The organism is Methylobacterium sp., assembly GCF_019745455.1.
GTDB lineage: Bacteria > Pseudomonadota > Alphaproteobacteria > Rhizobiales > Beijerinckiaceae > Methylobacterium.
The window spans coordinates 1-40,590 of sequence record NZ_JAIETD010000007.1 but is presented as its reverse complement, the minus strand read 5'-3'; the positions used below and the strand labels follow the sequence as shown (position 1 = coordinate 40,590).

General features: G+C 63.8%; 32 protein-coding genes and 1 pseudogene. 19 read left to right on the top strand and 14 right to left on the bottom strand.

Translation table 11 applies throughout. The features are described from left to right. Positions 1-1,166: 1,166 nt before the first annotated feature. The 4 genes from K2Y56_RS01295 (at position 1,167) to K2Y56_RS01280 (ending at position 6,300) form a co-directional block, all read left to right on the top strand. Complete coding sequence (locus K2Y56_RS01295) at positions 1,167-2,747, top strand: HlyD family efflux transporter periplasmic adaptor subunit (protein ID WP_292504040.1); 1,581 nt, start codon at positions 1,167-1,169, stop codon at positions 2,745-2,747. Further along, complete coding sequence (locus K2Y56_RS01290) at positions 2,744-4,000, top strand: hypothetical protein (protein WP_292504038.1); 1,257 nt, start codon at positions 2,744-2,746, stop codon at positions 3,998-4,000. Before K2Y56_RS01295 ends, K2Y56_RS01290 begins: the two co-directional genes overlap by 4 nt. An 8-nt stretch (positions 4,001-4,008) precedes the next feature. Then, positions 4,009-5,982 carry a cellulose synthase catalytic subunit gene (locus K2Y56_RS01285; RefSeq protein ID WP_292504035.1) on the top strand — a complete coding sequence of 658 codons (1,974 nt, stop codon included), beginning with the start codon at positions 4,009-4,011 and terminating at the stop codon, positions 5,980-5,982. A gap of 135 nt (positions 5,983-6,117) precedes the next feature. Continuing rightward, the gene (locus K2Y56_RS01280) at positions 6,118-6,300 is read left to right on the top strand and encodes a hypothetical protein (protein WP_292504032.1); all 183 of its coding nucleotides are present in this window, start codon (positions 6,118-6,120) and stop codon (positions 6,298-6,300) included. A gap of 442 nt (positions 6,301-6,742) precedes the next feature. Here the strand turns inward: K2Y56_RS01280 and K2Y56_RS01275 are convergent, their stop codons facing one another. The 6 genes and pseudogenes from K2Y56_RS01275 to K2Y56_RS01250 all read right to left on the bottom strand — a co-directional run bounded on the left by K2Y56_RS01275 (position 6,743) and on the right by K2Y56_RS01250 (position 9,491). Beyond that, a complete protein-coding gene (locus K2Y56_RS01275) occupies positions 6,743-6,928 on the bottom strand; it encodes a ribbon-helix-helix domain-containing protein (RefSeq protein WP_292504029.1) in 186 nt (61 codons plus the stop codon). Between the two features lie 136 nt (positions 6,929-7,064). Further along, positions 7,065-7,721: a ParA family partition ATPase gene (gene parA / locus K2Y56_RS01270; RefSeq protein WP_292504028.1), complete on the bottom strand. Its 657-nt coding sequence runs from the start codon at positions 7,719-7,721 to the stop codon at positions 7,065-7,067. Positions 7,722-8,023: 302 nt separating this feature from the next. Continuing rightward, complete coding sequence (locus tag K2Y56_RS01265) at positions 8,024-8,209, bottom strand: hypothetical protein (protein WP_292504025.1); 186 nt, start codon at positions 8,207-8,209, stop codon at positions 8,024-8,026. A gap of 55 nt (positions 8,210-8,264) precedes the next feature. Continuing rightward, positions 8,265-8,621, bottom strand: a pseudogene (rsgA, locus tag K2Y56_RS01260) (GTPase RsgA); the annotation flags it as partial. A 307-nt stretch (positions 8,622-8,928) separates the two neighbouring features. Next, the gene (locus K2Y56_RS01255) at positions 8,929-9,207 is read right to left on the bottom strand and encodes an adenylosuccinate synthase (protein ID WP_292504023.1); all 279 of its coding nucleotides are present in this window, start codon (positions 9,205-9,207) and stop codon (positions 8,929-8,931) included. Between the two features lie 29 nt (positions 9,208-9,236). Further along, a complete protein-coding gene (locus K2Y56_RS01250) occupies positions 9,237-9,491 on the bottom strand; it encodes a hypothetical protein (RefSeq protein WP_292504020.1) in 255 nt (84 codons plus the stop codon). A gap of 121 nt (positions 9,492-9,612) precedes the next feature. Between K2Y56_RS01250 and K2Y56_RS01245 the strand changes: the two genes are divergently transcribed. From K2Y56_RS01245 to K2Y56_RS01235, 3 genes are all read left to right on the top strand, one after another. Beyond that, on the top strand, positions 9,613-10,065 hold the full coding sequence (locus K2Y56_RS01245; protein WP_292504019.1) for a S24 family peptidase: 453 nt from the start codon (positions 9,613-9,615) through the stop codon (positions 10,063-10,065). Further along, positions 10,062-11,351 carry a Y-family DNA polymerase gene (locus K2Y56_RS01240; protein ID WP_292504018.1) on the top strand — a complete coding sequence of 430 codons (1,290 nt, stop codon included), beginning with the start codon at positions 10,062-10,064 and terminating at the stop codon, positions 11,349-11,351. The genes K2Y56_RS01245 and K2Y56_RS01240 overlap by 4 nt, the downstream gene beginning before the upstream one ends. 162 nt (positions 11,352-11,513) lie before the next feature. Then, positions 11,514-12,728 carry a matrixin family metalloprotease gene (locus K2Y56_RS01235; RefSeq protein ID WP_292504015.1) on the top strand — a complete coding sequence of 405 codons (1,215 nt, stop codon included), beginning with the start codon at positions 11,514-11,516 and terminating at the stop codon, positions 12,726-12,728. Between the two features lie 310 nt (positions 12,729-13,038). Here the strand turns inward: K2Y56_RS01235 and K2Y56_RS01230 are convergent, their stop codons facing one another. The 3 genes from K2Y56_RS01230 to K2Y56_RS01220 all read right to left on the bottom strand — a co-directional run bounded on the left by K2Y56_RS01230 (position 13,039) and on the right by K2Y56_RS01220 (position 15,326). Further along, positions 13,039-14,247, bottom strand: a complete 1,209-nt coding sequence (locus K2Y56_RS01230; RefSeq protein ID WP_292504013.1) for an AI-2E family transporter — start codon at positions 14,245-14,247, stop codon at positions 13,039-13,041. A gap of 438 nt (positions 14,248-14,685) precedes the next feature. Beyond that, positions 14,686-15,180: an HD domain-containing protein gene (locus K2Y56_RS01225; RefSeq protein WP_292504011.1), complete on the bottom strand. Its 495-nt coding sequence runs from the start codon at positions 15,178-15,180 to the stop codon at positions 14,686-14,688. Then, a complete protein-coding gene (locus K2Y56_RS01220) occupies positions 15,177-15,326 on the bottom strand; it encodes a hypothetical protein (RefSeq protein WP_292504008.1) in 150 nt (49 codons plus the stop codon). The genes K2Y56_RS01225 and K2Y56_RS01220 overlap by 4 nt, the downstream gene beginning before the upstream one ends. 409 nt (positions 15,327-15,735) lie before the next feature. On the opposite strand from K2Y56_RS01220, the gene K2Y56_RS01215 reads away from it, so the two are divergent. The 10 genes from K2Y56_RS01215 (at position 15,736) to K2Y56_RS01170 (ending at position 26,195) form a co-directional block, all read left to right on the top strand. Continuing rightward, on the top strand, positions 15,736-16,029 hold the full coding sequence (locus K2Y56_RS01215) for a hypothetical protein (protein ID WP_292504006.1): 294 nt from the start codon (positions 15,736-15,738) through the stop codon (positions 16,027-16,029). A gap of 593 nt (positions 16,030-16,622) precedes the next feature. Then, positions 16,623-17,822, top strand: coding sequence for a site-specific integrase (locus tag K2Y56_RS01210; RefSeq protein WP_292504004.1), 1,200 nt, complete (start codon positions 16,623-16,625; stop codon positions 17,820-17,822). Then, positions 17,815-18,735, top strand: a complete 921-nt coding sequence (locus tag K2Y56_RS01205; RefSeq protein ID WP_292504001.1) for a hypothetical protein — start codon at positions 17,815-17,817, stop codon at positions 18,733-18,735. Before K2Y56_RS01210 ends, K2Y56_RS01205 begins: the two co-directional genes overlap by 8 nt. A 76-nt stretch (positions 18,736-18,811) precedes the next feature. After that, positions 18,812-19,018, top strand: a complete 207-nt coding sequence (locus K2Y56_RS01200) for an AlpA family phage regulatory protein (protein WP_366848040.1) — start codon at positions 18,812-18,814, stop codon at positions 19,016-19,018. A 629-nt stretch (positions 19,019-19,647) separates the two neighbouring features. Then, positions 19,648-20,019 (top strand): hypothetical protein, encoded by a 372-nt coding sequence (locus K2Y56_RS01195; RefSeq protein ID WP_292503995.1) that lies wholly within the window; start codon positions 19,648-19,650, stop codon positions 20,017-20,019. After that, positions 20,016-20,942, top strand: coding sequence for a hypothetical protein (locus tag K2Y56_RS01190; RefSeq protein ID WP_292503993.1), 927 nt, complete (start codon positions 20,016-20,018; stop codon positions 20,940-20,942). Before K2Y56_RS01195 ends, K2Y56_RS01190 begins: the two co-directional genes overlap by 4 nt. After that, positions 20,939-22,417 (top strand): hypothetical protein, encoded by a 1,479-nt coding sequence (locus K2Y56_RS01185; RefSeq protein WP_292503991.1) that lies wholly within the window; start codon positions 20,939-20,941, stop codon positions 22,415-22,417. Before K2Y56_RS01190 ends, K2Y56_RS01185 begins: the two co-directional genes overlap by 4 nt. Positions 22,418-22,590: 173 nt before the next feature. Further along, the gene (locus K2Y56_RS01180; RefSeq protein WP_292503989.1) at positions 22,591-23,313 is read left to right on the top strand and encodes a DUF3102 domain-containing protein; all 723 of its coding nucleotides are present in this window, start codon (positions 22,591-22,593) and stop codon (positions 23,311-23,313) included. 931 nt (positions 23,314-24,244) lie between these two features. Continuing rightward, positions 24,245-25,057: a hypothetical protein gene (locus K2Y56_RS01175; RefSeq protein ID WP_292503986.1), complete on the top strand. Its 813-nt coding sequence runs from the start codon at positions 24,245-24,247 to the stop codon at positions 25,055-25,057. Between the two features lie 61 nt (positions 25,058-25,118). Next, complete coding sequence (locus K2Y56_RS01170; protein WP_292503983.1) at positions 25,119-26,195, top strand: hypothetical protein; 1,077 nt, start codon at positions 25,119-25,121, stop codon at positions 26,193-26,195. A gap of 27 nt (positions 26,196-26,222) precedes the next feature. On the opposite strand, the gene K2Y56_RS01165 is transcribed toward K2Y56_RS01170, so the two are convergent. The 3 genes from K2Y56_RS01165 to K2Y56_RS01155 all read right to left on the bottom strand — a co-directional run bounded on the left by K2Y56_RS01165 (position 26,223) and on the right by K2Y56_RS01155 (position 27,757). After that, positions 26,223-26,885 (bottom strand): hypothetical protein, encoded by a 663-nt coding sequence (locus tag K2Y56_RS01165; protein WP_292503980.1) that lies wholly within the window; start codon positions 26,883-26,885, stop codon positions 26,223-26,225. Next, complete coding sequence (locus K2Y56_RS01160; RefSeq protein WP_292503978.1) at positions 26,882-27,400, bottom strand: zincin-like metallopeptidase domain-containing protein; 519 nt, start codon at positions 27,398-27,400, stop codon at positions 26,882-26,884. Before K2Y56_RS01160 ends, K2Y56_RS01165 begins: the two co-directional genes overlap by 4 nt. Before the next feature lie 81 nt (positions 27,401-27,481). Then, entirely contained in the window at positions 27,482-27,757 is a 276-nt protein-coding gene (locus K2Y56_RS01155) for an ArdC family protein (RefSeq protein ID WP_292503976.1), read from the bottom strand. Positions 27,758-28,081: 324 nt separating this feature from the next. On the opposite strand from K2Y56_RS01155, the gene K2Y56_RS01150 reads away from it, so the two are divergent. Together K2Y56_RS01150 and K2Y56_RS01145 are read left to right on the top strand one after the other, a co-directional pair. Then, the gene (locus tag K2Y56_RS01150; protein ID WP_292503974.1) at positions 28,082-31,198 is read left to right on the top strand and encodes a helicase-related protein; all 3,117 of its coding nucleotides are present in this window, start codon (positions 28,082-28,084) and stop codon (positions 31,196-31,198) included. A 4-nt stretch (positions 31,199-31,202) separates the two neighbouring features. Next, positions 31,203-34,784 carry a type ISP restriction/modification enzyme gene (locus K2Y56_RS01145; RefSeq protein ID WP_292503972.1) on the top strand — a complete coding sequence of 1,194 codons (3,582 nt, stop codon included), beginning with the start codon at positions 31,203-31,205 and terminating at the stop codon, positions 34,782-34,784. A 25-nt stretch (positions 34,785-34,809) separates the two neighbouring features. Here the strand turns inward: K2Y56_RS01145 and K2Y56_RS01140 are convergent, their stop codons facing one another. Together K2Y56_RS01140 and K2Y56_RS01135 are read right to left on the bottom strand one after the other, a co-directional pair. After that, on the bottom strand, positions 34,810-38,469 hold the full coding sequence (locus K2Y56_RS01140) for an AAA family ATPase (protein ID WP_292503970.1): 3,660 nt from the start codon (positions 38,467-38,469) through the stop codon (positions 34,810-34,812). A 590-nt stretch (positions 38,470-39,059) separates the two neighbouring features. Further along, positions 39,060-40,049, bottom strand: a complete 990-nt coding sequence (locus K2Y56_RS01135; protein WP_292503967.1) for an ADP-ribosylglycohydrolase family protein — start codon at positions 40,047-40,049, stop codon at positions 39,060-39,062. Positions 40,050-40,590 lie beyond the last annotated feature (541 nt).

The window sequence follows — 40,590 nt, the reverse complement described above, 5'->3', positions numbered from 1 at the left end:
CGGCGGCTCCTCGGCCAGCACGGACGCGTAGAAGTCTCGCATCTCCGCGCCCAGGTGCTCGCGGACCGTCGGTGGCAACTCGGCCTCGGCAGGTAGTGCTTCGAGGGAGGCGAGGATCTCAGCCGGAAGTGGTGTTGTCGCAGAGCAGTTGTCGTCGGTTTCCATGCGTCTCTCCTGCCACCTCCCGCGTCAGCCACCTCCAGGGGGATTCGGCAACCCGCAGGGGACGTTTTGGCAGATGTGTGATGAACGCCAGCTAACGAATGCTTTCACGGCTCTCTGAAACACTCCGATCAGCACAGGAAGTGGGACTCGAAAGTGCGTACTAAGGATTGAGCAGGACGCCCAACGAAAACGTCTCGGGAATTCACAACAGGACCTTAAGGCTCGTGCATCTTCCCACCTCATCGCGCGCAAAACCATTAATCTGGATGCGTCGGCGACGATATTATCGGGTCGTCGATGATCGATGCATCATGCGCTTGAGGCGATCCCTTCAGATAATCTCGCGGCAAGTCTCCGGAACGAGGCCGAAACAGATTGGCGGTACTCTCGTCCACTTCCAACCACTGACGTTCAGGAGGCCGCACGTCAGGTCAGCTTCTCCGTGATGTCGAACTCGATCTCCGTGCCCTGAGCCATGAGGCGCCACTATACAGTGAATTCATATTAGACGATACCTGTATGGCGATCAAGGGCCGTTTGATCGGTTGGCCATGACAAGCACGCGAGGGTGCCGACTGCTGACGAGCGCATGGCGTGACGATGGGTTCACGCGCTCATCACCGCTCCATCGTGAAGCCTTTTCGATATCCGATCTGACCCGATCATGGCGAAGCCCAGGCCAAGCGACGGATCTTTTTTGGAACCGATTTTATTGCAGTGCCGTTGAGGCAGCTTCGTTAAACAGCCGACGTCCGAGCGTAAGCCAGACAGCGATAGAACCATGATAAATCTATGCAACACGTGCGTTGTAAGCGTATTAAGATAGCATTGCCATATATTTTTATTTGCAAATATTATCTATTTATGTATTTTTCATATCTCTAATGGCTAAATATAAATATGTAGAAGCCAATATAAATAGATCAATTTACTAAAATCAAATACATACTATACCATAGCGACACGAGTACGCTCCGTCCTATCTGCCAGGAATAAGCCATATGCTCTCTAATCAGCCTCCTCACGCCGGTCTTACCGCAGCGCAGCACGGACAGAAGGCATATCATACGCGGATCATCCGCCTGTCGGCTTATTCCGTCGCGACGGTTCTCGCGCTCCTGATGACGACGGCCACATTGCCCCCTCTGCTGGCGGACCAATCCGACCGGGCGGTGATTAATGCGCCCATCAACCTGCTGACTGCTCCGATATCCGGAGAAGTGAGGGAGATCTCCTCCGCGATCGGCGATCGCCTGCAGCCGGGCGAGGCCGTGGCGGAGATCCATAATGGCCGTGTCGACCGGACGACCCTGATTGCCCTCGACAGCAAGGCTCAGGAGCTACGCGGTGCGCTGGCGGCCACTCGGCAGAAGAAGGATTCTGACAACGCCTATGTGGCGGCTCTCGATACGGAAATTCGCAGGCAGGCGGAACAGACGGTCGCAAAGCTTGAGGGGGAAGTCTCAGAGGCCCGCGCGCGAGTCGCGTCAGCCGATGCCGAAGGCCGTTCGACCAGAGCGGTGGTCGAACGGCAACAGGCCATGGTCAATCGCAACACCGCCAGCGTCGATCTGCTGCGCCCGACCCAGCACAAGTTGGAAGCGGCCGGTTTCGACAAGGATGCGGAGACGGCAAAGCTCAACCAGAAGCTCGCCGAACTCGGCGCGGTGAAGAAGGGGATCTTCGTCGGCAACCAATCCAACAGTCTCGCCGTGCTCACCCAGAAACGCCGCGACATCGCTTTCGACGCTCAGCGTCTGGCCATCGAGGAGGAGCAACTCTCCTCGAGCTTGAAAACCCAGGAATCGTTGTTTCTCGCCGAGAAGAAGCGGCTCGATAGCCTGACCGACGCGAGAATGCGTGCCATGAACGGCGGCGTCGTTTTGAGTCTTGGCGTGGCGCAAGGTCGTCACGTCAGCGCCGGCGATTCGGTCGCGACGCTGGTCGATTGCGACCAGGCTTTTGCGGTGGGAATCTTCTCGTATCGCCAGGCTCAGGACCTGGCGGTCGGCACACCCGTGACGATCTCGATGGGCGGGAACGAAGCGCCGCAACAAGGCCGAGTCAGCGAAATTCTCCCGAAGACCAGCGAAAAGACTGATCAGCAATACGCCGTGCCCTTCCCGCAGACCGAGCGGCGAGAGATGTATGTCCTCGTTAGCTTGGAGGCACGCGAAGCGCCCGCACTTCAGGATCGGTTTAAGGCAGCGAGCCGCACGAGCCCATGTTCCGTGGGTCAATGGGTGACGATCACCCGCGAGAACGGCTGGATTCCCTCGGCATCCGTAGCCTGGAAGGCGATTGCGTCGGGCTTCACCGGTCCGGAGGCGAAGGAAGGCTGGACCCGGGTCGCGACCGGAACTCGCGATGCCGTTCGGTCGGTCTCGGACGCGCTGGTGCGGGGGGCGAGTTCGCAGGAGGCCAGGCAAGTCTGGCGCTCGTTGTCGAACGGCGCCTCCCAGGCAGCCGATACCCTCTCGAACGGTCTCAAAGCCCTTGTGTCCAAGGCAGCCCCCGATCGTGAGGATCAGGCGGCTCGAGCAGCCTATCCCAGGGAACGCCGTGCGGAGAACACCCATTGAGGAGCGTCAGGCTCGCACTGGCGGCGGTCATGGGGGCCATTCTGTCGCCCGCGCAGGCGGCAGAGCGCCATGCCCTGGCAGGCCCCCTCTGCTCGGCCCTCGCCGAAACAGTCGAGGCCAGCGCCGCGGGGAGGGGAGGCGGCCGCAGCGGGCCGCTCTTCGTCGCGAGCTATCGGCCCGGTCCGAGCGAGACCGAATTGCCGCCGCCTTTGCGCCAATCAGCCTTCACCTACGACAATGCTCTCGCTGCCATCGCCTTGATCGCCTGTGGCGACCTCCATCGTGCGCGGCGGATCGGCGACGCTCTTGTGGCGGCGCTCGAACGCGACCGCACGTTCCACGATGGGCGGGTGCGCAACGCCTACCGTGCCGGTCCGGTCGAGGAGGGCGCCCTCGCTCTGCCAGGCTGGTGGGATGCCGAGAAGAAGATCTGGGCTGAGGATCCCTATCAGGACGGGACCGCGACCGGCAACGTCGCCTGGGCGGCGCTGGCGCTGCTCAACCTCGATGGCGCAATCCCAGAGGCGGGATATCGCATCGGCGCGCGCCGGATGCTCGCGTGGATCACCGCGAACGCGACCGATCGGCGCGACCCCGCCGGATTCTCCGGAGGGGTCGATGGCTTCGATCCGTCACAGACGGCTCTTCGCTGGAAATCCACCGAGCACAATCTCGATGTCCATGCGGTCGCTGCCTGGCTCCACCGCCTGGAAGGCAAGCCGGAGAACGCCAGAACCGCGGCGCTCGCGGCGGACTTTCTCAGAGCCGTCTTCGACGCCGACCGCGGCATGTTTCGTCTCGGCACCACACCCGAGGGTGCATTCCAGGGGACGGAGCACGTGGCCCTCGATACCCAGCTCTGGCCCCTCCTGGGAGTTGCCGGAGCTCCCGCCGCCTGGACGCGGGCGCTCGACTTTGCCGAGCGCAGGCTCGGCGTGCCCGGCGGGTTCGACTTCAACGAGGATCGCGACGGTCTTTGGATCGAAGGCACGGCGCAGGCGGCCCTCACCCTCCGGGCGAGTGGCCAGCAGGACGATGCGAAACGGCTGCTCGATGGGCTCATGGGCCAGATCTCGCCCTCCGGCTTCCTGTTTGCGTCGAGCGTCGAGCGGCTGACCACGGGCATCGCCATCGGCCCTGCGAGCGTCGGCGCGGACTTCTTCTACTTCCGGCGGCCGCATCTCGGGGCTACGGCCTGGGGTGTTCTGGCGGCCACGGGCCGGAATCCATTCACCGGGAAAGTCGTGGAGTAGCCGACGCGATGTTCGAAGCGCCACAGGACGTCTTTTCCGTTCTCACGACTGATCTCGGCATCTTCATCGGCCTCCTCGTGATGGCGGGGCTGCTCGATCGTGCCAGCGCGGCCGCGCGCCTCCTGTTCGGCGCGACGACGGCGGTGTTCATCCTCTGCTACGCCGCTTGGCGTTGGCACGACACCCTGCCGCGCCTGGAACCCGAACTCGGCAAGCTCTGGCCCTATCTGTTCTTCGCCTTCGAAATGATCGCGATCGTCTACACACTGATGTCGATCGTGATCCTGATCCGGTTCAAGGATCGCTCGGCGGAGGCCGACCGCGAAGAGGCCAAGCTGACGGCGAGCGGCGACTGGCCCGCGGTCGACATCTTCATCTGCACCTACAACGAGCCCCTGGACGTGGTCGAGAAGTCGATCATTCCTGCCCTTGCGGTGGATTATCCCAACGCCACCGTGTGGGTCTGCGACGATACAAGGCGCGGCTGGCTCAAGGATTTCTGCAACGAGGTCGGCGCCCGCTATGTGACGCGGCCGGATAACAAGGGAGCAAAGGCGGGCAACCTCAACAATGCCCTGACCCAGACGGCGGGATTTACCAACGCACCGATCATCCTGGTCCTCGACGCCGATTTTGCGATCGCCCCGAACATCCTGCGACGCGCCGTCGGCCTGTTCCACGACGAACGCGCCGCCGTAGTCCAGACGCCGCAATTCTTCTTCAACGCCGACCCCATCCAGCACAACCTCATGGCCTCCGAGGCTTGGGTCGACGACCAACGCATCTTCTTCGATGTGTTCCAGCCGGCGAAGGACGCCTGGGGCTGCGCCTTCTGCGTCGGAACATCTTTCCTCGTCCGCCGCGACCGTGTGACCGCAATGGGCGGTTTTCCCGACGATGCGATCTGCGAAGACATCAACCTGTCCTATTCGCTGATGCGCCACGGATATAAAACGCATTGGCTCAACGAGCGCCTCAGCGCCGGCCTCTCTGCCGAAGGTCTGCCGGAATACATCACGCAGCGGACGCGCTGGTGCCTCGGCACCATGCAGGTGGCACTCCTCAAGGGAGGTCCGTTCCGAGGTCGTGGTTATACGATGATCGAGCGGCTGCATTACCTGCACGGCGTGCTGAACTGGCTGTGCAAGCCTTTCATCGTCCTGATGCTGGTTGCGCCATCGATCTATTGGTTTCTCGACATGCCGGCCTTCTATGCCGACTATCTGTCGTTCCTGCGCTACGGCCTGCCTGCGCTTCTCGCCCTATGGACCTATAGCGGCTGGGTTTCGGGCAAACGCACGCTTCCACTGTTCATGGAAGTGACCCACATCATGACGGCCCTGCCGATCACCGTCACCCTCATCTCGGCGGCGATGAGACCGTTCGGCAGACCGTTCAAGGTGACCGACAAGGGCGGAGACCGCTCTGTTTCCCAGGTCCGCTGGCAGATGGCGGCCGGGTTCGGCGGAATCGCACTGCTTTCCGGCGCCTCGATCCTGTGGTCGTTCGTGTCGCCATACGTAGCGAATGAGATTTCGCCGCTCGACTACTTCAATCTTGTCTGGGCGGGCGTCGCCATGCTGTTCACCTTCGTCGCCTTTCTCGTCTGTTTTGAGCGCCCGCGGACGGCAGAAGAGTTTGTCGCGGAGGAGTCGGTTCGCGTGCGTTCGGGCGGCATCTGCTATGACGCCGTCCTGACGAGCCTCGGCATGGAGACAGCCCGGCTTCGTCTAGATGCTCCGCCCCACACCTTTGCTGCCGGAGACGCGCTGCAAATACAGATCGAGCCGGCCGGCTGGATCACCGCACGCCTCGCCGTCATGATGAATGGAACACAGACCCTGCGCCTGGAACCCAATCGAATTCAGCGGCATAGCCTGATTCTTCGGCTGTTCACGACAGCTAGCGACTCTATTGCCCGGACGGGGAATCTACGAGTTGCAATACAAGGGCTGATCCACCGCTGCTTTCGCGCGCACTAACGGCACGACGTCACGGAAACCGCGTCGCACTCTCATCTGAGATGCAGCCAGCGCTCCTGGATCAGGCGCAAGCCATCCGGACACTGGCGAACAATCATCCAGATGGACCGTTTCATGGCAACAGGAGGTGCACCCATGACCGTGGTCGTTTCAAACAAGATCTGGCTGGAAGGAAGTGCCGCCAGAGAGGACGGGCAACCCGTTTCCGCCAACCCCTATCCGGCAGGATCGCAGGAGAGCGCCGACTGGCTGGAGGGCTACACGACCCTCGAGGCCGAGCAGTTGGTAGCAAGTTCCGATCCGGGCGAGCACATGTAGGCAGCATCAAGCTTCAGCCCGGTTCTCGAGGTTCAGTCCCAATCAGCGGCTGACCGCTCGATCTACCGAGTGATCATTCAGCGCCCAGCCCAACGCTCACCTGGCGTCCGGCATCGGCACTACTTGAACCTGGGTCTTAGCGCTGCTTACGCTCGAATTCTTCGGCATTGCGAGCGCTGTCATCATCCGATCCGAAGGCTCACCGTAGATCGGCTGAAAGGCCTGCCTCAAGGCCTGCCCGACGCCGCACATGAGGTAGTCCCAACGGCGGCAACCGCGACTTGGCGCCCATACGAGGCGAGGTGTTGGCGCTTGCCGAACGGCAGAGGACATCTGAGTGTCCGGGATAAAGCAACGGAAAGCTACCTTTGCCCAACTTCCGCCGGCACGCTTCTTAAGAAGCCGGACCCATGCCGCGTCTGAAAGCCTTCGCTGCTGATCCCTACGCGATCCTGGACAACCCGCGTCTTTCGAACACGGCATTGATGCCCTCGATGAGCAAATCCTGCTGCTGCAGGTCCTCGTCGGCCGCGATGCGCTTGAGCTGTCGAAACGCTTCGGGCGAGACGTAGGCGGTCACCACGCGCTTGCCCTCTCGGGTGCTGGCCTTGGGATACTTGCCCGTCATGGCTTCTCGGATCCCAGGAGCCGTCGAAGCCACGGACATCGCCGTCATGGCTGCCCGCGCCTCATCGGATTGGCTTGGCACGTCAGCCGGGGAAGCCGCCGGCTTGCTGCTGAACAGGCTCGGGCGCTTCGTCATCTCAAACCTTTGCTTTCCTGCGGGACTTCCCGCCTGTGGGCAGGCCCACCTGTTGGCTTGCCCATCTAAACAGGGCCGCGACTTCCTCCGCGGCCTTTCCCTCCGGTTCGTATTCGGAGGCGGACCGTCCATCGATGACGGCATAGGAGTAGGCCACACGCTGATGGATCGTCTGGGGCGCCACCTGGGCGCCACTCGCCTCGAGCCCACGCCTGGCCTCTTCCACAATGGCGCTTCGGACCGGGGCCGATGAGAGCACAACCCAAGCCGGCTTTTTGGCAATGACCGCCAGATCGCGCGTTGCCTCGATGGCCTCGAGGTCGAAAGCCGCCGGTCGGCAGGGGATGAGGATGAGGTCGGCCGCCCTTGCGGCGGTCAATGACGCGCGGTCTGCGTTCGGCGCCGTGTCAATGACGAGAAGGTCTGCGCCGTTGGACCGGGCTGCGTCGACGAGCTGAGGCAGGCGCTCGGCATGGTCGCCCACGACTTCCGGCCCGTCAGCCTGGCGCTTGTCGCCCCATTTCCTTGCCGTAGCCTGTGGATCGAGATCGACGATCGCGCAGCGGTGCCCGCCGAGATGCGCCGCAACCGCGAGGTGTACGGCGAGGGTGGATTTCCCAGCCCCGCCTTTCTGACTGATGACCGCAATCGTCCGCACGTCAGCTTTCCCGCATGATGGCTAGCCCGCCTGCCCACAGGTTGGCATCCCTAAGCCCAAGGTGTCCATTCCGCAATCCCGGCCTCATGCAAACCGCTTGTCATTCGGCGGGTCGCGATGGTGTGGAGGGAGACGCCCGCTATCGATGAATTACTGGATCTCGGAAGGCAAGCAGACAGGCCCACGAGAGGGGACGCAGGCTTGACTGCTTGTGGGCATGCTTCAGGAAGGATCGAGATCGGAGGGAGGGGAGGCGGCAAGCGTAACGCCATCGCTGAAGGCGGCGATGGCGGAGTTATGAGTCAGGTCCTCCGACTGTGGTAGCGCATGGCCCGGTACATCGCCGCATCTGTGACGCTGACCATGATGATCCAGGGAGTAAAGCGGCCGCAGACCGAGGCGCGACCGACGATCGGCTCGGCGAGATGGGGCGTCGTCAGGAGCAGGAAAGCGAGAAGGGCAGGGAGCGCATGTGGCGGCTCTACCATGATGACAGCCGGAGCGGGTTTGCCGGTGGTCAGTCTCGTCGGATCGCCGGGTCGGTCATCGTTTCTTGCCATTGCGTGGCCCGCTGACGACCGGAGTGTTGTCGCGGTTCTCTTTGAGGAGTTTGCGCCAGCGTGTCAGGCGCTCAGGGTCCAGCGATCCTTCGGCGACGGCGGCCTGCACCGCGCAGCCGGGCTCGTGGGCGTGCGTGCAGTCGCGAAACCGGCACGAGGGCGCAAGCTCGGTGACCTCAGCGAACAAGGTCTCGATCCCCTCCGCGGCGTCGCTCACGTGCAGCGTGCGCATCCCCGGCGTGTCGATGACCCAGCCGCCGCCGGCAATGGCGTGCAGGGACCGCGATGTCGTGGTGTGGCGTCCTTTGGCGTCGTGCTCGCGAATGCCGCCGGTCTCCTGGAGCCGCTCCTGACCCGGACCGGCGGTGCAGGGTTTGAGTTTCCGGATCGACGAGCACCCGATCGCCTACTTCGAACTCGCCGAGTTTGGGTTGAACCGGGAGCAGCAGCGTGACGAGCCCGGTAGGAGCCAAGGCTGTCAGGCGAGAACGGTGAACCCGTGGCGATCCGGCTAGCCTCGCGTGCAGCCTCGTTGGGCTCACGATGGTCTTCGAAGAAATCGCACCATCCCAGGCTGCCAAGCGACAGGGAATTCGAGCGAGCGGCTTGATCTCTCAGGAACTCGATGTGGATGTCCTCGACGCACGCTACTCGTCCGCCGCGATCTCAAATTCCATCCCCCGGCCCGGTCCCTGGTCGGCATAGTCGACGAGGACGTAACCGCGCGTCGCCAAGGCAGCGTCGAGGCTGTCACGGTGTTTTCGGAACGTCTGGCCGATCGCGAGCGGCGTCAGGCGCGGATTGCTCTGCCGGAGCTGGTCGACGCCGACGTGAAGCGGCGCGCCCTCCCGGTCGGCGATCCGGATGAGTGCGGAGGCCAAATCCATGGCCTTCGTCTCTGAAGCTGATTTTGTCTTGAATGCCATGCCGGTTTCCTGGTGTGCGAATGTGCTGCTCAGCTACCCTGCAAGCTTTCGGCAAAATCCTCCGGCACTTCGCCGAACTGGCCGAGGATAATGACACCTTCGAGTTCGCCGGTCTCGTCGTCTGCCATCACCCGCAGCGCTGCGGTGCCGGGCACGCGGCCGGCCATGGCCTCGGCCTTCTTGAGCGCGCCACTCTCAGTCGGCGAGACCTCGCGGTCTCCCGGCACCAGGCGCTTGCGCTGGACCGTGAAGGTCTGGACGAGGAACGTCGTCTTGATCGTCATGGCCGCTCTCTCGTTCGAGACAGCCCAGCGCTGTCCCCGCTATCCACAAGCCCGACGGCACGCTTGACCGGAACCGACACGCCTGCTTGTTCTTGGTCCGTTCTAGCATGGATCGGAGCGCATGGCGGGCCTTTATCGGATCGAGGACCTGAGGTCCGATGACCTGATCTCCATCCCGATCATGGGCCCGGCGCTGTGCGCAGGCTTCCCGTCTCCGGCCGACGACTTCCTCGAAGGCGCGCTGGAGCTGCCGCGCTGGCTGGCGCCGAACCCGCCCGCCACCTTCGCCTGGAACATCGCAGGTGACTCGATGCGCGGGGCCGGCATCTTCGATCGCGATCTTGCCGTGACCGACCGCAGCCTGACCCCCATCCATCGCAGCGTCGTCGTGGCGATCGTCGATGGCACGATGAGCCTCAAGCGCCTGGTGTTCGAGGACGGGCGGCCGCGTCTCACCTTCGACAACTCGGACATGCCTGCCTTTGCCGTCGAGGAGATGGTCGAGGGCGAGATCTGGGGCGTGGTGCGCTTCTCGATCCGCTGGCACATCGCCAGGGCCGGGCTGGTGCGATGAGCCGCGCGATCGCGCTCATCGACGGAAACAGCTTCTACTGCTCCTGTGAGCGGGTGTTCGACCCGAAGCTTGCGCGCGTGCCCGTGATCGTCCTGTCCAACAACGATGGCTGCGCCATCGCCCGCACCAGCGAGGCCAAGGCGCTCGGCATCCGCATGGGCGAGCCCTGGTTCAAGATCCGGGACCTGTGCAAGCAGCAAGGCGTGCGGGTGTTCTCCTCGAACTACACCCTCTACGGCGACATGAGCGCTCGCACGAACGCGGTCTATCGCGACTTTGCACCCAGGGTGGAGATCTACTCCATCGACGAGAGCTTCCTCGACCTCTCGGACGTCCAACCGGCTCGGCGTCTCGAACTCGCCCGCGATCTACGTGCGACGGTGCGAGCCTGGACGGGTATCCCGACCTGCATTGGCATCGGCCCGACGAAGACGCTGGCCAAGCTCGCCAACCACATCGCCAAGAAGGTGCCGGACCTCGACGGCGTCTGCGACCTGACCGATCCGGTGGCCTACGATCATTGGCTATGCCGCATCTCGGTCGAAGAAGTCTGGGGCATCGGCAGGGCCTCCCTGGGCAAGCTCGAAGCCATGGGCGTCGACACGGTGGCGGACCTGCGCGACCTCGACCCCCGCCCGGTGCGCAAGGCCATGACAGTGGTGGGCGAGCGCATCATCCACGAGTTGCGCGGGCTGTCATGCCTGCCGCTCGAGCTGATGCCGGCACAGCGCAAGGGCTGTGCGGTCACGCGCTCGTTCTCTGCCCGCGTCACAGAGCGCGAGGTCCTGGAGCAGGCGGTGGCCACGCACGCCACCCGGCTCGGCGAGAAGCTGCGGCGCGGCGGCCTCTGCACGACCCATGTCTCCGTCTTCTACCACACCAGCACCCACGACCACGGTGCGCCGATGCGCTCTGTCTCTACCACTGTGACGCTGCCGGAAGCGACCAACGACACGCTGGCCCTTATCGCTGCGGCCCGGCACGGCATCGCCAGGACCTGGCGCGACCAGGGCGAGCGGCCGTGGCGCTACTCGAAGGCGGGAGTCATCACCACCGATCTGAAGCTACTCGACGACAGTCCGCGGGCGCTGATCGGTCAGCTCGACCGCGAGCGCAGTGGACCGTTGATGGCCGCGATGGATGCCTGCAACGCTCGCTTCGGCCGCGGCAGCGTGGTGCCGGCGCGGGCCGGGCTGCAGGCGAAGCGGACATGGTCGACGAAGTTCGAGATGCGCTCCCCGCGCTACACGACGCAAATCAGGGAGCTGCCGACAGCCGTCGCCTAATCCAAACCCAGCAATTTTGGTTCCCTCAAGAACGACAGGTATCTTGGATGCGCCAAATCTATTGATAACCTCAATCAGTAAGCGTGATCTGGCTTTAAGAACTCATTAGCAGATTCGCCCCGGAGATGACGTTTATCAAACCAAGCGTCAGCGGTCGGGAACATGCCTGCTTACACCCTTTTCGGACAGCGCTGGGATTATGGCGATGCCATCGCCAACGTAACCTGGGCGGTCGACTCGACCATACCAAGCTTCTTCACGTCCGACATCGCGAACGCCTTCTTGAGTTGGTCCACCTACGCCAACATCAGCTTCCAGCGGGTCGCTCCGGGCGCGGGTGCGGAGATCACTTTCAGCAACGCCTCGATTGATGGCGCCTCAAACGTGCTCGCCTGGGCGAGCACGTCCTACACCCTTGGCCGCGACCCCGAATACGTGCGGGGCTCCGTGCGGTTCGATGCCGACGAGGGCTGGCGCGTCAGCGGCAATGATGTCCAATCCGCCCGCGGCGTGGACTTCTACCTCGTCGCCCTGCACGAGATCGGCCACGCGATCGGTATCGATCATTCGACGGCCGCCAAGATGGTCATGAACCCGACGATCAACACCAACCTCTATGGCTTGACGCAACATGATATCCAGGCGGCACAAGCCGTCTACGGTTCTCGGATGGGCGCCCCGGCCTTCGATGCCGCAACCGGGTTTAGCGCGAGCCCCACACCAGCGGCGATCCCGATCTCGCCACCGACGGGCGCCTCCATACCGAGCACGCCCGTCGTTCCGACCGCCGTAAGCCCACCTCTGGAGGACCTGACTGATCCGGTCTTCCGCTTCTACGACACAAACACGCAAGACCATTTTTACACGGCGAGTGCTGTCGAGCGCGACCAGATCATGCGAACGATCCCCCATTACGCCTACGAGGGTGTCGCCTTCGAAGTTCCGGACGACGGGGCCGGTACGATCGACGTCTTCCGGTTCTACAATACCGCGACGCAGGCCCACTTTTTCACGTCGAGCGAGGCTGAGCGCGACCAGGTAATCCGCACGCTGCCGACCTACCAGTACGAAGGGGTGGCTTTCCAAGCTTTCGCATCGGCGGCTGGAACCCCGGACGCGCTGGTACTCGATCGGTTCTTCAATACGCAATCCAAAATGCACCACTACTCGAACGGCAGCGAATCCATTGGCATCCTGGCGGGTAAAGCCGGCCCTGGATGGGTGTTGGAAGGCCCGAGCTTCATCGTGGCCCAGATCGGCAGCGATGGTCGCCCGGCGGAGGCTGTGCACGAGGACGGCGTATACGAGGCCGGCCCACCTGCCAGTCTCAATCCGTTCGATCACCACGACACCTACGAGGGCGTCCTGCTTATCTGAGTAGCGGCACCACCTGCGTATCGTTGCAAGCGCGAAGCAACGATACGCCGGCTCACGTCGGTTTGCCTGGCCAGCAGGATCGCCGACCGAAGCGCCGAGCGCTTCGAATGCGGGTTCACCATCATGCCGAAAGCGAACGGGCTGTCGGACGCAGCGGCGCGGAGATCGGTCGCGTAGCCCTCGCCCGTACGGAAAGTCGTCGGCGTCGAGTCCGCCATGACGGTGCCCAGCGCAGCCGCGATACCGTGCCCGGGGATGAGCTCATGAGAAGGATGCCCAAACGAAAACGAGCGCCGCCGGCACCAGCATCTCAGGTCTTCACGTCCTCGTGCAGTGTCTCCTCGATGTAGAGCTGATCGAGGAGCACCTTGATGACCGCGATCAGGGGCAGGGCAAGAGCGACACCCCAGAGCCCGAACAGGACGCCAAGGAGCAGCTGGCCCGCAAAGATCGTCGCCTCCGGGATGTCGAGCGCCCGCTTCTGGATGAAGGGTGTCAGCCCATAGGTCTCCAGCGTCTGCACCGCCACGTAGACGCCGATCGCACCCAGCGCGGCGCTCGTGCCCGAGGCAAGGCTTGCCAGAACGATCACGACGCCGGCGACGAGCGGGCCGATCGTCGGGATGAAGGCCAGCAGCCCGGCTTGAAGGCCGAGAATCAGCGCTCCTCCAATTCCGAGCACCGCGAGGCCAGCCCAGGTGCATAGGAAGATGGCCACCATCGTGATGAGCTGGCCGAACAGCCAACGGCGCAGGGTCTCGCCCATGCCATCGAGCACCATGGTGCCGCGCGGGCGATGCTGGGGCGGTATGAACCGCAACAAGCCGTCGCGATAGGTGCCGGGATCGGCAGCGCAGGCGATGCCCAGGAAGACGATGACGAGGACGTTGCCGAGGGCATTGAACAAGGCAAGGATCACGTTCGATGCCGGCCCGAGGATGCTGCTTGCACTTGGGATCGATGCGCCCGCCGCTGTCTCACTCTGCGGCTTGCGATCGCCTGAGGGCTTGCCTTCGTTTGAGGCAGGGCCTTCGGCCGCCGGCGCGTTCTGCGATGTCGCATCCTCGTCGGCTTGCGGTTTGGGCGGCTCCTTGGGAGTGGTGTCGGGCTTCTGGGTCCCGAGCCCCTCCAAGGCCGGCGAGTCGATGCCGTAGCTCTTGAGCCAGTCACGCACTGTGCCGGACTGCTCCTGGACCGTTTGCCCCAGATCACGGGTCTGCTGCACCACCATGGCGCCGCCATAGCCTACGAGGCCTACACAAAGCCCACCAAGACCCAGGGTGACGACGCCGAGCCGCAGGCCCCGACGAAGCGCGAGCACCGACCCGAGGATGCGGGTCAGACCGTCGAGGAACACCGCAAGCAGGATGCCGGCGAAGATCAGGAAGAGGGTCGAGGCCGATAGCCAGGCCAGGGCCAGGAGCGCGACGAAGCATACGATGGCAATACCTGAGACCGCCAGCGACCATCTTCCGGGCTGTGGCCCGATGGCCTCTCGCGTCGTGTGGGCGTCCTGCATCGATCAAGCTTCCTACCGTTCCCTCGGGTTCTGCCGAGCGATTCATGGCAGGGAAGGCACTGAGGCCTGAGATCGGATGAGTCCAGCTTCGGCTGACAAACTTCGCTGGCCTCTGGCAGGAAGCGTCAGTTCGTACACCGAGCGCGGAACCCCAGAACCAGGGCCGTCGTGCAAGGACGGGCGATTACATTTGAGATGGGCAGACCGCCGGTGCACGGTCTCGCTGGGCGAGGTGCCGACAGCCTCCCCTCGCCACCACCCCAACCGCGCGCCGATTGCCCCTCCGATATGGATACAGAGGGCCGCAGAGACCGCCTGGAACAGAACCGCTGGAGCCGATCCCAGGCGTTCGACGCCGCCGTCAACGGAGCAGCCGGGACGAAGGTGCTTCCGATTCCCGGCCTCGGGTGGAGATTGGAGAAGCGCCGCCTTACGCCGTCATCCACCCGTGTAGCCCAGCGCGCCGGCTGCATCCGTCAGACGGCCAAATGCGGTGCGGTAGCGCGCGGCGAGTGCCTCACCATTCGGCAGGGTCCGATGCGGGCTGAGGTTGTCCTCGTTATCCGACATCTTGATCAGGATGGCGCCGAGGTTGTTGCTCTCAATGATCCGATCAATCGCCTCGGAATAGGGGATCTTCTGCTTCGGCTTGGTCAACAGGAGGACCATCGCCAGTACCTCGTCGCCGAAACCAGCGGCCGTCAGGTCGCCAGCTGTCGTTGCGGTATCCTCGAGAACATCGTGAAGGAGCGCCGCCTGCATGACCATCATCGGGTCGACGTCTATCCGGTTTACGGACCTTGCGTGCCCCGCTCGCGCCGCGGCGGCGTTGGCAACCCGTTCCAGGTGCCGGATGTAGGGTTGCCCGCCCTTGTCGACCTGCCCCGCATGCGCGCGGATCGCGAGGCTATGCGCGTCGAAGATCGAAGTCATGCCTTCACCGGCATCGCCAGCAGGATCGCGGTAGGGACCGCGCTACGCTCTGAAGCTTCCTTGATCTCAGGGTCTTTGACAATGCCGGGCGCGAACTGGCTGGCCGACACTGCAGCGAGGAGATCAATCGCGTAGCCCTTGCCCACCAAGGACCGTGGTCAGGCCACTAGTGAGGATGGGGGTCTGCCAGTCAGCGGCGCTCGAAGGCACGTGGCAGCTCGCCAAGGCCGCAAGCCTTAACGCTTCACACTGCCGTCAATCCCATTTGCCCACAGGCCCACAAGATAAATCGCCTGCAAGCCTGCGAGCCCGCAAACCCGAGCTATCCGATCACGGCGGTGGACCCAGCGCCCGATCTTCTCGGCGCCTGAGCCAGCCCGCCGCGCCTTCCATTCTCCCGACGTCCTTTAGCCCCGGAGGACACCGATCACGGCAACGATCGAACAGGCCCCTTTTCACCTCGATCCCGCTTTCGCGGCGATCGATACCCATGTACCGGCCTCGAGCGTCCGGCAGGTAGCGCCCGATGCCCTGGTGATCCAGCGTCACGCCTGAATGTGCGAGGCCCTGGCCCGCCTTGTGGCGATGCCCTTCCACGCATTTCAGCGCACTCGCCATACTCCGGCACCTGCGCTGGCACATCGCGCCGGTGACATCACGGACGCGGCTGTGCTGGTGCGAGCTTTCGGCATGGCGCTCTACCTCAACCTCGACTTCCCGCGCGAGAAGCCGTCCCGCCAGGGGGTCGCGCCGGTCAGGCGCACATTATCGCATGCCGGTGAGGTCATGGGTGTTCTGGTCCTGATCATCGGCGGAATGATCGCCATCGGCCTTGCATCGCTCACTTAGACCTTCAACCACATGCCTGCCGGCGGCCATGCAGGCCGGACCGCTTGCCCACATGCCCACAGAGATACCTGACGAAGGATTCCTGCACCTGCGCCTGCAGTAGCGGCGTGCGTAAGCCGCCACCGCAGGAGAGGCTCACAGCTCTCAGGGCGCCGGCTACCCGCCTCCAGCATCGCAAGCCGCGAGGCGGCCCGTATGAGTGCGCCGACCAGCTTCGTGGCTCATCCGGCCATCCGACCTGAGTGCTTCGTCGCGATCCATGAACGCCTTCGGCTGGAGGCTCAGCGGCTGCACGACATCGCCTAGGCCGAATTTGAGCGCCACAGAGCAGAGCCTGACACCATGTTGGGGTAAAGGATCCAGAATCTAAAGAAATCACTCATCAAAAGATTCACTGACTTTGTGACTTTGGCGGAAGGGGTGTCCGCCTCCGCCCAATCCGAGCCCGTCCAAAGGAGTCCGAGGCGTCGGGTGTTTCGCTGTAAACAGAGGTCCTTAGGCTCATGTGACCGTCCAGCCTGATCCGTTGTCATCCGGCCCCATCCGGCGTACGATGTGGGCGCGAATGTGGGGTACTGAGTTCGGAAGACCGTGTGACGAAACGGCTAGGGCGACACCCAGAGAAGGCGCTGACGGCGGTTCAGGTCCGCGCGCTCAAGGTGCCCGGCCGCTACGCTGATGGCAACGGCCTCTATCTCGTTGTGGATCCGAGCGGGGCCAAGCGCTGGCTCCTGCGCACGGTCGTCAAGGAGCGGCGCCGCGACATCGGGTTGGGCGGCCTCACCCTCGTGTCGCTCGCCGAGGCGCGCGAAAAGGCGCTCTCCTACCGCAAGCTCGCCCGTGAGGGTGGCGACCCGCTCGCCGAACGCCGCGTCGCCAAGGTCGCAGTGCCGACCTTCGCGGAAGCCGTCGAGCGCGTCCATGCTGAGAACGCGGGCACCTGGCGCAATGCCAAGCACGCCGCTCAGTGGCGCAACACGCTCCAGCAGTACGTCTGCCCCGATCTCGGCGAACGCACGGTGGACCGGATCGAGACCCCCGACATCCTGCGGGTGCTTACCCCGATCTGGCTCGAGAAACCCGAGACCGCGCGCCGGGTGCGCCAGCGCATCGGCACGGTGCTCGACTGGGCCAAGGCCTCGGGCTTCCGGCAGGGCGAGAACCCCGTGGCCGGCGTGACGAAGGGGCTGCCGAGGCAGACGACCATGGTCAAGCACCACGAGGCCCTGCCTTGGGCCGAGGTGCCGGTCTTCATCGCGCGACTTCGCCAGACGAGGGGTGAGATGGTCCGCCTTGCCTTCGAGTTCCTGATCCTCACGGCCGGGCGCACCGAGGAGATCATGGGAGCGCGGTGGCCGGAGTTCGCCCTCGATCAGGGTCTTTGGACAGTGCCGGCCGAGCGCATGAAGGGCAAGCGCGAGCACCGAGTGCCGCTGAGCACGCCCGTGCTAGCGATCTTGGAGCGGGCGCGGGAGTTCGGCGATGGCTCCGATCTCGTGTTCCCGGGGCGCCGGACGGGCAAGCCGCTCTCCGAGATGGCGTTCCTGATGCTTCTACGGCGGATGAAGGTCCCGGTGACGGCGCACGGCTTCCGCTCGTCGTTCCGCGACTGGGCGGCGGAGACGACGGCGTTCCCGAACGAGGTCGTCGAGATGGCGATCGCGCACAAGATCAAGGGCAAGGTCGAGGCGGCCTACCGGCGGGGGGACCTGCTCGATAAGCGGCGTCCGCTGATGCAGGAGTGGGCCGCCTTCGTGACCACGCAATCGACAGGAGATCAACGGCATGGATGAGAACGAGGTCAGCGAGGTACGCCGGCGGCAGATCGAGTTCCTCATTGAGCGCGAACTCGGGCTTCCAGGGGAAGCCTACTTCGAGAACCAGACGAGTGATGAGTTCTACGCCGAGGACGTAGAGGACGTCGCAGGCGCGCGAAACGCACGCTGGGACGAACTGGCCGCGCTCTCCAATGCAGACCTGACCACCGCCTACGAGCGCGAGCGCACGATCCTCGAAGACGACTGGTTGAAGATCTCGAAACCGCTTCGCCCCGAGGACGCGGCGCGTTGGATGGACGCCGACGGCTGGAGTGTGGCGGAGGCCGTCGCCCTTTCGTTCGGCATTGCTCCTCGCATCAACGACAATCTGCTGACCTGGGTCCAGCGCAACCGGCGCATTCACTCGGGCGCGCAGCAAGTCGCTGATCGGTTCTGGTACATTTCCCGCGCGATCGATGTCGGTATCTTAAGCCAAACAGTCCCGCCGCGCGCATTTCTCGAATGGCTGTCGAGCAAAAGCTTTGGAGTTCCTAGCGTAATAAGAAGTTTTGGTGATGAATCTCCGAGTTCGAATGATGAACTGGCATCCGCCCTGCGTGCATCAAATAGCGAACTGATGCTTCTGAGAGCCGAGGTCGACTCTCTGAAGAAAAAATTGCACGAAAAGCCGTCCCTGTCGGAAGGCACACTCTACGGACTGCTGGCAGTTATGGCCATCGGTCCATACAGGAGCGAGCTTGCGAAGAAGAGGAGTAGAGTTCCGCGGAACTTGAGCGATGCTCTACTTCTAAACGGAATTGAACTTGGACCAAAACGGGTGCGGCATCACCTTGTCAGAGCCGTCAGTTGCTTATTAAAGCCCAATCGGATCGCCATTCCTGAAGACGACGCTGCGGACGACGAGCCACCCGGAACGGACGTCCGATAGAGCGAGGGCGACGTCCCCTACGGCGTATTCTCGCGCCGTATGACCGTGGGCACCGCAACGAACACGGAGCCCGCCATTGCCGCAGCCAATCCCTGATCCCCTCCCACGTTACTTGCGCGTTCGACAGATCGTGGCCCCTCACGGGGTTCTGCCGATCTCACGCTCTACATTCTATGCTCAGGTCGCCGCCGGCAAGTTCCCGCCCGGCGTCCGCCTGACGCCCGGAACGACAGTTTGGGCCACGAGCGTGATCCTGGCGCTCGCCGACAAGCCCGCGTCCTAGACCGCGCATCCTGCACAAATCGCCAGTGCCTCGACGCCGCCGGTCTCGCACCGGCAGCGATCAATCCCCCCTGCCTCAAATCTCAGGCCCCCATGAAACCCGCCCAGTCGAACCCGAAAACACGACGCAACCTCGTTCGGTGCCGCTCGCGCATTACCGGCTCGCCGATATCTTCGATCCTGCGCGACGTTGCCCGCCGTCAGAAGGCGATCTTCGTGCGCACGACGCTCCTCTCGATCCGGAAGAGCGCACCGCCCCGGCTCCAGTAGCCTTCCCCGCTCGCGCTCCCCGAGGTCGCGGGCCTTTCCTTCTCTAATTCAATCCGGCGTGCACGGCTGCAGCGTGTCGCGCCCACCGGGGCCAATCAACCTCGATCTTGCCTAATCACGCACGCGGCCTCGGTGCCGCGGCGAACGCACCCCCATGCCCAAAGGACACCCATGCCCGCCTCCCTCTTCGACACTGCATCGCCGACGCCGCGCGAAAGCGATCACAAGACATCGCCGCCCACGTCAACGTCCGTCCCACCCGACACCGAGCTTACGGACGCGTTCCAGCGTTCACTTATGCGCATCACATCCGCACTGTGCTTTTGCACTACTTGTTGTGCCGCGCCCGTTACCCCCACCGTGGCAATACGCGTCAAGCCGACGCCGCGGAACTACACGCCGGTCCAAGCCTTCGGCGATAGCAACACGCCGTTCGCGCTAGCCACGGCGCTCTGGGACACGGATCCCTACTACGGCTGTGACTTGGTCCGCCGCCTCGTCGACCTTTGCACGAAGGTGACCGTCTACGGCGGTGCGCTTGCAGGCCGGCGGGACTACTTCGACCGTGCTCAAAGGGTGCGCTGGCCGGGACGCGGATCACCGCCACCGCGTCGCGCACAGCCGAGACGGTGCAAGCTCCTTGCCCCGCCCGTCATGTCACTATTCGACGACCTTGCGGTCACCGTTACGGAGGAGACCCGCAATGACCATAGGGAGGGCGAGCGGCAATGACCCTCAACCCCTTCGATTTCGGCGCCGACGAGGACGGTTACGACTTCCGTCCCGGCGTCCAACGGGAGGACCGCCTATACGCGCCGATGCCGGGCTCAATGCCGGCCCGCCTAGATGCACATCTCCAGCGCGCCACCGAGGCCGCGATCGCCAAGGACCGGAAGGCCGTGGACGATCCGGAAGCTGTCTACCTCCCCGCCGAGAAGGTCATCGAACTGATAGAGGCGGTCTCCTTCGCTAACCAGTACTACGGCATCGCTCTCAATGGGTTCCTCACCGTGAACTGGTCGTGGTGCGGGGTAGTCGACCCCGGCGCAGTCTCTCGGCTGACGACACTCATGATGAACCGAATCGGGAAGGCGCGCGCCAGCGCCTTCCCCGACACGCCGCTGCTCTACGTCCTCGTCCACGAGAACGCGCTCGGGCGCCTGCACAGCCACGTCCTAATCAATCTGCCAAACGGCGCGCGGCCGGCGCTACTCGCGCAGGTCGAGCGCAGCGTTGCACAGCTCACAGGGATAGCGCCCCCGCCGCACACCGTCGATGTTCAGCAACGCCAGGACCAGCGAATGCTCGCTTCGCAATGGCGTTACGTGCGTTACGTTGCCAAGAGCCTCGACCCAGACGCGCGGATACGCGCGGCCGACGGCCGGATTTACCCACTTGGCGCACTCCTCCAGCTTGAGAAGTGGCAGGCTTCCGGGCCGATCGGCGACAAGTCACGCCTCGGCGGCGCCATCGCGCTTAGCACGACAGCCCGCACCCGCAGCGGCCACATCTCGGCGCTACGGCTCGGCGCGTTTGCACAGCTTTACGACGGTTGGGAGGAACGTCTCTGCCAGCACCGCCGCGATCGCGCCCGCGCCGAGGATCAGGCCGCCGCCTTTGCCATGCCCACATTCCTATCCCCGACCCTCGCATGAACGACCGCACCGAGATCGACCCGCTCCGCCTCGTGGCCGAGATCGCGGACCCAGAGCTGCGGGCGCGCACTGCCCGCCTGTGGGGCCTCGACCACCCCGAGGCGATCGCCCGTATCCAGCCCGTCGCGTTCGACGGCCCACAGTCGCGCCTGCTCGCCGCGTTGCGCACCGCCGACCCCGGGGGAATCGCCGTACCTGCGCCCGACCCTGAGATCGCGGCGCTCGTGGCCGACCTTCCCCAGGTACTGCTGTGCTACCGCCCCGTCCCGCGGAATCTCTACCCCGGGCCGCCCACGATCGAGATGCCGGCTTCCGGGCTCGACATCGCGGACACGCGTGACGACGCCGATGTGACGGAGGACTTGCCCGCGCCCAAGAATAAGAGCGCCGTCACGTCGTCGATCGCACTCCTCGAGCCGCTGGTGCCGTTCCGCCTCGCGCCGTGGGAGACGGGTGTCATACCCGCCGAGATGGCGATCGAACTCGTCGATGCCGTCTCGTTCCTGATGCAGGAGCACGGGATCGTGCCGAACGCCCTGGTCACCGTCCACTGGGAGGCGATCGGCGTGCGCGACGCCTCCCGCGCCGCGCGGCTTGCGGCCGAACTCGCCGCCGCGATGGGCGACTTCGTGCGGCGGGAATTCGCGGCCGATCATCCGGACACCTTCGTGCTCGTCCACGACGCGGCCGCGGAACCGGGCCTGCGCACCCGCGTCCTTGCCCACGTCCCCGGGTGGCTGCGGGGGGCGTTCCGCTTGGCGCTCGATCGACACTTGCGCCGCATCCTCCGCAAGCCGCCGGGCGAGGCGCTGAAGATTTACATGCCACGTCGTCGCGAACGGGCGGGGCGGGTCGCCTTCGCGTGGTCGGCGGTACGCCTGATGCTCGCCACGCTCGATGCGCGTGTGATCCGGACCGTCTTGGACGGGGAGCGGGTCCAGCTCGCCCGGCTCCTTGGGTTGCGCGCGTTGGCCGGCACGCGCCACCTCGGCGACGTCGAGCCGATCGGCGTCGCGCCCGAGATCGACGTCGCGGCACGGCGCCTCACCCGGCGCGGCTTCTTCTCGGCCGCCCGGCGCGGGGCTTGGCACCAGATAGCGACCGGTTGGGAACTCGACGAGTTCTCGGCACGAACTCAGGAATGGGCCAACATGCACGAGTGGCTGAACCGGCTCGCACGCCACCCACACGTCGATGCGCGCGTGCGCGTCTACGTGCCTCGGCCGGGCCAGGGGCTCGTCGATAGCCCCGCGGTACCGGTGCTTGATCCCCATCGGCGGTCGCCGGGCGAGCACCCGAACGCGTTGAGCATACTTTACGCGCTCGACGCCGCGGATGCCCTGCGTCGCGACCGCGACTACGCACTGTTTCGTGGACCGCGGTCGCTGCCGCCGATCCGGCTGAGCTGGTCCGGGCTCGGCGACCCGCCGGAGCCGGACGCGCACGCAACCGAGCCCGTCGTGGATGCGGCGTAGGGGGGCGGGTCCGGACGGGCGGGTTGAATTTCGGTGATCAAAGAAAGACGCTCGGCGCCAACTCGGCTTTCCAGCGAGTTACATGGCGCGGTGGGCGCGTCTGGCCGATACGGACGCCCGCGGACGAATGTGGCGGGACATCGGGTAGGAGGACAGCGATGACAGGTGGGCCTGTGGCGGTCATCGCATCGGCGACACCGGTCACCTCAGCGGACGCCACCTTCGATTACGGCGCGCTCGCACCGGACTTAGCGGAGGCCTTGCGGGCGGATGCGAGCCGAATCCGGTCGCGCTTGCGCCGCTCCGTAGTGGAAGCGTTGGAGGCCGGCGCCGAACTGGCGCGGGTGAAGGCCCTGATCACGCACGGCCGATTCGGCGCGTGGCTCGCCCTTGAGTTCGGCTTGAGCGAACGGACGGCGCAACGCCTGATGAATGCGGCGGAGGCGTTCGCCGGCAAATCCGACACGGTGTCGGTTCTGGAGATGACGGCGGTCTATAGCTTGTCCGCGCCAGCCACGCCCCAACACGTCCGCGACGGGGTGATCGCGCAACTCGAGACCGGCGCGCGGCCGAGCCTCGAGGATATCAAGAATGAGGTGGCGCGAGCCCGCAAGGTCGCGGCTGAAGCGAAGGCTCAGGTGAAGGCCGAAGCCGCGCTGTCGCCGGAGGCGCGCGCCCAAAAGAAGGCAAGAGCGGAGCGGGAGCGGAAGCGGCACCACGCCGAACATCAGGCGTATCTGGCGCGGAACGAAGCCGAGAAGATCGCGGCAGAACTGGCTGCCGCGATCGTGCTCGAACGCCTCGGTCCGATCGACACCGAGCTGCGTGACCTCCTGATGCGAGCGAGCAGTTCCCGATTTCTCGCCTGCCTGCAACGAGCCCCCGAGGACGATTAACGGCCGGCTTGCGTCGTGGGCTCCTGCTGGGCCGATCAGGCAGGGTACGAGGAACCACTCGCGCGCCCGCACCGGCTGGCTGAACCGGTCCTCGATCGTCAACTCGAGGCGCGCGTTGGCGTAGCCCTCCATAGCGACCGCGGGCTTCCCTCACTCCCGGCTCCGTCTTGCCGTCGCATCCAGGTGCCTCGCCCCCTCTGTATTGAGGGATCGAACCTTGGTGAGCGCTTGAGGAGATCGTTCTTGCCGAAGAGCAAGGCTTCGCCTGGGCAGCGGCGAAGCCAGCCTGACTGGATGGGCCCGAACCTCGGAGCCGCGCCGTCGTCGACCGTCGGATCGGAGGTGCAACCTTGCGACAGGCAGGCCGGGGTTGGGCTGTCGGCCTTTACGCACCGCTTCCCGCCATCCCGGCGGCCAGCGCGAACGGCGACGCACCCTCCGATCCGCTGGAGTGCGACGCGTCCAAGGGGTTTGGCTGCCAAGCCTTGTACCCCTCTCCTGGACGCACACGTTACTGCGCGCGTCCTTGGTACCGATGCCCTTCGGCGCTTGATCCGGCGGTCCCCATCCCGCCTGAGTAGCGGTGGAGGCTCGGAGCCCGTGGGGGGCCTGGCGTGTCCCGGATATGGTGAGATGACCTGCGTGCCAGCATCGGTGCAGGCGCAGGTCGCTCGGGCGAGGCAGAGCGTCGATGGCCGCCCATCACGTGTTGCGGCGATCGAAACTTCGACTCGTCGCCAAAGTAGATAACCTCCTTAAAAAGCTGTCTACCGCCAACGCGATGCGCGGACGCGGCGGTCTGGCCTGAGCGCCCGGGCCCCAGCGCCAGCAAGTTTGGAGGGCGACTTTGTCTTCCAAATTTTTTCGCGTGTCCCAGCTGAACTGACAGGTCACGAAGGGTTCTGGCGCGTCCTCACAGTGGAAGTGTGCCATGACGAACCCAGACAACGATCTCGACCTCGATCACCTCGCCGACCTGCGTCTGCGGCTGCGTCACGCGCGTGACCCCGATCCCACCCTCGGCTGCGCGATCATCGCGTTGCTGCTGCCGGGCACGATCGCCGCCGCGTCGGCCAGGGCATGGCTCGCGCGATCCGAGGGTAAGCCGGCGGCCATCGGCACGGGGCTCGACATCACCGGGTCGGTCGAGGACGCGATGCGCTTCCTCGGACAGCTCGGTTGCGGACCGGGCTGGTCGATCATCGATGAGGATCTCAGCGACGAACCGCCGAGGGCCGACAGCGCGCGACACGCCGTCTGGCTGCGGCACCGGTTCTTCGACTGCTCAGGCCGGGGGCAGACCCGGCCGATCGCCCTGGTTGACGTGGCCATCCTCGCCACGGCGCTCGGCGCCGCCGGCTACGAGGAGGAGGAGCTGCCACCGTTGCAAGCCGGGGTCGGTTCGGTGCCAGACGACGGGGGCGAGAATCCGGGGGAGCCACCGGTGGTGGACGCGCCGGACGCCGGCTGGGACTTCACCCTATCGGAGGATCCGGTGGAGCGCACGCGTCAGTTCCTGGGTCAGTGTTGGCCCGATCTCGGCATGATCGACGATTTCTCCATCCTGGCCGGTCTTGAGCTGACGGGGCGCGTCTGCCTGAAGAACCGCGACGGTCGCTTCGGCGCGATGGACGGCTACGACCTCGACGCTGGCATCCTGCGCGTGGTCGATCGCAACGCGCCGATGAGCACGCGGTTCGACACCCTCGAGGACCTGCTCGCCGCCGGCTGGGTGCTCGACTAAGCCCGCCGGACCAAGCCCCCAGCCGCTCGATGCGAGCAACCACTGGAACAGAGGATCGATCATGACCACCAAAGCCTGGGCCATGCGCACGTCGCGCGACAGCCGCGCCCACCGCGATTTCATTTTCGGCGAGCTGCTTGAGGGGCGGCTGCGTCAGGGCTGGGGCTGGCTGCCTGAGCAGGACCTCGCGACGGTGTCGACCCGCTGCAGCGATCCTGCCGTCGGCTACGCGGGCCTGAGCAATGAGGAGAAGATGGCGTGGGGCCATTGGCGGCTCCTGGGCGAGGGCTCGCACGCCCCAGAGGACGCCATCCGCACAGGCGATACGGTGCTCGTGCCGAACGTGCCGGAGAACGGCACCTTCACGCTGTGCCGCGTCACCGGCCCCTACCGCTACGACATCCCGGTCGCGATCGGCGACCTCGGGCACATCCGCCCCGTCGAGGTGCTGACGCCGGGCGGCGTCGCCTACACCTCAGACCTCGTCCTCGCCCCACTGCGCCGCTCGCTGAGCTGCCGGTCGCGTCTGTGGAGCGTGGACGCGTATACCGATAACGTTGAGGCGATCGCCGCCGCGGTGGCGTCTGGCGACGTCGCCCGCAGCTTCGCACAAGGCACGGATCACCTCGCACGGGCACAGCGTGCCACCGCCGACAAGGTGCAGGCGAGCGTCACCGAGCTGGCTACCACCATCACCGAGCCGCTGCGTGCCGTCTTGAAGTCCGCCGAGTGGGAGCCGGTGCTGACAGCCGCCCTCGTGCCGCTGATGCGCGACGTCGAGGTGATCCACACCGGCGGGGCGGGCGAGGAGGGCGCCGACATCGAGATCCACGTCCCGAACCCGTTCGCGCCCGAGAGCCCGTGGGTCGTGGCCGTCCAGCTCAAGGACTACGAGGGCGAGATCCATGAGTCCGCAGCCGATCAGATCGAGCAGGCCATCACCGCCCGGCTCGACGGTCGCCGCGGGACCGGGGCGCTCGTCGCGGTGATCCTCGCCGCAACCAAGGCGCACCCAAGCACACGTCTGAGCGAACGGCTCGCGATCCTGGCGGAGAACTACCGCGTCGAGGTGAGCTGCGTTCACGGTGATGCCCTGATGCGGGTTATGGCCAGGGGTCTCTTCATGCGGCAGCGGTGACCGCCCCGCCCCGCCGGTCTGCCGCCCTCAATCCCGCTCGTGGTCCGCGATTGGGCCGGCGAGGTCCGCGAGCAGGCCGTGCAGCCCCCGCCACGGCTCGGCCGCATCACCGGCACCGCCCGGGGCGTACAGGGCGAGCAGCACGACGAGCTTGAGGCGCACACCGGCAAGGCTAGTCGCCGTCTGCGCCATCAGCACCGCGCCCACCGCCCGGACGGCGCGGGCAACCGTCGCCTCGTGCCACTGAGCCTCGATCAGGCCGCAGGCCTCGGCGGCTGCCTCCCACGAACGCCTGCGCTGGCACAGACGCCGCTTCAGCCGACGTGCCCGCGGACCCGGCGGCAGGTGCCGCTCGATCGTGTACGCCTCGGCTGCATACAACCCGGGGTCCCCGGGCGGGGTCGGCAGACGCACCCGCGAATGGCCGAGGCGCGCCACCAGTGCCGCCTCGAGCCGGTCGACCCGGGCGAGCGCCCGCTCGTAGGCAGCCACCAGCGCTTCGAACTGCCCGAACAACTGCGGGATTGGATCGTGGCACAGCCCGAGACGCGCTGCCGTCACCATGCTTGCCGGCGGCACCGGCGCCAAGGCGAGCAACGCCAGGAGCCGCCGGCGCGACGGGCTGCGCGCGCGTTGCCTGTCCTCGCCGCCGGAGCGCGGGGTGTCGTCGGCGCGAGGATCGCGGGTCATGCCGCGATCTCGGTGTCGGTCGCGGGCTGCGAGAAGGCCTCGAGAAACTGTGCGGCCCTGGAGGCGAGCGAGGCAGCGGTGACGAGGGCTCTAGCGTCGTCGCGTAGCAGGGGCATCCAGCCGGCCATGTAGGCCGCGTGGTTGGGATGGGGCTCGGGGGCGATACCGAGACCGGCCAGGACGAAGGCGGCCCCGAGTTCGGCCACCAACTCCTCGGCGGCGTAGGCGCGCGTGCCGAAGCAGGTAGTGAGCTGGCGATCGAGACGGTGGGAGGCACTAGTCCAGTGGATCAACTCGTGGCTGAGCGTGCCGCAGTAGCCCTCGGTTGAGCGAAACACCGTCCGGTTCGGCATGCGAATTTCGTCGCGGGACGGAAGGTAGTACGCGGCGTCGCCCATGCGGACTACCGCGCCGGTGGCGGCGACGAACCGATCGAAGGTCGGCGTCGGGTCGAGCGGTGTGGGCGGAGACGCGTTTAGCTCGGGCGCCCCGTCGACCTGAGCGGCGTTGAACACGGTCGAGGCGCGAGCGACAAGCCGGGGTGTATCCGCATCGTCGCTGCCAGCGAGTTCGGAGATCTCGGGACGCAGATCGCGCTAGAACAGAACGGGGCTGCCCTTCTCGCCAAGGCGGACTTGAGCGCCGAGTTTGGCCCATTGTCGACAGGTGGCCCAGCGGGCTTCCGCGTAGCTGTTGCCTTGCGCCGAGCACCAGAGCGCGAAGGTGTTGATGCCGCGGTACGAACGCCCGGTCAGGGCGTTGTGGGGTAGACCACCCTGAACACAGTGCCATGGGCAGACCCAGGCGGCGGGGTCAGCGGTGGCGAGGTGCTGGAGGATGGTGGCGGTGACGCGAGTGTGGGGATCGGCCATGGTCATCGCCCGAGCTGAGCCGCTTTGCGGCTGACGGGCGAAGGTTCACTAGACGCTGCGAGATTTTGCGGCGGAGAGGGAATTACCGCAGATGAAGAAGAGAGAAATTTCGAACGCTTATCCACTTACTGGCAATACGATGGGCGGCCTCGAATGACCGAGTCGGGCCGAGACCGGAAGGGCAGCTTGCGGATGCAACAACGAGAAAGCTGACGATCCGTTGACCAACTGAATGACACGTTGCGTGCCTGGCGCCCATCCGTATGGTGAGCCAGCCAGGGGGAATGCATGCCAGCACGAAGGCACTCGGGAACGGGCGGCGAGTTGTTCATCGTCGACAACAGCAATGATGAATGGAAGGCGCTGCGGTATCTACATGACTGGTGCGACTACGCCCAGTCGATCGACGTCGCGACAGCCTATTTTGAGATCAGCGCCCTGCTGGGTCTTGATGGTCAGTGGCAGAAGACCGAAGGGCTGCGCGTCCTCATGGGGGACGAGGTGGCGGCTCGCACTCGCCAAGCCTTCGAACAGGCGCTCAAGGTCCGACGGGGGCGACTAGACCAGAGTATCGAGGTCGAGAAAGAAAAGAACGATTTCTTAGACGGTGTGCCCGCCATTGCGGAGGCGATCCGCTCCGGTAAGATCCAGTTTCGCGTTTACAGGAAGACACGCTTCCACGCGAAGGCCTACATTACCCATGCCCGCAGTGAGGTCATCGGCGCCGCAGCGCTGGTAGGGTCCTCCAACTTTACTGGCCCCGGACTGACTCAAAACATCGAGTTGAATGTACAAATCACAGGCCAGCCGGTCTCTGTGCTTCAGGAATGGTACGAGGAGCACTGGGAAGAGGCCGAAGACGTCACACTCGAGATGCTCCGGGTCGTCGAACGGCATATCCAGTCGTTCACGCCCTTCGAGGTCTGGGCGCAGTCACTGCGGGAATACTTTCGGCGCCGCGAGATCTCTGCAGGGGAGTGGGAGAGGAACCAGTCCAAGATCTGGCCTTTGCTCGATGGCTATCAGCGCGAGGGCTATGGCCAGTTGATGAAAATTGCTGGCGAGCACGGCGGCGCCTTCCTCTGCGACGGGGTCGGGCTGGGCAAGACCTTCGTCGGTCTGATGCTGCTGGAGCGCTTAGCCATTCATGAGAAGAAGCGCGTGGCGCTGATTGTGCCGAAGTCCGGTCGGGTATCAGTGTGGGAGGCCAATCTCGATCGCCATCTGAAAGATCTCGGCCGGGGTCCATGGGATAACGTCATGATCCTCAATCACACCGATCTGAACCGCAGCAACGATACGGCTAAAGCGGTTGAGGCCATCGGAAAGCATTTCGACGCGATCATTATCGACGAGGCGCACAACTTCCGGAACCCGGGTCTGGCCGGCACCGGCCGAAAGAGGGAGTCACGTTACCGAATCCTGCAGCGGATCGCGCGCGGAAAGCAGATGTTTCTGCTCACCGCCACCCCGGTGAACAACGGTGTCTTCGACCTGATGCATTTGATTGAACTGTTCGCCTCTGACGGCGACACGTTCGCCAGCCTCGGCGTGCATTCCCTTAAAGGGCATTTTCGGACACTTGAGAAAACGATTCGAAAGCTGAACGAAGCTGACGAAACTGCGACGCCGGAGGACGACGTCGATCAGACGATTGAGCTGGGGCCGGCGCGCGCGGCGTTCGCCGCAGACGTGCTAGTCCAGAGCCTCGTGGTCCAGCGCAGTCGGGCCTATGTGAAGGCGAGCCAGAAGACCGAGTCCAAGGGCGAAGCGGTCTTCCCCGTGCGGGAGGATCCGAAGGTCGCAGAGTACGAACTGCTGCCCGTTCAGCAGCGGCTGCTTGATCTGGTCGAGGAGGCCTTCCAGCATAAGAATCCGATGTTCCGGTTGGCCTTGTATGACCCGACTGAGTGGCTGATCGATCCGAGAGAGGAGGACGACCTCGCCATTGGTCGCCGAGCGCAGGTCGTGCGGCTGATCCGCATTGGTTTCCTGAAGCGCCTGGAGAGTTCGACGGCCGCGTTCGAGCTCTCGTGCTACCGCTTGCTAATTAAGCTGTTGGCCTTCTGGGAGGCCCATGCCGAGAGTGAAGCCGAGCAGGCCGACCTTGCAGTCTGGAAGGACCGGCATAGGCAACAGATCGACCAGGTCAGGGTTGGTCTGAGCCGGCATGCGGGCGCGGAGCCCGACAGCGACAGCGAGGATGACGCCGACCCACTGATCACTGGCGACATGCAGGATCGAGTCGAGCGTCTTCCGCGTGATAAGTACAAAATTCCCGAGCTGATCGCCGAGACCCGTGAAGATCTTCAACAGCTGATCAAATTCCTCGAAGCGCTGAAGGGCTTTAATGCGGATCACGACGGTAAGCTTAAGGCACTGTGCCGGATGCTGACCGAAGATTCTGCGCTGAGCCAGCAGAAGGTGCTAATCTTCACCGAGTATCAGGGCACCGCCCGCTATTTGAAACGCGAGCTGATCCGGGCGGGTATCGAAGGGGTAGAGGAGATCGACTCTGGATCGCACAAGGGCCGTGATCGCGAAAGTGTTATCCGTTGCTTCGCTCCCTACTACAACGGCTGGTCGTCGTCTGCAGTTTACGAGGAAGGCAAGAGGGAGATCCGGGTACTTATTGCGACTGATGTCTTGTCCGAAGGGCTCAACCTCCAGGACGCTACGCGCCTCATCAACTACGACCTGCACTGGAACCCCGTGCGGCTGATGCAGCGTATTGGCCGTGTGGATCGGCGCATGAACCCGGACATCGAGACGGCGATGGTCGCTGATCATCCCAACACGGCACCGCTGCGGGGCAAGGTCGCCTACTGGAATTTCCTGCCGAACAAGGCCTTGGAGAGACTGCTTGGCCTTTACCACCGCGTGGCTGGCAAAACATTGCGCATCTCGAAGTTGTTCGGCATCGAAGGAAGGCGGCTTTTGACTGAGCTGGATGACTACGAGGACCTCAGGAACCTTAACGAGAGCTTGGACCAGAAGCCATCGGAGGAAGAGCTGCTACGTAACGAACTGCGACAGCTGCTGATTGAGCACCCGGAGCTGGAAGAGCGGCTGTCGGACTTCCCCAACCGCGTCTTCAGCGGCCGGGAGGCCTCCAGCGCCCAGGGTGTCTTCTTTTGCTATGCCCTGCCCGGGCGGGCCAAGGGGCCCGAAGGCGAGGAGCGATGGGACTTCGATGAGGGGCGGCAGGTGCGCTGGTACTTCCGCGATCTGGCTGGCGGACCAGTGCTGGAGGGGGCGCCCACGATCGCCGCCCACGTCCGCTCCGCTCCGGAGATTGGGCGCCGCATCCAGCTGGACCGAGCCGCCTTGGTTGCAGCCCGCATCGCGGTCGAGAAGCACATCGAGACGAGCTATCTGCGCCGGGTCCAGGCGCCGGCGGGTGTGCGCCCGGTGCTTAAGACGTGGATGGAGTTGAACTGAGCCGATGACCCACTACGAAGCCCTGAAGGAGCTCTCCGATTTCTCCAGCCTGGTGACCTACCTGCGCGACGAGCTGGAGTGGGAGATCCCTGAGGATTTGCCGCTCGGCGACCTGACCTACAGCTACACGGCCGACGAGCTTGGCTTGAAGCTGAACGCCCAGGTCGAGATCACTCAGCTGCGGCCGATTGTGGGACGAGAAAACGCCTGGGGCGTGTTCTTCGTCGACTTCGACAAGGCCGAGCTGCCCGTTACCTTGCTGCGTCGCATACTGTCCAGCGTCAGCCGCCGGAAGCGTGCCTCAGCTAATGCGGGCGACCGTGCGCTGTTCGACAAGAACGACCTGCTGTTCGTCTCGGCCTTCGGCAAGGCCGAGGATCGTCGTCTGGCTCTGGCCCACTTCCATCAGGAGCCGGACGTCAACTCCCTGCCCACCCTGCGGGTGCTAAGCTGGGATCAGCTTGACACCCCACGCCACATGACGACCGTGGCCGAGCGGCTGAGGCGCCTGCGTTGGCCGTATGGGCACGAGCAGGACGAGGTCTGGAAGGCGCGCTGGGCCAACGCCTTTGTCGACCGGCCACGCGAGGCGATCCGTACCGCCAAGGAAATGGCTCAGGCGCTAGCCGACAACGCAAAGCAGATCCGCGTGGCGATCCAGGAGATCCTGCCCAAGGAGAAGCCGGGTCAGCCGCTGACCCAGCTGTTCGAGGCGGTGAAGTCGACGCTGAACAAGGACCTCGACGTTCCGAAGTTTGCCGACACTTACGCCCAAACCATTGCCTACGGGCTTCTGTCCAAACGCATTGACCAAGTGCAGCGCTGGCGGGTTGATAAGGCGCGGAACCTGAATAGCGACCTGCCACTGCCGCCGATTACGACGGACGCGCTGGAGACGGCAATCCCAACCAACCCGTTCCTGTCGGAGTTGTTGACCAGCTTCATGGGCGCGGTCGGTCGTGACGCGGGCGGTTCGGCGCTGGATTTCGATGAGCTGGGCCTGGGCGACCTGGTCGACCTGCTGAACACCGCCAACATGGAAGCGGTTCTCGACGACTTCGACAAGGCTAAGCAGGGCGACGACCCGGTCATACACTTCTACGAAGGCTTCCTGGCCGCCTACGACAAAGCGATGAAGGTCCAGCGCGGCGTCTTCTATACGCCGAGGCCAGTCGTCTCCTTCATCGTCCGCTCGGTGGACGAGGTCCTGCGAACCGAGTTCAGCCTGCCGCTGGGCTTGGCAGACACGACCACCTGGGGCGAGTTCGTCGCCGCGCATCCGAACGCGAAGATCCCCGACGGTGTGAAGCTAGACGAGCCGTTCGTGAAGATCCTCGACCCGGCCACCGGCACCGGCACCTTCCTGGTTGAGGTCATCGACCTAATCTGGCGCCGCATGACGGAGGAGGTGTGGAAGGGCAAGCCGGCGGAGGAGAAGCGTCGGCTGTGGAACGCATATGTGGCCGAGCAGCTGCTGCCGCGGCTGTACGGCTATGAGCTGATGATGGCGCCCTACGCCGTTGCGCACATGAAGATCGGCCTCAAGCTGGCGGACACCGGCTATGATTTCTCTGGGGTCGAGGCAGGCCCGGACGGAGAAGCTCAGCCAATTCGGGCGCGGGTGTTCCTGACCAATGCGCTGGAGCCGGCACAGGACTTCAACCTGCAGCTGGCCTTCATGAACGAAGCCTTGGCGCACGAGGCGAAGGCAGCCAACGACGCCAAGGCGCGGGCGCGGTTCACGGTGGTGGTGGGGAATCCGCCGTATGCGATTAAGTCGTGGAATAACAAGCCTTGGATCAATCGCTTAGTCGAGGTCTACAAGACCACGGTGCGCGACGAGGAAAGTCAAATTCAAGCCCTGTCCAATGATTATATAAAATTTATGAGGCTGGCTGAGCACGTGATCGGCCGATCGATATTTGGAGTGATTGGACTTATAACCGGTCACGGCTTCACACATGGAACTCAGGCAAGAGACATGCGCCATAGTCTCCTCCAATCCTTCTCAAAGTCGGACTATCTGGATCTGCATGGAAGCATCCGACGCGGCAAGGCTGGGGCAGATTTAGATCAGCCGATTTTCGAGATCACCGCGGGTGTGGCGATCACTGTCGCCGCTCGATCCGTGCTGAATGACACCGAATCGGTTGCCCGCTTGCACGACTTGACGGGCACGTACGAAGCTAAGATGGATGCATTGGCGAAGCGCACGCTTCGTCGATACAGCGCGCGCAGCTACCACACAACCACAGCGCCGAACTTCTGGTTTCGAGAATCAGGCAACGTCGAAGAAGAGGATGCGTATCAATCTTTCGCTCCACTCACCGCTTGGCTTGGCACTGGCGATCGACAAGCCGATATGGAGGTTCGCTGGGCTACCGGCTTTACTTCTCAACAAGATGATTTGGCGATCGCATTTGATCCGGCCGATCTAGACCTAAAACTGGACGCTCTCGCAACTTCAAGTTCTTTTGATGAGCTTAGAAAATCTTTACGCGTTTGCACAACCAATCAATGGAATTACGACCGAGCGAAGAAATACGTTTCAGAGCCGTCCAATCGCCGAACGACAGAGGTGTCCTATCGGCCTTTCGATCCGCGCCTGACTATCCTAAACCGGAACGTCGTTACGATCGTCAGGGATCGCATTACTAGCCAAATGAATGGAGGGAAAAATCTTGCCCTTCTATTTCCGCGAGCAGTAACAGACCCGAAGTGGGCGCATGCCTTTATAGCCAACGCCCCTTCGGACAAAATCTTCTTGTCGAACAAGACCTCGACCAATTCCTACGTTGCGCCGCTTTGGATCTTTGCAGACGGGTTGGGGGTAGGCGGACAGGTCAATCTTGCTAGCGGGATGCTCACACGCCTAGCCAAACTGACCGACCTCAGCTTCGACGACGGCTTCGTTGAGCCAGCGCGCGGGACGCTGCAGGGCGGCGAGTCCTCCCCGTCGACTCAGAGCTCGCCGCCGCTGCGTCGCGAGCGGGGCGACCTGAAGATGACCTTCGGCGCGCGCGACGTGTTCGATTGGATCTATACGGTGCTGCACTCGCCTGCCTATCGCGAGCGCTATGCCGATTTCCTGAAGTCCGACTTCGTCCACGTGCCCCTGCCCAAGGATCGCGGCCTGTTCGCCACCCTGATCCCGCTGGGCACGAAGCTGGTGGCCCTGCACCTGCTGGACGCCGACGCCCTGCCGGACTTGCTGAAGGACCCCCGGGTGCGCTTCGTCTCCAACGACGGCGAGGCGCGCCTCGGCCGCTTCAACAAGGAGGTGCGCCGCGAACCCTCAGGCCGCGTCTATCTAAACGATCAGAACTGGTTCACCACCGTACAGCAGGCCGCCTGGGAGCACTGGATCGGCGGCTACCAGCCGGCCCAGAAATGGCTAAAGGACCGCGCCCAGACCGGCTCCAAGGACAAGCTGAAGCCTGGCCGCCTGCTGACCGATGAGGACATTCTCCACTACCGCCGCATGATCGAGGCCCTCGAAGAGACCGGCAAGGTCATGGCCGAGATCGACCGCGTCATCGACCAGCACGGCGGCTGGCCGGATGCGTTTCGGGGGATGGCGGATTGAGAGCGAGCCCGGCCACGTGCCTGCGTCAGGCGTCGGCCGCCGTCAGCTCTCCGCGCATCAGGCGTCCCAAAAGGTCGTCCACCTCACGGCTGAGGTACGGCCCCTCCTGGGTGGTGACCAACTGCCCCGGAAACCACTTTTCGTACCAAGCCTGCTTAGCCTTCCAAGCATCAGCATAGGTGGATAGCTCGAGGAGCCCAAGATGTTCCCAATAATAACTTTGTCCCTGCCAGGTGATGGTGAAATCCGGTAGTCGCATAGTCCCATCTTGTGCAACCAACGGGTTCTCATAGAGGAACGGCGCCTGACGTTCATGCAGCAGATTGGCGATGATCACCTCGGACTTTGAGCGAAGCATGTCGCCAGTAAGCGCCTCGTGAATCTTGCCCGCCTCATACCAGCCGCGGCGTTGGGTCAGTTCTCGCCGAGCCACATGTATGGTGAACAGGGATGAGTTGATCTGAGGCGTCTGAGCGTTCTCGCGCCGCCGGGAGTCTAGCAGGCTTTTCACCCCGCCCTCGACCAGAAGAGTGCAATGGCGGGTGGCTCGCGTTAACGCCGTATAGGTCAGTTCCGTCGATACCAGCCGCCTTGCGCTCGACGGCACAATGACAAACGTGTGCTCAAATTCGCTACCCTGAGCCTTGTGGACTGACACGGCGTAGGCGAGTTCGAGGTTGTCTTCGACCTTCTCCGTTCGCTCGTAGCGTGGCGTCGGCACTTTTCGCCCATACCCGACGCCAAGCTGCGGGTTGCGTTTGAAGTGAACCGCGAACCGGCTGAGGCGCATGCCGTATGCGTTGCCGTTCACCTTCGACCACAGCTTCCTGGCATCGAACCCGATCGCGCGGACGTTACCGATCTCGCCATTGAAGACTTGGACCTGCTTTTGGCCTCGAGCATTATAGTCGTACGCCCATATCATGTCGGACACCGGCCGATTTCGAATCTGGATCACTTTGTCGGTAAGGGTAACGCCGCCCTCCAATCCGACGGTGTCGATGTATTTTTTGCACCGGTGACTTTGACACGCGTCGTTCAATGCCTCGACGCCATGCGACTCCCCCCTGTGTGGCGTCAGGATCTGAAACCGGGTGGGATCCGCCTCGAGAGCCGATCGCCAAAGCGCGTCGGCATCGTCGCCCTCCGCGCCCATGCCACGCATGCGGCGTTCGACAGTCTCGATCAGAATAGACGGGAGCTCGGACTCTTCGTCCCAGAAGATGACGTCGAGGTCCGCATCTATTTTGCCGCCCCCATGGAGCCGCTCGATCAGCGCTTCCTGGTCGGGTCGCGTGGGACGCTCGGTTGCGTGCTCAGACAGCTTGTCTTCATTATCGACGACGAACAGCTCCGCGAGGCGGACGATGGCGGTACCGGCGCTGGAAGCCTCGTTGCGGAGCTGGCGCAGGTTTCGGCTCAGACGTCCAAGGGCGGCCGGCGCTTCCTTATTTAGCCACGCGATAATATCGGCGAAGACGCGCCCGCGACCGATCGGCGGCAGCTGCCCAGCGTCGCCTACCAGGATCAGCCTTCGAACCGCATTCCACTCGATGCAGCGAAAGAGCGCGGCGGCCAGCACAAGGTCCAGCATTGACGCCTCGTCCACGATCAGGGTCGAGATCGCCGCCTTCTGCCCACCTTTGCGTTTGAGGGTGAAGTTGTCATTCAGCCATCCCTTGGACGCAAGCAAGGAATGGATCGTATTCGTCGAAACGCCGGAAAGTCCGGCGTCCTGGAAGATCTCCCGCGCCCGATCCGTGGCCTTTCCGGTCGGTGCAAGGACTGTGACATTTGCGCCCTCGCCCTCGGTGTGACGGACTGCTCGAACAAGAGCCTCGATGACCGACGTCTTGCCCGTGCCCGCTGGTCCGGTAACCACGCAGATCGGCTGACGGAATAGACGGGCGCAAATCTCGGCCTGCTCAAACGCCGCCTTTCTATACAACTCGCCACAAAGCTCGGCCAAGGAGCTGTCCGACTTATAGGTCCACCCCTTCCAGACCTCATCACCGATGGGTCGGCGCAGGCTGATATCGGGCCTGCGAGTCAGCCCTCTGAGGGTGGCCTCGACCAGCCTCTCGTCTTCATGGACTGCGCCAAGATAGACGCGACGGCCTTGCTCGTCGGCCTCCATGTGGATGACGGGCTCCAAAAACGCTTTGTCTGCGTCGAAATACCGATCGCTGAAGGCGGCCTGTTTCCAATCCGGAAATCGCGCGACACGCTCGCGGATCTCAGCGATGAGCTCCTCGCCCTGCCGGAAGGTGTGGCTTGGCTCTCGATTTAGATGATCGACGCACAGTGACCGAAATCGTCGCGGGTCATCGAGCGTCATTTCAGCCAGATGACCGCCGCCAAGGTGCGGTTCTGGGATCACACCGCGATCGACCAGGCCCCATGGGATTCGGTCATCTGCGCTGTCGCCGCGATAGCATTCCGACAAGAGGTACGGATTGTCCGAAATGGCCTTGAGTTCGAACGGGAGGCCGCTTGATGCTCTTCCATCGCTTATGACCGACCTCATCGTCTCCGCCGGTAGGTCGAAGCGTGACAGCACTGCGCGCAACAGATCTGCAGCTCCGGGCGGAAGAAGGCTCCACGCCCGCCGGATCTGTTGCTCCGCCTTCGGAGTCAGAGGCGGCGAAAAGTCTCCGGACGATGCTCCATCCAACCAGTCGAACGCGGCCTGAACCGCCGCTTGGCCGCCTCGCCGTGTCTCATACGCCTTGGTCGTGTCGATAAGATCCGCAGCGCCAGCAGCGTCCAGAGCTCGCAACAGGCCTGGATATAGCCCGCGAGTCCGCCATAGCTCCGCAATCGTTGAGAGAAGCCAACCTTCGCGGGCTTCCCAATTCTCACTGGTATCGCCCCAAGCCCGCAACATCCTGACCTTGTCGAGCAACTGCTCCAGCAGGCCAATTGCCTGGTCGTCGGTCAGGTGCTTTGACCCGTATTTGAACAGCACGGGGTTGTCCGGTATGACCGCGACTTGGGCGAGCCGCTCCGGATCATCCGCATAGGAGTGCAGTGGCAGTCGGAGGCCTTCGTCTGGGTAGGCCGACGTGATGTCACGAGCCCAGATCATGCCTCCGGCATAGCGGCTGGCGATTTCCGGCGTCACATCCTCGTAAAAGAACTCCGCCCCGACTTTGGTAATCCTCGATACACCTACGAGAACATACCGTGGCGTCTCCTCGTTAGAAATCGGGTTTGAATAGTTCGCGTAGTAGAAAATTAGGTTGCTGCCACAATCGTCTCGGATCGGTCTGAAGAATTCTAGGACGCGACGCCTCCGAAGGTCGTTGTCCGTACGACCTGAGGCGGTAATATCCTCTCCGTACATTGCTTCGTAGGGCCAAACGCTGACCGTCGCGGGATCCATCTCCCATTCCCGTCGTGCCGCGCCACCATGGAAGAAGTCTGGCGGATTCGAAGCGGCCTTGGCTGGGTCGAGGCCAAATGCGTTGTAGCTGTAGCTACAAGGCGGCACGTACCCCTTGAGCGCTGAGCCACGACAGCCGGCGAGCGCGCCCTCCACTTCGAGATCTCGTTCGCGTGCGATTACGTCACCCGGGAAAGATTTCCACCCAACGCAATAGCTGTTCTGCTCCGGAGACGAACAGACGCTGCCGTCCCATCCGTCGGCGTGCCACGCCAATCGCGCGGTGATATGTGTCGGCATAAGCGTGTCTTCCCCTAGGCAGACTTAACCCTACGTCGTTGAACAGGGGAGGCAAGACTCGAGGTATGACCTTATTGGCTTCTGGAAAAATTCTCTATTCAAATTGGTCAAACTGGCTGATGGAAGTCTGCGCTCATGCCGGGTTCATGATCCTCTCCGTGGTCGATCTCGATGGACCGCCGCTCGTTGGCGTCAGATGTTCGGACCGACCGAAGTGGTCCTCTCGTTCGGTGAAGATACCGTATTTCCTTGGGTGGCCTGATCCGCGCCCAACGTCCCTGCGGAAACCCATCCGTTGAAGCCAGTCAAACGGCGGCGCTCTTTGGTGCTGATGTCCGCCTACGAGCGGCGCATTCACAGAAAAATAGTTCGGACGATCCAGTGAGCGTCCGCTTCTGGAAATTTTCATCATTCGGAGGAACGACTATTATGGGCGCGAAGCAGTAGCAGAGTTCGGTCTCGCCGAACCCGCGTATACGTCTCAAGCTAGATGCGGCACAGGATTTTCTCTCTACAGAGAACCACTTGCTGGCCGTAGTCCGGTCTGGCCAAGTGCGATGCTCGTCATCCGGGCTGAATTGTCAGACCGATCATTCAGGGAAGGAGAGGCGATCGGCGAGGTCGGTAATCCGGTCGCGCCAGGCGAGGAGCTGAAGCCAGCGCTCGGGAATGGCCGAGGCGCCGTAGAGGGCACCGGCGAGTTGGCCGGTGACTGCCCCGACCGTATCAGCGTCATCACCGAGGTTGACGGCCAGGGTGAGGGCCTCCTCAAAGGTGGTAGTGGTGCCGACGGCCCAGAGCGCGGCTTCGAGCGTATGAATGACATAGCCGGAGGAGCGGATTTGGACTCGCGTTTTGCCGCGCCAGGAGCCCTGGGCGATTTCATGAAGGGCGGCGTCGCCGGTCCGCTCTACGGGGGTGAGGTCGTCGTCCATGCCGCTGATGAAGTGCCGGGGGCGTAGGCCGTCTGTATCGGCTCCGATCCAGGGGCGCGGGCGTAGGACGTGGGGTTGGCCGAGAATGCCTTCGCGGAGGAGCTGGACCAAGAAGGCACAGGCCTCGACGGCTTGAGGCGCGCCGTGGGTGGTTCGGCTTTGTGCCTCAGCGATCCGTTCGGCTTCGCCAGGATCATGAAGGGTGGCGAGGGCGACGGGGGCGAGCCGCATGAGGGAACCGTTGCCGGCGGTGTCGGGATCGGTGGAGCCAGCGTAGGGGGCACCCGTGCGTATGAAGCGGGCGAGCGCCTCGCACGTAGTGATGCCGATGTCGAAGCAGGTGCCGGTGCAGGAGTTGGTGCCATCGCGGTACCAGGCGACGAAGCGGGTCATGAGGTCGCCTGGATCGAAGCCGGGGGCATGAAGGAGGCTCTCCGCGAGGGCCAGGGCCATCGAGGTGTCGTCGGTCCAGTCGCCAGGAGCGAGTTTGAAGGGGCCACCGCCGGTCATTTCGATGTGGTGATGGAAGGTGTCGCGGCGGCTGAACTCGAGGGTGGTGCCGAGCGCGTCACCGACCGCGAGACCGAGCAAGGCGCCACGGGCACGGTCGAGGATGGCCGGGTTCAGATGAAGAGCTTGGGTCACGATGAAGCTCCAGAGGTGGCGGTCGGATGAGGCCGAACGGGAGCTGAAGATTCACGGCTGCGGGGGTGGAGTTGCGAGCGGTGGTCGCCGCCTATGGCTGCCACGGTGGAGCAGGTGGAGCTGCTCGTTCCGGAGGCCCAAGCAAAAGCGATCGTGCACGGACTAGACGATGGTAGGGAGGATCGAGTCATGCCGGTAGGTGGGGGTACACCGCAGCAGCCGTATGCAGGGTAGGGGTAGGGGTAGGGTGCCGGCCGGTGGCCGCGGTCGGTATCCTAGGGGTATTCCAGGGGGGTGTCTCAGGGGGATAATGAAATGTAGCAACCAGCTGGGTGATTGCACATCTGAAGATCGCGCAACTTGGTAGCGATCGTCCAATGCAGACTGGACGAAGGGTTAGCGGGTGAAATCTGCCAAGCCTGTCGAGAGGTTGAGCGCTTGGGCGCAGGTCCGGCGCATGACGATGATATTGGCCCGCATGGTGTCGGCTGCACCATTGTTCGTCCACGTCTGCCGACGCATCTTGGCACCAGCTGCAAGG

Excerpts from the sequence above, each read along its gene's own strand:
- K2Y56_RS01295 (WP_292504040.1), top strand. The coding sequence starts at position 1,167 with ATGCTCTCTAATCAGCCTCCTCACGCCGGTCTTACCGCAGCGCAGCAC.
- K2Y56_RS01285 (WP_292504035.1), top strand. The coding sequence starts at position 4,009 with ATGTTCGAAGCGCCACAGGACGTCTTTTCCGTTCTCACGACTGATCTC.
- K2Y56_RS01280 (WP_292504032.1), top strand. The coding sequence starts at position 6,118 with ATGACCGTGGTCGTTTCAAACAAGATCTGGCTGGAAGGAAGTGCCGCC.
- K2Y56_RS01275 (WP_292504029.1), bottom strand. The coding sequence starts at position 6,928 with ATGACGGGCAAGTATCCCAAGGCCAGCACCCGAGAGGGCAAGCGCGTG.
- K2Y56_RS01265 (WP_292504025.1), bottom strand. The coding sequence starts at position 8,209 with ATGGTAGAGCCGCCACATGCGCTCCCTGCCCTTCTCGCTTTCCTGCTC.
- K2Y56_RS01255 (WP_292504023.1), bottom strand. The coding sequence starts at position 9,207 with ATGGCATTCAAGACAAAATCAGCTTCAGAGACGAAGGCCATGGATTTG.
- K2Y56_RS01250 (WP_292504020.1), bottom strand. The coding sequence starts at position 9,491 with ATGACGATCAAGACGACGTTCCTCGTCCAGACCTTCACGGTCCAGCGC.
- K2Y56_RS01245 (WP_292504019.1), top strand. The coding sequence starts at position 9,613 with ATGGCGGGCCTTTATCGGATCGAGGACCTGAGGTCCGATGACCTGATC.
- K2Y56_RS01240 (WP_292504018.1), top strand. The coding sequence starts at position 10,062 with ATGAGCCGCGCGATCGCGCTCATCGACGGAAACAGCTTCTACTGCTCC.
- K2Y56_RS01235 (WP_292504015.1), top strand. The coding sequence starts at position 11,514 with ATGCCTGCTTACACCCTTTTCGGACAGCGCTGGGATTATGGCGATGCC.
- K2Y56_RS01230 (WP_292504013.1), bottom strand. The coding sequence starts at position 14,247 with ATGCAGGACGCCCACACGACGCGAGAGGCCATCGGGCCACAGCCCGGA.
- K2Y56_RS01225 (WP_292504011.1), bottom strand. The coding sequence starts at position 15,180 with ATGACTTCGATCTTCGACGCGCATAGCCTCGCGATCCGCGCGCATGCG.
- K2Y56_RS01215 (WP_292504006.1), top strand. The coding sequence starts at position 15,736 with ATGTGCGAGGCCCTGGCCCGCCTTGTGGCGATGCCCTTCCACGCATTT.
- K2Y56_RS01205 (WP_292504001.1), top strand. The coding sequence starts at position 17,815 with ATGGATGAGAACGAGGTCAGCGAGGTACGCCGGCGGCAGATCGAGTTC.
- K2Y56_RS01190 (WP_292503993.1), top strand. The coding sequence starts at position 20,016 with ATGACCCTCAACCCCTTCGATTTCGGCGCCGACGAGGACGGTTACGAC.
- K2Y56_RS01185 (WP_292503991.1), top strand. The coding sequence starts at position 20,939 with ATGAACGACCGCACCGAGATCGACCCGCTCCGCCTCGTGGCCGAGATC.
- K2Y56_RS01175 (WP_292503986.1), top strand. The coding sequence starts at position 24,245 with ATGACGAACCCAGACAACGATCTCGACCTCGATCACCTCGCCGACCTG.
- K2Y56_RS01170 (WP_292503983.1), top strand. The coding sequence starts at position 25,119 with ATGACCACCAAAGCCTGGGCCATGCGCACGTCGCGCGACAGCCGCGCC.
- K2Y56_RS01165 (WP_292503980.1), bottom strand. The coding sequence starts at position 26,885 with ATGACCCGCGATCCTCGCGCCGACGACACCCCGCGCTCCGGCGGCGAG.
- K2Y56_RS01155 (WP_292503976.1), bottom strand. The coding sequence starts at position 27,757 with ATGGCCGATCCCCACACTCGCGTCACCGCCACCATCCTCCAGCACCTC.
- K2Y56_RS01145 (WP_292503972.1), top strand. The coding sequence starts at position 31,203 with ATGACCCACTACGAAGCCCTGAAGGAGCTCTCCGATTTCTCCAGCCTG.
- K2Y56_RS01140 (WP_292503970.1), bottom strand. The coding sequence starts at position 38,469 with ATGCCGACACATATCACCGCGCGATTGGCGTGGCACGCCGACGGATGG.